Annotated in this window: 53 protein-coding genes, 1 tRNA gene, 1 pseudogene and 1 riboswitch (2 of these 56 cut by a window edge); of the genes and pseudogenes, 31 read left to right on the top strand and 24 right to left on the bottom strand. The window is 64.6% G+C overall.

All coding sequences use genetic code 11. The features are described 5' to 3' along the window. Both J2Y55_RS18550 and J2Y55_RS18545 read left to right on the top strand, forming a co-directional pair. Positions 1 to 424, top strand: the 3' portion of a protein-coding gene (locus tag J2Y55_RS18550; RefSeq protein WP_310156562.1) for an amino acid ABC transporter ATP-binding protein. Its footprint begins 356 nt before the window's first position; only the last 424 of its 780 coding nucleotides appear in the window; its start codon lies off the left edge, out of view; its stop codon occupies positions 422 to 424. A 40-nt stretch (positions 425 to 464) separates the two neighbouring features. Next, a complete protein-coding gene (locus J2Y55_RS18545; RefSeq protein ID WP_310156560.1) occupies positions 465 to 1,295 on the top strand; it encodes an ABC transporter substrate-binding protein in 831 nt (276 codons plus the stop codon). 51 nt (positions 1,296 to 1,346) lie between these two features. Here the strand turns inward: J2Y55_RS18545 and J2Y55_RS18540 are convergent, their stop codons facing one another. The 3 genes from J2Y55_RS18540 to map form a co-directional block, all read right to left on the bottom strand. Next, on the bottom strand, positions 1,347 to 2,321 hold the full coding sequence (locus J2Y55_RS18540; protein WP_310156558.1) for a LysR family transcriptional regulator: 975 nt from the start codon (positions 2,319 to 2,321) through the stop codon (positions 1,347 to 1,349). Positions 2,322 to 2,638: 317 nt separating this feature from the next. Continuing rightward, positions 2,639 to 3,373, bottom strand: a complete 735-nt coding sequence (radC, locus tag J2Y55_RS18535; RefSeq protein WP_310156556.1) for a RadC family protein — start codon at positions 3,371 to 3,373, stop codon at positions 2,639 to 2,641. Beyond that, positions 3,370 to 4,194: a type I methionyl aminopeptidase gene (map, locus tag J2Y55_RS18530; protein WP_310156554.1), complete on the bottom strand. Its 825-nt coding sequence runs from the start codon at positions 4,192 to 4,194 to the stop codon at positions 3,370 to 3,372. The genes radC and map overlap by 4 nt, the downstream gene beginning before the upstream one ends. A 156-nt stretch (positions 4,195 to 4,350) precedes the next feature. Between map and J2Y55_RS18525 the strand changes: the two genes are divergently transcribed. Further along, on the top strand, positions 4,351 to 4,827 hold the full coding sequence (locus tag J2Y55_RS18525) for a CinA family protein (protein ID WP_310156552.1): 477 nt from the start codon (positions 4,351 to 4,353) through the stop codon (positions 4,825 to 4,827). A gap of 6 nt (positions 4,828 to 4,833) precedes the next feature. On the opposite strand, the gene J2Y55_RS18520 is transcribed toward J2Y55_RS18525, so the two are convergent. Beyond that, positions 4,834 to 5,859, bottom strand: coding sequence for a TRAP transporter substrate-binding protein (locus J2Y55_RS18520; protein WP_310156550.1), 1,026 nt, complete (start codon positions 5,857 to 5,859; stop codon positions 4,834 to 4,836). A 133-nt stretch (positions 5,860 to 5,992) separates the two neighbouring features. On the opposite strand from J2Y55_RS18520, the gene J2Y55_RS18515 reads away from it, so the two are divergent. From J2Y55_RS18515 to gpt, 4 genes are all read left to right on the top strand, one after another. Next, positions 5,993 to 6,844 carry an FkbM family methyltransferase gene (locus tag J2Y55_RS18515; RefSeq protein WP_310156547.1) on the top strand — a complete coding sequence of 284 codons (852 nt, stop codon included), beginning with the start codon at positions 5,993 to 5,995 and terminating at the stop codon, positions 6,842 to 6,844. 122 nt (positions 6,845 to 6,966) lie between these two features. Then, positions 6,967 to 7,722 (top strand): competence/damage-inducible protein A, encoded by a 756-nt coding sequence (locus J2Y55_RS18510; protein WP_310156545.1) that lies wholly within the window; start codon positions 6,967 to 6,969, stop codon positions 7,720 to 7,722. Positions 7,723 to 8,017: 295 nt separating this feature from the next. Beyond that, entirely contained in the window at positions 8,018 to 9,871 is a 1,854-nt protein-coding gene (locus J2Y55_RS18505) for a methyl-accepting chemotaxis protein (RefSeq protein ID WP_310156543.1), read from the top strand. Positions 9,872 to 9,991: 120 nt separating this feature from the next. After that, positions 9,992 to 10,501, top strand: coding sequence for a xanthine phosphoribosyltransferase (gpt, locus tag J2Y55_RS18500; protein WP_310156913.1), 510 nt, complete (start codon positions 9,992 to 9,994; stop codon positions 10,499 to 10,501). Positions 10,502 to 10,524: 23 nt separating this feature from the next. Here the strand turns inward: gpt and J2Y55_RS18495 are convergent, their stop codons facing one another. After that, a complete protein-coding gene (locus J2Y55_RS18495) occupies positions 10,525 to 11,502 on the bottom strand; it encodes a DMT family transporter (protein WP_310156541.1) in 978 nt (325 codons plus the stop codon). A gap of 269 nt (positions 11,503 to 11,771) precedes the next feature. On the opposite strand from J2Y55_RS18495, the gene J2Y55_RS18490 reads away from it, so the two are divergent. Continuing rightward, a complete protein-coding gene (locus J2Y55_RS18490; RefSeq protein ID WP_310156539.1) occupies positions 11,772 to 12,476 on the top strand; it encodes a glutathione S-transferase N-terminal domain-containing protein in 705 nt (234 codons plus the stop codon). Between the two features lie 194 nt (positions 12,477 to 12,670). On the opposite strand, the gene J2Y55_RS18485 is transcribed toward J2Y55_RS18490, so the two are convergent. Then, entirely contained in the window at positions 12,671 to 13,081 is a 411-nt protein-coding gene (locus tag J2Y55_RS18485; RefSeq protein ID WP_310156536.1) for a DUF805 domain-containing protein, read from the bottom strand. Positions 13,082 to 13,492: 411 nt separating this feature from the next. On the opposite strand from J2Y55_RS18485, the gene J2Y55_RS18480 reads away from it, so the two are divergent. The 6 genes from J2Y55_RS18480 (at position 13,493) to J2Y55_RS18455 (ending at position 23,113) form a co-directional block, all read left to right on the top strand. Further along, positions 13,493 to 14,620: a D-alanine--D-alanine ligase family protein gene (locus tag J2Y55_RS18480; RefSeq protein WP_310156534.1), complete on the top strand. Its 1,128-nt coding sequence runs from the start codon at positions 13,493 to 13,495 to the stop codon at positions 14,618 to 14,620. A gap of 320 nt (positions 14,621 to 14,940) precedes the next feature. Beyond that, the gene (locus tag J2Y55_RS18475; protein ID WP_310156532.1) at positions 14,941 to 15,441 is read left to right on the top strand and encodes a MarR family winged helix-turn-helix transcriptional regulator; all 501 of its coding nucleotides are present in this window, start codon (positions 14,941 to 14,943) and stop codon (positions 15,439 to 15,441) included. A 7-nt stretch (positions 15,442 to 15,448) separates the two neighbouring features. After that, positions 15,449 to 16,669, top strand: a complete 1,221-nt coding sequence (locus J2Y55_RS18470; RefSeq protein WP_310156530.1) for an HlyD family secretion protein — start codon at positions 15,449 to 15,451, stop codon at positions 16,667 to 16,669. Further along, positions 16,662 to 18,212, top strand: a complete 1,551-nt coding sequence (locus J2Y55_RS18465) for a DHA2 family efflux MFS transporter permease subunit (RefSeq protein WP_310156527.1) — start codon at positions 16,662 to 16,664, stop codon at positions 18,210 to 18,212. The genes J2Y55_RS18470 and J2Y55_RS18465 overlap by 8 nt, the downstream gene beginning before the upstream one ends. An 89-nt stretch (positions 18,213 to 18,301) precedes the next feature. Beyond that, positions 18,302 to 20,164, top strand: a complete 1,863-nt coding sequence (locus J2Y55_RS18460; RefSeq protein WP_310156525.1) for a putative bifunctional diguanylate cyclase/phosphodiesterase — start codon at positions 18,302 to 18,304, stop codon at positions 20,162 to 20,164. A 117-nt stretch (positions 20,165 to 20,281) separates the two neighbouring features. Then, positions 20,282 to 23,113, top strand: a complete 2,832-nt coding sequence (locus J2Y55_RS18455; protein WP_310156523.1) for a phosphoenolpyruvate carboxylase — start codon at positions 20,282 to 20,284, stop codon at positions 23,111 to 23,113. On the opposite strand, the gene J2Y55_RS18450 is transcribed toward J2Y55_RS18455, so the two are convergent. The 3 genes from J2Y55_RS18450 to J2Y55_RS18440 all read right to left on the bottom strand — a co-directional run bounded on the left by J2Y55_RS18450 (position 23,110) and on the right by J2Y55_RS18440 (position 24,703). Beyond that, positions 23,110 to 23,400, bottom strand: coding sequence for a hypothetical protein (locus tag J2Y55_RS18450; RefSeq protein ID WP_310156521.1), 291 nt, complete (start codon positions 23,398 to 23,400; stop codon positions 23,110 to 23,112). The genes J2Y55_RS18455 and J2Y55_RS18450 overlap by 4 nt on opposite strands. Positions 23,401 to 23,896: 496 nt before the next feature. Then, positions 23,897 to 24,268 (bottom strand): hypothetical protein, encoded by a 372-nt coding sequence (locus J2Y55_RS18445; RefSeq protein ID WP_310156519.1) that lies wholly within the window; start codon positions 24,266 to 24,268, stop codon positions 23,897 to 23,899. 69 nt (positions 24,269 to 24,337) lie between these two features. Continuing rightward, the gene (locus J2Y55_RS18440) at positions 24,338 to 24,703 is read right to left on the bottom strand and encodes a hypothetical protein (protein WP_310156516.1); all 366 of its coding nucleotides are present in this window, start codon (positions 24,701 to 24,703) and stop codon (positions 24,338 to 24,340) included. Between the two features lie 373 nt (positions 24,704 to 25,076). Between J2Y55_RS18440 and J2Y55_RS18435 the strand changes: the two genes are divergently transcribed. The 3 genes from J2Y55_RS18435 to J2Y55_RS18425 all read left to right on the top strand — a co-directional run bounded on the left by J2Y55_RS18435 (position 25,077) and on the right by J2Y55_RS18425 (position 27,518). After that, positions 25,077 to 26,657 carry an AMP-binding protein gene (locus tag J2Y55_RS18435; RefSeq protein ID WP_310156514.1) on the top strand — a complete coding sequence of 527 codons (1,581 nt, stop codon included), beginning with the start codon at positions 25,077 to 25,079 and terminating at the stop codon, positions 26,655 to 26,657. Between the two features lie 28 nt (positions 26,658 to 26,685). Next, positions 26,686 to 27,363 carry a DUF1190 domain-containing protein gene (locus tag J2Y55_RS18430; RefSeq protein ID WP_310156512.1) on the top strand — a complete coding sequence of 226 codons (678 nt, stop codon included), beginning with the start codon at positions 26,686 to 26,688 and terminating at the stop codon, positions 27,361 to 27,363. A gap of 67 nt (positions 27,364 to 27,430) precedes the next feature. Next, positions 27,431 to 27,518 (top strand) — tRNA-Leu (locus tag J2Y55_RS18425). A 279-nt stretch (positions 27,519 to 27,797) separates the two neighbouring features. Here J2Y55_RS18425 and J2Y55_RS18420 read toward each other — a convergent pair. Further along, positions 27,798 to 28,406 (bottom strand): hypothetical protein, encoded by a 609-nt coding sequence (locus J2Y55_RS18420; RefSeq protein WP_310156510.1) that lies wholly within the window; start codon positions 28,404 to 28,406, stop codon positions 27,798 to 27,800. 305 nt (positions 28,407 to 28,711) lie between these two features. On the opposite strand from J2Y55_RS18420, the gene J2Y55_RS18415 reads away from it, so the two are divergent. The 3 genes from J2Y55_RS18415 to J2Y55_RS18405 all read left to right on the top strand — a co-directional run bounded on the left by J2Y55_RS18415 (position 28,712) and on the right by J2Y55_RS18405 (position 32,258). Continuing rightward, the gene (locus J2Y55_RS18415) at positions 28,712 to 29,917 is read left to right on the top strand and encodes a hypothetical protein (protein ID WP_310156508.1); all 1,206 of its coding nucleotides are present in this window, start codon (positions 28,712 to 28,714) and stop codon (positions 29,915 to 29,917) included. Between the two features lie 255 nt (positions 29,918 to 30,172). Continuing rightward, positions 30,173 to 31,522 carry a trypsin-like serine protease gene (locus J2Y55_RS18410; RefSeq protein WP_310156506.1) on the top strand — a complete coding sequence of 450 codons (1,350 nt, stop codon included), beginning with the start codon at positions 30,173 to 30,175 and terminating at the stop codon, positions 31,520 to 31,522. A 10-nt stretch (positions 31,523 to 31,532) separates the two neighbouring features. After that, positions 31,533 to 32,258, top strand: a complete 726-nt coding sequence (locus J2Y55_RS18405) for a CHAP domain-containing protein (protein WP_310156503.1) — start codon at positions 31,533 to 31,535, stop codon at positions 32,256 to 32,258. Between the two features lie 1,111 nt (positions 32,259 to 33,369). Here the strand turns inward: J2Y55_RS18405 and J2Y55_RS18400 are convergent. From J2Y55_RS18400 to J2Y55_RS18385, 4 genes are all read right to left on the bottom strand, one after another. Beyond that, positions 33,370 to 34,068, bottom strand: a complete 699-nt coding sequence (locus J2Y55_RS18400; RefSeq protein ID WP_310156501.1) for a nucleotidyltransferase domain-containing protein — start codon at positions 34,066 to 34,068, stop codon at positions 33,370 to 33,372. Positions 34,069 to 34,373: 305 nt separating this feature from the next. After that, positions 34,374 to 34,784 (bottom strand): hypothetical protein, encoded by a 411-nt coding sequence (locus J2Y55_RS18395; RefSeq protein ID WP_310156499.1) that lies wholly within the window; start codon positions 34,782 to 34,784, stop codon positions 34,374 to 34,376. 70 nt (positions 34,785 to 34,854) lie between these two features. Further along, the gene (locus tag J2Y55_RS18390; protein WP_310156497.1) at positions 34,855 to 35,463 is read right to left on the bottom strand and encodes a hypothetical protein; all 609 of its coding nucleotides are present in this window, start codon (positions 35,461 to 35,463) and stop codon (positions 34,855 to 34,857) included. Between the two features lie 80 nt (positions 35,464 to 35,543). Further along, on the bottom strand, positions 35,544 to 37,088 hold the full coding sequence (locus J2Y55_RS18385) for a hypothetical protein (protein ID WP_310156494.1): 1,545 nt from the start codon (positions 37,086 to 37,088) through the stop codon (positions 35,544 to 35,546). Between the two features lie 241 nt (positions 37,089 to 37,329). Between J2Y55_RS18385 and J2Y55_RS18380 the strand changes: the two genes are divergently transcribed. After that, the gene (locus tag J2Y55_RS18380) at positions 37,330 to 37,779 is read left to right on the top strand and encodes a hypothetical protein (RefSeq protein WP_310156492.1); all 450 of its coding nucleotides are present in this window, start codon (positions 37,330 to 37,332) and stop codon (positions 37,777 to 37,779) included. Positions 37,780 to 38,422: 643 nt separating this feature from the next. On the opposite strand, the gene J2Y55_RS18375 is transcribed toward J2Y55_RS18380, so the two are convergent. From J2Y55_RS18375 to J2Y55_RS18370, 3 genes and pseudogenes are all read right to left on the bottom strand, one after another. Then, on the bottom strand, positions 38,423 to 38,842 hold the full coding sequence (locus tag J2Y55_RS18375; protein WP_310156489.1) for an anti-sigma factor family protein: 420 nt from the start codon (positions 38,840 to 38,842) through the stop codon (positions 38,423 to 38,425). Positions 38,843 to 39,154: 312 nt separating this feature from the next. After that, positions 39,155 to 39,214: pseudogene (locus tag J2Y55_RS30125) on the bottom strand (hypothetical protein); the annotation flags it as partial. Then, positions 39,204 to 39,764, bottom strand: a complete 561-nt coding sequence (locus J2Y55_RS18370; protein ID WP_310156487.1) for a sigma-70 family RNA polymerase sigma factor — start codon at positions 39,762 to 39,764, stop codon at positions 39,204 to 39,206. The gene J2Y55_RS18370 and the pseudogene J2Y55_RS30125, both read right to left, overlap by 11 nt. Before the next feature lie 186 nt (positions 39,765 to 39,950). Here J2Y55_RS18370 and J2Y55_RS18365 point away from each other — a divergent pair, with 186 nt between their 5' ends. The 3 genes from J2Y55_RS18365 to J2Y55_RS18355 all read left to right on the top strand — a co-directional run bounded on the left by J2Y55_RS18365 (position 39,951) and on the right by J2Y55_RS18355 (position 41,918). Next, the gene (locus tag J2Y55_RS18365) at positions 39,951 to 40,922 is read left to right on the top strand and encodes an MBL fold metallo-hydrolase (RefSeq protein ID WP_310156485.1); all 972 of its coding nucleotides are present in this window, start codon (positions 39,951 to 39,953) and stop codon (positions 40,920 to 40,922) included. 63 nt (positions 40,923 to 40,985) lie between these two features. Continuing rightward, positions 40,986 to 41,432: a tetratricopeptide repeat protein gene (locus J2Y55_RS18360; RefSeq protein WP_310156483.1), complete on the top strand. Its 447-nt coding sequence runs from the start codon at positions 40,986 to 40,988 to the stop codon at positions 41,430 to 41,432. Positions 41,433 to 41,516: 84 nt separating this feature from the next. Next, a complete protein-coding gene (locus J2Y55_RS18355) occupies positions 41,517 to 41,918 on the top strand; it encodes a DoxX family membrane protein (RefSeq protein WP_310156481.1) in 402 nt (133 codons plus the stop codon). Positions 41,919 to 41,977: 59 nt separating this feature from the next. On the opposite strand, the gene J2Y55_RS18350 is transcribed toward J2Y55_RS18355, so the two are convergent. Further along, complete coding sequence (locus J2Y55_RS18350) at positions 41,978 to 42,625, bottom strand: DUF938 domain-containing protein (RefSeq protein ID WP_310156479.1); 648 nt, start codon at positions 42,623 to 42,625, stop codon at positions 41,978 to 41,980. 160 nt (positions 42,626 to 42,785) lie between these two features. Between J2Y55_RS18350 and J2Y55_RS18345 the strand changes: the two genes are divergently transcribed. From J2Y55_RS18345 to chrA, 3 genes are all read left to right on the top strand, one after another. Continuing rightward, positions 42,786 to 44,048 carry a hemolysin family protein gene (locus tag J2Y55_RS18345; protein ID WP_310156478.1) on the top strand — a complete coding sequence of 421 codons (1,263 nt, stop codon included), beginning with the start codon at positions 42,786 to 42,788 and terminating at the stop codon, positions 44,046 to 44,048. 122 nt (positions 44,049 to 44,170) lie between these two features. Further along, complete coding sequence (locus J2Y55_RS18340; RefSeq protein WP_310156475.1) at positions 44,171 to 44,989, top strand: chromate resistance protein ChrB domain-containing protein; 819 nt, start codon at positions 44,171 to 44,173, stop codon at positions 44,987 to 44,989. Positions 44,990 to 44,998: 9 nt separating this feature from the next. After that, positions 44,999 to 46,393, top strand: a complete 1,395-nt coding sequence (gene chrA / locus J2Y55_RS18335; protein WP_310156473.1) for a chromate efflux transporter — start codon at positions 44,999 to 45,001, stop codon at positions 46,391 to 46,393. 15 nt (positions 46,394 to 46,408) lie between these two features. On the opposite strand, the gene J2Y55_RS18330 is transcribed toward chrA, so the two are convergent. The 5 genes from J2Y55_RS18330 to J2Y55_RS18310 all read right to left on the bottom strand — a co-directional run bounded on the left by J2Y55_RS18330 (position 46,409) and on the right by J2Y55_RS18310 (position 49,604). Beyond that, complete coding sequence (locus tag J2Y55_RS18330) at positions 46,409 to 46,666, bottom strand: hypothetical protein (protein ID WP_310156471.1); 258 nt, start codon at positions 46,664 to 46,666, stop codon at positions 46,409 to 46,411. Positions 46,667 to 46,828: 162 nt separating this feature from the next. Beyond that, positions 46,829 to 48,013: an FAD-dependent monooxygenase gene (locus J2Y55_RS18325; protein ID WP_310156469.1), complete on the bottom strand. Its 1,185-nt coding sequence runs from the start codon at positions 48,011 to 48,013 to the stop codon at positions 46,829 to 46,831. Positions 48,014 to 48,055: 42 nt separating this feature from the next. Beyond that, positions 48,056 to 48,250 carry a hypothetical protein gene (locus tag J2Y55_RS18320; protein WP_310156467.1) on the bottom strand — a complete coding sequence of 65 codons (195 nt, stop codon included), beginning with the start codon at positions 48,248 to 48,250 and terminating at the stop codon, positions 48,056 to 48,058. Positions 48,251 to 48,252: 2 nt separating this feature from the next. Beyond that, positions 48,253 to 48,504, bottom strand: coding sequence for a zinc-finger domain-containing protein (locus J2Y55_RS18315; RefSeq protein ID WP_069692227.1), 252 nt, complete (start codon positions 48,502 to 48,504; stop codon positions 48,253 to 48,255). A 107-nt stretch (positions 48,505 to 48,611) separates the two neighbouring features. After that, a complete protein-coding gene (locus tag J2Y55_RS18310) occupies positions 48,612 to 49,604 on the bottom strand; it encodes an acetyltransferase domain-containing protein (RefSeq protein WP_310156465.1) in 993 nt (330 codons plus the stop codon). A gap of 97 nt (positions 49,605 to 49,701) precedes the next feature. On the opposite strand from J2Y55_RS18310, the gene J2Y55_RS18305 reads away from it, so the two are divergent. Then, complete coding sequence (locus tag J2Y55_RS18305; protein ID WP_310156463.1) at positions 49,702 to 50,469, top strand: alpha/beta fold hydrolase; 768 nt, start codon at positions 49,702 to 49,704, stop codon at positions 50,467 to 50,469. A gap of 179 nt (positions 50,470 to 50,648) precedes the next feature. Continuing rightward, complete coding sequence (cysE, locus tag J2Y55_RS18300; RefSeq protein WP_310156461.1) at positions 50,649 to 51,497, top strand: serine O-acetyltransferase; 849 nt, start codon at positions 50,649 to 50,651, stop codon at positions 51,495 to 51,497. Here the strand turns inward: cysE and J2Y55_RS18295 are convergent. After that, complete coding sequence (locus J2Y55_RS18295; RefSeq protein WP_310156459.1) at positions 51,461 to 52,396, bottom strand: LysR family transcriptional regulator; 936 nt, start codon at positions 52,394 to 52,396, stop codon at positions 51,461 to 51,463. The two genes, cysE and J2Y55_RS18295, sit on opposite strands and share 37 nt — an antisense overlap. Positions 52,397 to 52,520: 124 nt before the next feature. Here J2Y55_RS18295 and J2Y55_RS18290 point away from each other — a divergent pair, with 124 nt between their 5' ends. Beyond that, positions 52,521 to 53,843: a serine hydroxymethyltransferase gene (locus J2Y55_RS18290; protein ID WP_310156457.1), complete on the top strand. Its 1,323-nt coding sequence runs from the start codon at positions 52,521 to 52,523 to the stop codon at positions 53,841 to 53,843. Between the two features lie 61 nt (positions 53,844 to 53,904). Further along, positions 53,905 to 54,036: riboswitch (TPP riboswitch) on the top strand. 57 nt (positions 54,037 to 54,093) lie between these two features. Continuing rightward, positions 54,094 to 55,165 carry the 5' portion of a glycine oxidase ThiO gene (gene thiO / locus J2Y55_RS18285; RefSeq protein ID WP_310156455.1) on the top strand. The gene runs 113 nt beyond the window's last position, so only the first 1,072 of its 1,185 coding nucleotides appear in the window; its start codon is at positions 54,094 to 54,096; the stop codon falls past the right edge of the window.

Below are 55,165 nucleotides of genomic sequence, written 5' to 3'. Positions count from 1 at the left end.
TCCGGTGCAGGTTCTGGGCGAGCCGTTGAAGCAGGCCCAGGCGCGTGGCCGGGCGCTGCTTGCCCAGGTTGGCCTGGCCGACAAGGAAAACGCCTATCCATCCGAATTGTCGGGCGGGCAGCAGCAGCGTGTGGCGATCGCGCGCGGTCTCGCCATGCGGCCGGAGATCATGCTGTTCGACGAGCCGACCTCGGCTCTCGATCCGGAGCTCGTCGGCGACGTCCTGTCCGTGATGAAGGACCTCGCCACCAGCGGCATGACCATGGTCGTGGTGACGCACGAACTCGGTTTCGCCCGCGAGGTCGCCGACCGCATCGTCTTCATGGATCAGGGCGAGATCATCGAGGCCGGCCTCGCCCGGGACCTGCTGTCCTCGCCCCGCCAGAAGCGCACCCAGGATTTCATCTCGGCGGTGCGCGCCTGAGCTGCCTCGAGATCATCAACGACAACAAAGGAGTGGGACAATGAAATTCGCCGTCATCGCCGCGGGAGCCCTGCTGGTGCTCAGCGCCGCCGCTCATGCCCAGGCTTTGCCCGAGAAGTATAAAAGCGCGGGGAAGATCGTCATCGGCACGACACCGAACTACCCGCCCGTGACGTTCAAGGATCCGGCGACCAACCAGCTCACCGGCTACGACATCGAGATCGGCAATGCGATCGGCGATAAGCTGGGGATCAAGATCGAATGGCAGGACACCAGCTTCGAGCAGATGATCAGCGGGGTCACCACCGACCGGATCGATCTCATCCTCGGCGGGATGAACGATCTCCCCGCCCGCCGCGAGACGGTCGATTTCATCGACTATATGAAGTCCGGCGTTCAGTTCTTCGTCCAGCACAAGCGCTCGGCCGAATTCAAGGAGGCCGCCGATCTCTGTGGCAAGACCGTGGGGGCGAGCCGCCGCACGAACTTTCCCAAGGACATCGATGCCTGGAGCCAGGAATGGTGCGTCAAGGCCGGCAAGCCTGCGATCAAGGTGCTGGGCACGGAAGGTTCAGCCGATGCGCGGGCGCAGCTCCGACAGGGCCGCATCGATGCCGGCGCCCAGGGCAATGAGAGCCTGCCCTATCTGATGAAGCTCGACCCCGATACCTACAAGCTCCTCGGAGCTCCCTTCGCCATCACCTTCCAAGGCATCGGGGTGGCCAAAAAGAACGCCGCCTTGCGCGATGCCGTCGCAGGCGCGCTCAAGGCGATGCTGACTGATGGGACCTACAACAAGATCGTCGCCAAATATGAGGTGCAGCCAAGCGCGATCACCGAGGTTTCCATCAACGAAGTGCCGTTGAAGTAATTGGCTACAGGCCTGCGGGATTGCTGCCCCGCAGACTGCCTTCGCTGCGCGTCAACCGCGCGGCTGCTCGAAGACGTGGAACTGATCACCCATCCACGGGGCGATGGCATGCAGGCTGGGCGCAATCTTGTCCCGAAGCAGGACGTGAAGGACATGGGCGACCTCTTGCGGAATCGCACCGAGTTCGGACTTCCGGGAATAAAGGTCGATCCGCCGACGTATCTTGATGCCCGGCAGCGGCAAAAGCCGCACCCCGGTCATGCGTTCCTTGGTCTGCAGCGCCATCAGCGGCGTGGTGATCGACCAGCCGAGACCCGCCGACACCATGGTTGCGATGGTGTCGGCCGTGTCGCTCTCGAACTCGCGGGGAAACTCCAGCCGCAACTGCCGGATCACCTGTTCGACCTGGCGGCCGGCGCTGGTGCGATGGGTATGGCGAATGAAATTGCGGCCTTTGAGATCGGCCAAAGACCGGACCTCGATGTCCCATTCGGCGGGCAGCGCCAGGGCGTAGGGCTCGATCAGCAGCGGAATCGTGATGGCCGCATCGACTTCCCTGAGAAGATCGACGCCGATGAGGATGTCGATTTCACGGGCCTGGAACTGTTCCTCGCTGATGCCCCGCATGTTCGCAAACAGCGAGCACCGTTTGACGCTCTTGCCCAGTTCCCGGACGAAATCGGGCCCGAGCGTCGTGGTCAGCGAGGCGACCATCGAGATCCGCAAGGTCGGGATCACATGATGGGCAGACGATTTGACCGCCGTCTCAAGCTCGCGGGCCTGCTCCAGCAGGTCATGCGCCTTTTCCATGAGCAACCGGCCAGCCGTCGTCGCCTGCACGGGCCGGATGTCGCGGTCGAGCAGGGTGACACCCATGGCTTTTTCGAGATTGGCCACGACCTGCGACACCGCCGATTGCGTCAATCCGACCCGCCGCGCGCCCTTGGTCAGGCTCCCCGTGGCGACGACCGTTCGAAAGATCTCCAATTGCCAAAGATCAAATCCCAGCTTCTGCGACGTCGTCATGTGCCTCGATCTGAGCGGTTTGGCAGGCATCCGATGATAGAGGCTTCCCGCCCAGGCTCACAGCGGGAGTTTGTTGCCCCTGCCAGCCGTGCTCGCCGCCCAGACCGTGGCGGGGCGAACGGTGTCCGGCCGCGACCTGATCTCGGTTGTCATGTTCGGCTACGAATTCGCCCGGCGGGCGCTGCATGCCTGCGGGGCTGAAGTTGTTTACAAACGTTCGCCGCGACCGGGGCGTAGAGGCCGGATCACCGGCCGGCTCAAGCGAGTGCCTCGCTCGCCGGAGGTTGGCGCAACCAAATGGATTGTGGCCTATAAATCTAGATCAGCCGCAGCTGCTTCAAACTCGCATGGCCGTTTTTGCCGACGATGACGTGGTCATGCACGGCGATGCCGAGCGGAGCTGCGATGTCGACGATCGCCTTGGTTATCTGGATGTCCGCCTGCGACGGCGCCGGGTCGCCAGAGGGGTGGTTGTGTACGAGGATCAGCGCCGTTGCCGAGAGCTCCAGCGCCCGGCGCATGACCTCGCGTGGATAGACCGGCGTGTGGTCGACCGTGCCGGTCTGCTGAACTTCGTCGGCGATCAGCGCGTTCTTCTTGTCGAGAAAGAGGATGCGGAGCTGCTCGCGCTCGGAGAAGGCCATCGCCATGCGGCAATAATCGAGCACGGCCGGCCAGGACGAAAGCACGGTGCGGTTGGCGACTGCGCCCTTGGCCATGCGCGTCAGCGCGGCCTCGACGATCTTGAGGTCGAGCGCGACGCCCGCGCCGACACCCTTGACCTCGGTGAGCCGCGCGGATGGTGCGGCGAGCACCTCGGCAAAGGAGCCGAAGCGCTGGATCAATTCCTTGGCGAGCGGCTTGACGTCGCGCTGCGGGATCGAGCGGAAGAGCAGCAGTTCGAGCAGTTCGTAATCGGGCAGGGCGGCCGCGCCCGCATCCTGGAAGCGGGTGCGCAGGCGCTCGCGATGGCCGTGATAATGCGGGGCAACGTCGGGAAGGGCGCCTGACTGGGCGGTGCGGTTTGGAACCTTGCCGCCGCCTGCCGTCATCGCAGGGCGAGCGGATTGTCGCGTCCGGTCGGCGACAGGGTGAAGATCTCGCAGCCGGTTTCGGTGACGCCGATGGTATGTTCGAACTGGGCCGAGAGCGAGCGGTCTCGCGTCACGGCGGTCCAGCCGTCGGAGAGGACTTTGACGCCTGATTTGCCGAGATTGATCATCGGCTCGATGGTGAAGATCATGCCGGTCTTGAGCTGCGGGCCCTCGCCGGGCGAGCCGTAATGCAGGATATTGGGCGCGTCGTGGAAGACCTGGCCGACGCCGTGGCCGCAGAAATCCCGGACCACCGAGCAGCGCTCGCCTTCGGCATAGCGCTGGATCGCGAAGCCGATATCGCCTGTGGTCGCGCCGGCGCGGACGGCCTTGATGCCGCGCAGCAGGCTCTCATAGGTGATCTCGATCAGGCGCTCGGCCTTGCGCGAGATTTCGCCGACGCCGTACATCCGGCTGGAATCGCCATGCCAGCCATCAACGATCAGGGTGTAGTCGATATTGAGGACGTCGCCCTCGCGCAGCGGCTTGTCGTCGGGGATGCCGTGGCAGACGACGTGGTTGATTGAGGTGCAGATCGACTTGGTGTAGCCGCGATAGAACAAGGTCGCCGGATAGGCGCCGTTGTCCATGGCGAATTGGAAGGCGAGGTCGTCAAGGCGCTGCGTGGTGACGCCCGGCTTGACGTAATCGCCGAGCGTGTCGAGGCCCGCGGCGGTCAATCGGCCGGCCTTGTGCATGGCCGCGAAGGCCTCGGCGCCGTGCAGCTTGATCACCGGATCGCGCATGCGCGACCGTCCCAGGGTTTCGTCGAATGTCATCGTGACGTCATGGCTCCTTGCCGACCATATCTATTGGGTTTGGCGTATGGTGCAAGACGGTTGCGGTGCGGGCCGGGTCGCTTGACGCGCATTCGGATTGGGTCTGCAACCGGTACCAGGCAAGCGATCGCAGCGCCGAAAAGGGTTGGAACGGGCATGCAGGGATTGTTGGAACTGGCGGGGCAGATCGGGGCGCGGCTCAAGGCGCGCGGCGAGACCGTGGCCGTGGCGGAATCCTCGGCTGGCGGCCTGATCGCGGCCTCGCTCCTGGCCCAGCCCGGCGCATCCGCCTTCTTCGTCAGCGGCGCCGTCGTCTACACCAGACAGGCGCGCGAGGGCCTGATGGGCATCTCGCTTGCGGAGATGGAGGGCATCCGCTCGGCCAGCGAGCCTTATGCCTTGCTGCTGGCGCGGCGGTTGCGCGTGCGCTTCGGCGCAACCTGGGGACTGGCGGAAACCGGGGCCTCCGGGCCTTCGGGCAACAGCTATGGCGATGCGCCGGGCCATAGTTGCCTGGCGATCTCCGGGCCTGTCGAACTGGTCAGGACGATCGAGACCGGCTCCGGTGATCGCATCGGCAATATGCGCGTCTTTGCGGCGTCGGCCCTGGGGCTTCTGCACGACAACCTGTGAGCGGGTTCAGCGCGGACGCGCCAGGAAGTCCGTCAGGACTTGCTGCGCCGCGGGATCGGCCGTGGCTTTCCATTGCGCTACGGATTGCGCGGCCGCGGCCCGAAGTGCGTCCATCACCTCCTTGGGCGGCGCCTCGTCGATCGTGACGCCATTGTCGCGCATGCGCTTGTAGTTGATCGCGACGCGGCCGCTCATCGCCTGCCATTGATGCTCGCTCGTCTCGGCTGCGGCAGCTTCGACCGCGGCTTGCGTCGCGGTGTCGAGCTTCTGCCAGGCTTCGAGCGAGACCGAGGCGAAGCTCAGGGGCACGGCGTAGAGGATCTCCGAAAAGTTGAGGGTGTATTTCCACAATTGCCGGCCAGCCCCGCCATCGCCGGAGGAGAGCACGGCGTTGATCTCGCCGGAGTCCAGCTTGGGGTTGAGATCGGAGAAGGAGACGATACCGGCGCTGGCCGCGACCTGCGCCAGCACCTCGGTCCCGGTCTTGTCATAGGTCCTGATTTTCAGCGCCTTCAGCGCCGCAAGATCCTTCAGCGGCGCCGCCGACCAGATGCCCGAGGGCGGCCAGGGCGAGATGTAGAGCAGCTTCTGCCCGCGCGCCGCGAAGAGGCTTTCGTATAGTGGCCTGGCGGCGTCATAGAGCGCCTTGGCATCCGCCGTCGAAGCGGTGACGAAGGGCAGGGAAGAGAGCAGGAAGAGCGGAGCTTCGTCGCCCAGCGCGCCGCCAAAGCTGTTGGCCATGGCGAAGCGCCCGTCCGAGACCGCCTTCAACTGCTCGCGCGTACGCAGTCCCGATTTCGCGTCGGGAATGGGGTTGATCGTGAGCTTTCCGGCCGCCTTTGCCTTCACCGCCTCGGCAAAGAAGCTGTCCGCCTCGCCGGGCAGCGACGAGGCCGGATATTCGTTGATGACGTCCCAGCGCGCCTCTTGCGACAAAGCGGGTTGCGCCAAGCTGGTGCAGACCAGGCCTAGAGCCAAGGCAAGCGTTGGCAAGGCACGCTTTGGCAAGGCAAGCGTCGGGAGGAATCTCATCGACAGGCTCCGTGATTGAAGCGCCGGGTGTGGAGTGGCAGGGCGAGATGCCAGACCGACCGGCGGAAGGTGGGTGGAAGCAAAAGCTGTTCCGGCTGGCGCACCAGCGACATGGGGTGTATCACGCCGCCCCATGGCCATCACCGATCAGACACAAGCCGAGGCGAAGCCTTTCGGCGCCTTCGCCCCCCGCGGCGTTCTCTCGCGCATCATCAGCTGGACGCGAGCTGCTCCCGACAGCTTCCTCGGCCGCAAGATCGCCTATGCGCTGCGCCGCCTGGGATTGCGCTCGCTCGCCGGCGCTCCGGTCGACATCGAATCGCTCGGCGCGAAGATGCGGCTCTATCCGGACGGCAATGTCTGCGAGAAGCGCGTGCTGTTCACGCCGCAATATTTCGACCAGCGCGAGCGCGATCTGCTCGCAGGCCGTATTCGCGAGGGTTTCCGCTTCATCGATATCGGCGCGAATATCGGGGCTTACTCCCTGTTCGTCGCGGCGAAGGCGGGGCCGGGCGCCCGGATTCTCGCGGTCGAGCCGCAGCCCGATGTGTTCGCTCGGCTCGCCTTCAACATCGCGCAGAACCCGTTCGGCACGGTCAAGGCGATCGCCTGCGCACTCGCCGACAAGCCAGGCGAGCTGACGCTGTTCCTCGACCCGGCCAATAAGGGCGAGTCGAGCGTGCGCATCCTGCGCTCCAGCACGGGCGCCACCGTCAAGGTGCCGGCGACGACGCTGCTCGCTCTGCTCCAGAGCGAGGGCTATGAGCGGCTCGACGCGGTCAAGCTCGATGTCGAGGGTGCGGAAGATCTGATCCTCGAACCCTTCCTGCGCGACGCGCCGGAAGCGCTCTGGCCCAGCTTCATCATCATCGAGGATTCGCGCGAGCGCTGGCAGATGGACCTGGTCGGACTGTTGACGCAGCGCGGCTATCGCATGCTGGCGCAGACGCGGCTGAACCTCGTCTTCGAGCGCGACACCGCTTGAGGTCGCCCTGCCGCGCATGAGGGGCGCGCGGGCGACGGCTTGAGCCCGCTTGCCGGAGGCCCTAGCTGTAAGGGAGAACGGCCGTCCGCGCTTTGCCGGCCGCCCAGCCAGAGGCACCGGCCATGACGTCGAGCAGCGAAACCACGCCCGTAACGGCGGCGATCCTGGTGATCGGCGATGAGATCCTCAGCGGCCGGACCAAGGACAAGAATATCGGCTATATCGCCGAATATCTCACCAATATCGGCATCGATCTGCGCGAGGTGCGCGTGGTGCCCGATATCCAGGACGAGATCGTCCAGGCGCTGAATGCGCTGCGCGCCCGCTTCTCCTATGTCTTCACCACCGGCGGCATCGGCCCGACGCATGACGACATCACCGCCGATTCGGTAGCAGCGGCCTTCGGTGTCTCGATCGACCATGATCCGCGCGCCATCGCGATGCTGTCCGAGCGCTTTCCACCCGACCAGCTCAACGAGGCAAGGCTGCGCATGGCCCGCATTCCGGCCGGCGCGGATTTGATCGCCAACTCGGTCTCCAAGGCGCCGGGTTTCAACATCGGCAATGTCTATGTCATGGCCGGCGTGCCCTCGATCATGCAGGCCATGCTCGATGTCGTCGCGCCGACGCTGAGGACCGGGATCAGGATGCTGTCCGACACGGTGCGCGCCGGCTTGCGCGAGGGCGATATCGGCACGGCGCTGGCGGAGGTGGCGAAGGCGCATCCCGAGGTCTCGATCGGCTCCTACCCGTTCTTCTCGGAAGCGGGGCCCGACACCAACATCGTCGTGCGCTCGCGCGACCCCGAAAAGCTCGCGGTCGCGATGGCGGCCGTCCAGGCGATGATCGACAGTGAACGCGCAAGGTTGGCCGTCTAGGGCCTGCCGTCCAGTCTCAGAACCACGCCCTTCATCCCGGTTCTGCGCTGCGGGGCCTGTCCTTGGGCCGGCCGAAGGCCGGAGCCGAGGGCGGCTTGTCCAGGTGACGTAGAGGTTCCGAGCATAATCAACAGGTTCCCGGCGGGGAGAAGATTTATCTACAGGTTGTATTAACTAGAAAGTGACAATCTTAAGTTGTATAACTCTCGGCTCCTTTCCTGGTGGCTGTCGCCGGCATCCCGCCGCCGAAACCTGTCATGCGAGCGTGTCCGGGGGACAGCTTAAGGGGGGATCCATGTCGCGCCTTTCCAGCCTGTTTTCGAACCGCCGTGTCGCGGGCCAACTGGACGCCATCAACCGCTCGCAAGCGGTGATCGAGTTCGACCTCACCGGCAAGGTTTTGAACGCCAACGAGAATTTCCTGGCGACGCTGGGTTACACGCTGGCCGAGATCAAGGGTCAGCACCACAGCATGTTCGTCTCGCCCGCTGAGCGCGAGACGCCGGCCTACAAGCAGTTCTGGCTCGATCTCGGCCGCGGCGAGTTCTCGCGCGGGCAATATCTGCGCATCGGCAAGGGCGGCAAGGAGGTCTGGATCCAGGCGAGCTACAACCCGATCCTCGGCGCCGGGGGCAAGCCGGTCGGCGTGATCAAGTTCGCCACCGACATCACCCAGGAGAAGAACCGTCTCGCCGATCTGGAAGGCCAGCAGCAGGCGATCAACAAGGCCCAGGCCGTGATCGAGTTCGATCTCACGGGCAAGGTGCTGCATGCCAATGAGAACTTCCTGGCGGTGCTCGGCTACTCCCTCTCCGAAGTGGTCGGCCGGCATCATTCCATGTTCGTCGATCCCGCCGAGCGCGAAACGTCGGCCTATCGCCAGTTTTGGGAGCGCCTCGGGCGGGGCGAATACGACGCAGCGCAATACCGCCGCGTCGGCAAGGCCGGCAATCAGATCTGGATCCAGGCGAGCTACAACCCGATCATGGATGCCAAGGGCCAGCCCTATAAGGTGGTGAAATTCGCCACCGACATCACGGCGAGCTTCAAGGGCCAGCAGCTCGAGGCGGCGGTGCGCGAAACCGGCGAGGTGATCGCCCGCGCCAAGGACAAGGATCTGACGGGCCGCGTCTCGCTCGAGGGCAAGAGCGGTGAGATCGCCCAGCTCTGCATCGGGGTGAACGATCTGATCGACACGATGGCGGCGGTGGTCTCCTCCGTCCGCGAGATTTCCGGCCGGATCGACGCGGCGTCGACCAGCATCTCCTCGGACAGCGCCCAGCTCGCGGAGCGGACCGAGGCCAACGCCTCCAGCCTGCAGGAAACGGCGGCGACGACCGAGGAACTCGCGGCCTCGGTCAAGCACAGCGCCGGTAATTCGCGCGCCGCGGTGGCGCTCGGCGAGGAGGCGACCCAGGTTGCGGTGCGCGGCGGGGCGATCGTCACTGAGGCCGTCGGTGCGATGGAGCGGATCGAGAAGGCCTCGTCCAGCATTTCCGAGATCATCGCGATGATCGACGAGATCGCCTTCCAGACCAATCTGCTCGCGCTCAATGCAGCGGTCGAGGCGGCCCGCGCCGGCGATGCCGGCCGGGGCTTCGCCGTGGTCGCTTCCGAAGTGCGCGCGCTCGCCAAGCGCTGCAGCGAATCCGCCAATGGCGTCAAATCGCTGATCGCGAATTCGACGCAGCAGATTCAAACCGGCGTGCAGCTCGTCAAGGATGCCGGCACGACCCTGCGCGAGATCGTCTCGGCCGCCTCGAAAGTCTCGACCACCGTCAGCGAGATCTCGCAGGCCAGCATCGAGCAGGCCAACGGCATCGACGAGATGGCGCGCACCGTCGCGCATATGGACGAGATGACCCAGCAGAACGCGCTCCTGGCCGACCAGAGCGCCAAGGTCGCGCGCGATCTCCAGCAGGACACCTCGGCGCTCAGCGCGATGGTCGCGGCCTTCACGCTCGACGCTGGCGCGGGTTTCGCGGCACGGGTCTCAGGCGAGATCAGGCAGGCCGTGCCGCAGCTCCAGCGCCGTGCGCCGGCGCCTGCTCTTGCCCGCATCTCCTCTTATGTCTCCATGCCCGCTCCACGCGCACGGCCTCGCCTGGCGGTAGCCGGGGGCAGCGCCGAGGGTTGGTCGGAGTTTTAAAGACGATCCGCTGCCCGCCTTCTGGGGATGGCGGGCAGCGGCCTCTTGTCAGCGCGGCGGGGATAGGGTTTGCGATGAGAATGGCGCCAGATGCGCCACATGAAGCCCGGAGCCCGCGCCATGGCCGAACCGACCTCCAACAAGGCCTTTCCCGTATCCTGGGACCAGTTCCACCGCGATGCGCGCGCGCTCGCCTGGCGATTGGCCGAAAAGGGGCCCTTCGAAGCCATCGTCTGCATCACGCGCGGCGGGCTCGTGCCGGCCGCGATCATCTGCCGGGAGCTCGGCTTGCGCCTGATCGAGACGGTCTGCGTCGCGAGCTATCACGACTACAAGAACCAGTCCGAGCTCAAGGTGCTGAAGGACGTCGCGCCCTCGATCAAGGCGATCGGCGACGGCCAGGGCAAGGGGGTGCTCGTCGTCGACGATTTGACCGATACCGGCAAGACCGCCCGCGTCGTGCGCGAGATGCTGCCCAACGCCCATTTCGCCACGGTCTACGCCAAGCCCGCTGGCGTGCCGACGGTCGATACCTTCATCACCGAGGTCAGCCAGGACACCTGGATCTATTTCCCCTGGGATATGGGGCTCGCTTATGTCGAGCCGATCGCCAAGGACCATAAGGGCTGAAGCGTCAGGCGGGGGGTGAGGCTTCAGGCAGTGCCGCGTGAACGCAGCGCCACGGTCATGCCGGTGATGACCAGCAACATGCCGATGATCTCCGCCCTCGAGGGCCATTCGCCGAGCAGAACCGCCCCAGTGAGCGCCGTGATCGCCGGGTTCAACGGCAGGAACAGGGTCGCGCGCGCCGCTCCCAGCAGCGCCACCGTCCGCGTGTAGAGAAACAGCGCCCCGACGCCGACCAGTGCGCCCTGGTAGAAGGCCTGCAGGGCGAGCGCTCCCCAGGCGACCTCGCCGAGCCGGATCGGCAGCGCCAGGGCGACGACGGGCAGGAACAGCAGCGAGAGCAGGCAGGTCGCGATGGTGACGTCGATCGCATCCGCGCCCCAGCGTTTCGCCAGCAGCCCGAACAATGTCCACATCATTGCGGTGAGCACGAAGAGCAGGTCGCCGATCCAGGCGCTGTCATGGGCGGGGGCATGTCCAAGGGGCTGCGAGGAAAGCGCCTGCCAAGAAAGCGCCTGCCAGGAGAAAGCGCCGACACCCGCCAGCACCAGCGCGAGCCCCGCTAGCCTCATCCGGCCCGGCCGTTCGCCCGCCAGGATATAGGCGAGGATGGCGGTGAAGACCGGGATCAATCCCGGTGTGATGGTTGCGGAATGCAGCGCAGGCGCGAAGGAGGCGCCGGCGATGAGCACCAGCGAATAGGGCGCACCGGCGAGTGCTGTGAGCACCAGGGCGCGGCGCCAGCCGATCCGCCCGATCGGAAACGGCCGCATCCGCCGCAGCGCGAAAGGCAGCAGCAGGAGCGCGGCGGTCGCAAAGCGCAGGATCGTGACATCGGCCGCAGTCAGCCCGTCGGCGACCGATTGGCGCGAGACCACGGCCTGGATGCCCCAGATCAGGCTGGTCGTCAGGCCGCAGGCGATGCCGAGCCAGGGCGTCCGGCCGGCAGGCGCGGCGAGGCGCGTGGCAGCGGCGAGTTGAGGCGGCGGAACGGCCTGGTTCACGGGGTGTGCTTTCCGGGGGAGGCCGTACGTCGCGCGCCTCTGCAAGGGTGGCGCTGCTATGCCGGCACGGCGGCCTTCGCTGCAAGGGCGTGCGCCATGGGGTGGTCCCGAGCTCGGCGCATGGCCGCCTCACACCCGCTTGTTCAAGCCCCCTTGGCTGCATGGCCGCGTTTGCAGCCACGCCTCTATGCGCGGCGCACGCCGGCCTCTAGCTTCCGCGAAACAGCGCCGCTTCGCTGCGGTGTCGCTCCTTCGATGAGGCCAGTGCCATGACCGATCTCTCCTCCTTCCCGATCACCAAGCGCTGGCCGGCCCAGCATCCCGACCGCATCCAGCTCTATTCATTGCCGACGCCCAATGGCGTGAAGGTCTCGATCGCGCTGGAGGAACTCGAACTGCCCTATGAGCCGCATCTGATCGATATCGGCAAGAACGAGACCTGGGGACCGGAATTCCTGTCGCTGAACCCCAATGGCAAGATCCCGGCGATCATCGATCCCAATGGGCCGGGCGGAAAGCCCTTCGGCTTGTGGGAATCGGGCGCGATCCTGGTCTACCTCGCCGAGAAGACCGGCAAGCTCATCCCGAGTGATGCAGGCCTGCGCTACGAGACCCTGCAATGGGTCTTCTTCCAGATGGCGGCGGTGGGGCCGATGTTCGGCCAGCTCGGCTTCTTCCACAAATTCGCCGGCAAGGACTATGAGGATAAGCGCCCGCGCGACCGCTACGCCCATGAGAGCAAGCGCCTGCTCGGCGTGCTGGAGACCAGGCTCACCGGGCGCGACTGGATCATGGGCAAGGACTACAGCATTGCCGACATCGCCCTGCTCGGCTGGGTGCGCAACCTGATCGGTTTCTACGGCGCGGGCGAGATCGTCGATTACGCCAGCCTGAAGCAGGTGCCGCTCTGGCTCGAGCGCGGCCTGGCGCGGCCGGCAGTGCAGCGCGGCCTGGACAGCCCCAAGCGGGGGTAAGGACGCGGTTGGCGTCGCTTGCGCATCGTCGCGGAGCCTGCCGGCGCGAAATCCCGGTCTCCTCCGCGCTAAAGCCTTCTCCGCGCTGCGGCCTTCTCTGCGCTGCGGCCTTCTCTGCGCTGAATGAAAAAGCCGCCGCTCGGTCATCGAGCGGCGGCTGCTCCTGAGGTCGCCGCCTCGGTCGAGGCTGACGGTCAAGCCGCGATTGCAGGCGCGCCCAGAGGATCAGGACCAAACCGGTTTGATCCTGCAGTACCGCGCAGGCATCCGGCCTCGATGAAGTACCAGGCGGCGCCGATCAGCGGGACAAATTGAATGAGCAACCACCAGCCGGATTTGTTGCGATCGTGGTAGCGTTTCACGCCAACGCAGATGCCGGACCAAATGCAGAAAATGATATAGCCGAAGACAAGGATGAGGTAGGGCACAGACTTGGCGCCGGTGACATTGTAGCTGCCTTCCGCGCTGACTTCTCCCGGAATTATCTGCCATAGGACAAACAGCAGCAATCCGACGAATATTGACGCGCCGATATAATACAATATCGCGGACCAGAATTTCCCTCGTCCGATGCGACCATCAGAAGAAAATAAGAATGCAGTCATGGTTTTAGAGCCTTCCCCCGTGCCGCCGTTCGCGACAGTGTTTTGTTCCGGTAGAAATATTTGAAAGTCAATTTAAATAATATTTGTTGAAATACTCTACAGAGAATCTCTCTACAAAAATTGCAGTGAACTACAAATAATGCTGCCGTCCATGGATATTTTACTCATTCCGGTAAGTTGAGCGCTGGATGCTGCGAGGTTGACTATTTGGCTTCGGCTGAAGCGCGAGAGCGCGACATTGGTTCTGTCGCTCACCAACGTCACCTGGCTCTCGATGAGTTCGCCATCACTGTTCCCACCGGATCTCGATGGGGGTGCCGCGCGACCTGAGCAGCTCCGAGCGTGGCTGAGGGGGGCTCTCTTGGCGCGACCGGATTTGCAGGCGCGACCCGACAAGCTAGAACCCTGGTCATGAAAGAGAAAATCCGAGTCGCGGTCCTCTATGGGGGCAAATCCGGGGAACATGAGGTTTCGCTGCAATCGGCGGCCTCGGTGATCCAGCATCTCGACCGGGACCGTTTCGACGTGGTCCCGGTCAGCATCGACAAGCAGGGCAAGTGGCAGTGGAACGACCTGCGCCTCATCGAGGAGGCGAAGGGGCGGGCGCTGCCCATCTTTGGCGATGCTCCGGAAATGCGGCTCTCGCCCCAGGCCGACGGGCGCGCCGCGCTCCTGCCGGTGATCGGTTCGGCGACGTCGCCGCGGCCAATCGATGTGGTCTTCCCGGTAATGCACGGTCCGCTCTACGAGGATGGCGCGGTGCAGGGCGTCCTCGAGCTCGCTGGCGTCGCCTATGTCGGTTCCGGCGTCTTGAGTTCGGCGATCGGTATGGACAAGGACATCGCCAAGCGCCTGGCGCTGTTTGCAGGGCTGCCGGTGCTGCCCTATCTGGCGCTGGCGAAGCGCGACTATGAGCGCGACCCGGCTCGCTGGACTCAGGCCGTGCGCGAGAAGCTGACGCTGCCTGTCTTCGTCAAACCCTGCAATATGGGCTCGAGCGTCGGCGTGCATAAGGTGAAGCAGTGGGACGCGCTGGATGCGGCGCTGCGCGACGCCTTCCTCTATGACGTCAAGGTCCTGGTCGAGCAGGGCATCGATGTCCGCGAGATCGAGGTGGCGGTGCTTGAGGGCGAGCCGCTGTTCGTGAGCGTGGCGAGCGAGATCAACGCCAATCCCAAGCATGAATTCTATTCCTACGAGGCCAAATACCTCGATCAGGACGGCGCGACCGTCGACCTGCCGGCCAAGCTCGACGCTGCGCAGATGGAGCGGGTCAGGCAGCTCGCGAATGACGCCTTCGTCGCGCTCGAATGCAGCGGCCTGGCGCGGGTGGATTTCTTCCTCGACCGCCAGGGCGGCGATTTCTACTTCAATGAAATCAACACCTTGCCGGGATTCACCTCGATCAGCATGTATCCCAAGATGATGGAAGCCTCCGGGCTGCCTTACCGGGACCTGCTGAGCCGCCTGATCGAACTCGCCTTGGAGAAGCAGGCGGGCAAGCATGGGCTGAAGACCGACTATCAGGATGAGCTCTGAGGCGAGGCGTCCCGCTGTCATGCTCGGGCTTGACCCGAGCATCTCTGAAACCAGTGCCATCGGGTCCTGAGATTCTCGGATCTTCGCTTCGCTGCGTCCGAGAATGACGCACCCTCCCGTCATGGTCGCCTTTGTGGCGACTATTCACGCCTTCGCGGGTCGCAGGCTGTGTTCAAGACGTGGATGCTCGGGACAAGCCCGAGCATGACGGAAGGCGCGCGCCGCGTCGCCCTGGCGGCATGGCTGCTCTGCGCTGCGGTCTGCGACAAAACGCATCGCGTCCGTTGGAAGTCCTAGGCGTCAATATTATAAGCATGCCTATGAACAGCACGCCTAATGATCCGACAGGGCATCCGCCTCCTTCAATCGGCTTCCTCCTGCACGATGTGGCGCGTTTGCTGCGCAAGCGCTTCGAGCAGCATGGCCGGGCGCAGAGCCTCGGCCTGACGCGCTCGCAATGGCAGGTTCTCGCCTATCTCACCCATAATGAGGGCATTCAGCAGGGCGGGCTCGCCGAATTGCTGGAGGTTGAGCCGATCACGCTCGGGCGCATCGTCGACAAGCTCGAGGCCTGCGGCCTGGTCGAGCGTCGCGCGCATGCGACGGACCGGCGGATCTGGCGGCTCTTCCTCACCGAGAAGGCCGCGCCGAAGCTCGCCGAGATGCGTGGGATCGGCGAGATGACCCGGGCGGAAGCCTTCGGCGACACCTCGGATGCCGAGCGCGAACATCTTCTCGCCCTTCTGGGGGCGATGAAATCGAATCTGACCGCCGCCTGCAGCAGCACGCCGCGTGCGGAAAAGCAGACCAGCCATGGATGAAGCCGCCATGAAATCCCAATCCCCGGCCAATGACGAACCGACGCCGGCCAGCAACGTGACCGAGATCCGCCGCGCTGCAAGCAAGCTCGCCCCCTCGGCCGAGGCGACGCCACAGGCGGAGGCACCGGCCAGCAAGGTCGGTGCCACGAAACGGACCGGCACCCGGCGGCGGGTGCTGTTTGCGCTGCTGCCCGTCGCGCTCGTCGTCGGCGGTTATTTCTATGTTGTCGGCGGGCAGGTCATGTCGACCGAGAACGCCTATGTTCAGGCCGATATCGTCGGCCTCTCGACCGATGTCGCCGGCATCGTCAGTGACATCGGGGTTCACGACAATCAGGTCGTGAAGGCCGGCGATGTCCTGTTCACGCTCGACGACCAGCAGTTCCGCCTTGCTCTCGACCGGGCGGATGCGCAGATCGGCATCGTCAAGAACGACATCGCCGCGCTGCAGGCGAGCTACAAGGGCGTGCAGAGCCAGATCGTTCAGGCGAAGATCGATATCGATTTCTATATGGTGGCGTTCAAGCGCCAGCAGGATCTGGCGACGAAGTCCTATGCCTCGCAGGCGATCTTCGATCAGGCGAAGCATGATCTTGACGGCGCTGTCCAGAAGCTCGCCTTGCTCCAGACCCAGCTTGCCGGGATCGCCGCCAATCTCAATGGCGATCCTGAAGCGCCTGCAACCGACCACCCCCGCTACAAGGATGCGGTCGCCGCGCGCGGCGAGGCCGCCCGCCAATTGGCGCATACGGTGGTCAGGGCGCCGATGGACGGCATCGTGACGAATGTGCCCTCCCTGCAGAAGGGGCAGTATCTCGCCGCGGCGACGAACGCCTTCAGCCTGGTCTCGACCGACCATGTCTGGATCCAGGCGAGCCCCAAGGAAACCGAACTCACCTGGGTGCGCCCGGGGCAGAAGGCGACGGTCGCGGTCGATAGCTATCCGGGCCAGGACTGGACCGGCGTCGTCGACAGCATCAGCCCGGCCTCGGCGGCGAGCTTCTCGCTGCTGCCCGCCCAGAACACCAGCGGCAACTGGGTCAAGGTCGTCCAGCGCATCGCCATGCGCGTGCGCATCGAAACCCCGGCGGACAAGCCGCAATTGCGCGCCGGCATGAGCGTGGTGCTCGATATCGACACCGGCCATGCGCGCGGCCTGCCGAGCTTTGTCTCCGGGGCGTTTGGCAGTTCTTGGCCATTCGGAAAGTCAGAGCCGCGCCATGGCTGATTCCGCCGCGCCGGCGTTCGTCCGCGTCGCCAATCGCGGCGCGATCACCGCCTGCGTGATCCTCTCCGTGGTCATGCAGGCGCTGGACACGACGATCGCGAATGTCGCGCTGCCCTATATCCAGGGCAGCGTCTCGGCGAGCGCGGACCAGATCAACTGGGTCCTGACCTCCTATATCGTCGCGGCCGCGATCATGACGCCGCCCTCGGGCTTCCTGGCTGCGCGATTCGGTCGCAAGCGCGTGCTCTCGGCCGCGATCGTCGGCTTCGTCGTGGCCTCGATGCTGTGCGGCGCGGCACAGTCGCTGTCGCAGATCGTCGGCTTCCGCCTGCTGCAGGGCTTCTTCGGCGCGGCGCTGGTGCCGATCTCCCAGGGCATCCTGCTCGACATCTACACGCCCGAGGAGCGCGGCTCGGCGATGGCGCTGTTTGGCGTCTCGGTGATGGTCGGCCCGGTGCTCGGCCCGGTGATCGGCGGCTGGCTGACCGAGAACATCTCCTGGCGCTGGGTCTTCTACATCAACCTGCCGCTCGGTGCGCTCGCCTTCACGGGCGTTGCGATCTACCTCAAGGAAACCGCCACCAACGTCACCGCGAAGCTCGACTGGATCGGCTTTGGGGCGCTCAGCCTCGGCATCGCCTCGCTGCAGATCTTCCTCGATCGCGGTGCGCAGCTCGACTGGTTCGATTCCGGCGAGATCCTCGTCGAGGCCGCGGTCTGCGCCGCCGCTTTCTACATCCTCGTGGTTCACACCTTCACGGCGCAGAACTCGTTCATCAAGCCGCGCCTGTTCCTCGACCGGAATTTCAGCGTCGGCATGATCTTCATTTTCGTCGTCGGCATCACCTATCTCGCCTCGATGGCATTGATGACGCCCTATCTGCAGACGCTGATGGGCTATCCGGTCGTCACCGCAGGCGTCGTCATGGGGCCGCGCGGACTTGGCACCATGGTCTGCATGTTCCTCGTCGGGCGCCTGATCGGCAAGGTCGATATCCGCCTGCTGCTGACGGCCGGCCTCGGCGTCAGCGCCTGGGCGATGTACGACATGTCCGGCTGGACGCCCGATGTCTCGCAGACCACGATCATGGTCACGGGCTTCATCCAGGGCGCGGGGCTGGGCCTTCTCTTCGTGCCGCTGACGACGGTGACCTTCGCGACCTTGCCGGCGCAGTTCCGCGGCGATGGCACGGGCCTCTACAACCTGTCGCGCAATATCGGCTCCAGCGTCGGCATTTCCTTCGTCGCCTATCTCCTGACCCGCAACACGCAGGTGAACCACGCGGAGATAGCCAACTACGTCACTCCCTATAATCGCGTCTTCGAGAATCCGGCGATCAAGCAGGCCTGGGATCCGCTGAAGCTCGCCGGCCGCGCCGCGCTCGACGAAATGGTCACGAAGCAAGCCACGGTCATCGCCTATATCGACGATTTCAAGCTGCTGATGCTCTTGTGCCTGGCTGCGATCCCGCTGGTCGTCCTGCTGCGCAGCCCGAAGCGGCAGGAGGCTCCCACTGAGGATCATGCGATGGTGATGGAGTAGCCGTCCGCCTCCTTGGAACTAACAAAGGCTTAATCGACCGCGCACTAGCATGGCGCCCTGAGCGGATACTCAGTTGAAAGAGCCTGATCGTGCGCGACCACCCCTTGCCGGAACCTGAGCCGGCGCGTTCCGCGGCCTGGCATGAGACCGGCGTCGTCGCGACGCGGCGCGACGGCGACTTGGCTTGCCTGCTGGAGCGGGTCGAGCGGTTGCAGCGGGAGGTGGAGGAGACATCCCGGCTCCTGCGCGAACGCGACGAGGCCCTGGCGCATAGCAAGAAGATCTTCGATCGCTCTTCCGAAGCTGCGAAAATCGGCGTCTGGGAATGTGATCTGACCAATGCCGATTCCTTGCGCTGGACGGACGCGGTCTACGATCTTTTCGAGCTCCCGCGCGGCTCCAAACTCGACCGGTCCAGAATCGTCGAGATGTACGACCCGGAATCGCGCGTCGCGATGCAGACCCTGCGCAGCAAGGCGATTTGCGAGCGGGGCGGCTTCACGCTCGACGCCAAGATCACGACCGCGCTCGGCAAGGAGCGCTGGATGCGGCTCACCGCCGATGTCGAGAGTGAGAACGGCGTCGCGGTGCGCATCTTCGGCATGAAGCAGGACATCACCGAGGAGCGGGCGCTCTGGGACAAGACGCGGTTCCTGGCGGAAATCGACCTGATGACCGGGCTCGCCAATCGCAGCCAGTTCCAGGCGATCTTGTCCGGCCAGAAGGGCGAGCCTCCCGGGCCGCTCCTGCTCGTCGATCTCGACGGCTTCAAGCAGGTCAACGACACCTTCGGCCATGGGCTCGGCGACGAATGCCTGAAGCAGGTCGCGCTGCGCCTGCGTGGTATCTGCGCCGAGGCGCGATTGGTGGCGCGGATCGGCGGCGACGAGTTCGCGGTGCTGATGGGCGCGGCAGCCGATCGACTGGAGGCGGAGGCTCTGACCGAGCGCGTCCTCGACGCTTTGCGCCGCCCGATCGCCTGGGGCGCGCATGTCTTCCAGCTTGGCGCGTCGGTGGGGATCGCGATCCCGCAAGGCTTCGACGCCTCGAGCGCGGCGGAATTGTTCAGCCATGCCGATATCGCGCTCTACGCCGCCAAGGCGGCGGGCAAGAACACCTTCAGGGTCTTCGATCCGCAGATGAAGAGCGAGGGCGAGCGGCGCTTCGAGACTGTCCGCGATATTGGCCGCGCCCTGGTCGAGAACCAGCTTGAATTGTACTACCAGCCCAAGCTGCAGCTCTCCGACCAGACCCTGTCGGGGTTCGAGGCGCTGCTGCGCCGGCGCATGCCCGATGGGCGGGTGGTCGCGGCGGGTGCGTTCCAGGCGGCCCTGAACGATCCCGATCTCTCGGCGCGACTGGGCAAATGGGTAGTCGAGAAGGCCTTGCGCCAGGCCGGGCTCTGGCATCGTGCCGGCTTCGATTTCGGCAGCCTCGCGATCAATCTCAGCGCCTCGCAACTCCATGACCACCATTTCGCGGAGACGCTGATCGAGCGCGTCGCCGAGCAGGGCCTGAGGCCCGGCATGATCGAGATCGAGGTGACCGAGGGCGTCTTCCTCGACGATGAATCCGGCCCGGTGAAGCGCATCCTCGAGCGCCTGAAGCAGAGTGGCATGCGTGTAGCGCTTGATGATTTCGGAACGGGCTACGCCTCGCTCGTGCATCTGCGCAGCTATCCGATCGACGTCATCAAGATCGACAAATCCTTCGTGCAGCGTTTCCTAAGCTCGGCGCAGGATCGCGCCATCCTGGAGACGATCCTGCGCCTGGGGGCGAGCCTGGGCATGGACATCGTTGCCGAAGGCATCGAGACGGCGGCGCAATTGCAGGCGCTGAAGGCGCTGGGTTGCCCGTATGGCCAGGGCTTCCTGTTCTCGCCGGCGGTTCCCGCTTCGCGCGCCATCGACTGGCTGCTGCCGGTCAGTTGCCGCCAGACCCGCGTGGCGTGATCTTCGTCTTCGCCTTGGGCTTCGTCGTCGTCTTGCATCCTAAGTTGTCTTGCATCCCAGCCATCTTGCATCGCAGGTCCAAAACTTGCCTGCTCCATCCGTGAGGGAGAGCGGGTGATGACGGATGGGCTCGACGAGCAAGGTGGATCGGCGGCGCTGGAGCTCCAGGGCGCAATCGAGCAGGCGCGCAAGGCTGCGCGCGAAGACCCGTTCGGCAATCCGGTGCTCAGGGTCACGCTCTGGCTGACGCGGCGGATGGATCGCGGCGAGCTGACATTGGACGCCGCGCTGGGGCTCGTGCGCCATCTTGGCCGCGAGGCATTATACGAGCGGGCGGAGCGCGTCGCGGCTTATGTCGGGCTCACGGATGATGGCGATGTGCCGCTGCTGGCGCTGGCCGAGCGGCTGGCCGCCGCCGCCGAAGGCGAGCCCGAGCCCTTCGCGCATTTCCGCGCTGCGACCGCCCGGCCACGCTTTGCTGCCGTGTTCACGGCCCATCCGACCTTCGGCATGAGCCGGAAGCTGGCGCATGCGCTGGCCGATCTCGCCTCGGGCGATGCGGCGGGCGCGGCTGTGGTCGAGAATGAGGCGCTCTCCTTCCGGCCCGATGGCGCGATCACGCTGCAGGACGAATTCGAGCAGGCGCGTTTCGCCGTGCGCCATGCCCGCGATGCGCTCGACCGTTTGAACGCGGCGCTGCTGACGGCGGCACGTTCGCGCTGGCCGGAGCGCTGGCGCGAGCTCGCGCCGCGGCCGTTGATCCTGGCCTCCTGGGTCGGTTGCGACACGGATGGTCGCACCGATATCGGCTGGTGGGACACGCTGCGATACCGGCTCGAATCCAAGCGCGGACAGTTCGTGCGCATTCTGGAGAAGCTGCCGGAGGTGGCCGCGACGGCCGAGGTGCGGGCGCTGGTGTCGGCCGCGCTCGCCGCCGTCGAGCGCCAGCTCGCACTCGCGCCGCCGATCGGCACGCAACCGGCGCTGACCGCACTGCAGGCCTTCGCCCTGGCCCTGGTCGGTGAGCGCGAGGCGGCCTTGCCGGAAGCTTCCGGATTGATCGCGGCGCTCGACCGGGCGATCGCGGCGACCGGGGCTGATGACGAGACGGCGATGGCGCTCTGCCTGGTCAAGGCAGGTTGCGCTGCCCATGGCGTCTCGATCGCGCTGCCGCATTTCCGGCTCAACGCCTCGCAGCTCCACAATGCGATGCGCGGCGTCATTCCGCTCGATGAGGAGCCTGCCTTGCCGGCGCAGCGGCGCGCCTTCCTCAGCGCGGCCAACGCCCTGCTCGGCAAGGTCGAGCCGACGGCGGTCGATTTCGGCGCGCTCGCGGCCGAGCGGGCCTCGGCCGCGCGGATGATGATGACGATCGCGCAGATCGTGAAGCATCTCGACGGTACGCGCCCGGTGCGCTTTCTCGTGGCGGAAACCGAGACGGGTTACACACTGCTCTGCGCGCTCTGGCTGGCGAAGCGCTTCGGCATCGCCGACAAGGTCGAGATCTCGCCGCTATTCGAGACCTCGGATGCGCTGGAACAGGGGCCGCGCATCATCGACGAGGCACTGCGTAGCCCGCATTTCCGTGATTATCTCAAGCAGCACGGCCGGCTCTGCATCCAGTTCGGCTATTCCGATTCCGGGCGCTATATCGGCCAGGTCGCGGCGACCTTCTGGGTCGAGCGCCTGCGCATCCGCATCTGCGAATTGCTGACGCGCTACGGGCTGAGCGATATCGAGCTCGTGATCTTCGACACCCATGGCGAGTCGGCGGGGCGCGGCGCGCATCCGCGCAGCCTCAGCGATCGCCTGGCCTATCTCGATCCGGCTTTCGCGCGGCAGGCCTTCAAGCGGGCGGGCATCGCGACGGTGCGCGAGACCAGCTTCCAGGGCAGTGACGGCTATCTGCTCTTCGGCACGCGGCAGATCGCAGCGGCGACCGTCGGGCGCATCGCCGAGGCCGTCTTCGGCGAAGGCCGGGATGCGGGCAAGGATGCGGCGGCCGACCCGATCTATCAGGAGCCGGATTTCGCCTCGGAGTTCTTTCAGACCGTGCGCGAGGAGATGACCGCGCTGGTCGACGATCCCGGCTATGCCGCGCTGATCGGCACCTTCGGTCCCTCGCTGCTCGATAAGACCGGTTCGCGCCCGGCGGCGCGGCAGAGCGATGCGGGCGGGCCGACCCGTATCCGCCATCCGCGCGAACTGCGCGCCATCCCCAACAACGCGATCCTGCAGCAGCTCGGCTGGCTCGCCAACAGCGTGCATGGCCTCGGCCAGGCGGCCGGGCGCGCGCCCGACCTGTTTCGCGCCATGCGCGAGCGCTCCGACCGCTTCGAGCGCGCCTATAGCCTGGCCAGCCATGCGATGGCCAATAGCGATCTCGACGTGCTGCGCGCCTATCTCGACACGCTCGACCCCGGCAACTGGTTCGACCGCGCTCGCCGTACGACGCGCGCGGGGCGGCGCGACGAATTGCTCGCGGTCGCCGACGCGCTGGCGCGGCTCGAGCTCGCGCCCGCGCTCAGGCGCCTGTTCTGGCGGCTCTCATCGGACTGGTTGAAGCTGCAGACGGTGGCAGGCGACACGCCGCGCATGTCGGTCAGGCTGGTTGCGCTGCATGCGCTGCGGCTGGCGGTGATGCACCGGATCTGGCTCTCGGCGGCGCATGTCCCGGATTTCCGGCCCCATGCCGGCTTGACGCGCGAGGCCTTGATCGAGCGCATCCTGCGGCTCGACATCCCGGCCTCGCTGCTCCTGCTCGGCGAGATCTTCCCGCTCAATCCCGATCCGACGATCGGACTGGATTTCGGCGAGCCGCCGGGACCGCGCGAAGGCGGGACCTATGAAGCGCTGCACCGCGACGTCTTCGCGCCGATGCGGGCTTGCTTCGACCTGCTGCGCGAAATCTCAGGCGCGATCCAGCACGAGATCGGCGCCTTTGGCTAGATGTCGGCAAGACCGAGAGCGGTGCCCTGCCGGGATTGGCCGGGTGGCTTGGTCCAGAGCTTCGCATAGCGTCCCGAGGCGGTAATCCTCACCATATCGCGTCTCGCCAGGGCGATGATCGAGTCTTCCTTGAAGAAGGGACCGCAGCGATCATGCGCCCAGCCGCGACGAAAGCGTTGAAGCGGAGCCTGCGCCATGGCGTCGAGCAGGCGCCGCTGCACCGAAGAGAGTTGCGACGATCGTTCCGTCGCGATGCAGTTGCTCTCCATTCCGGCGATGTGCTGCACGACATATGTCCCCAAGCCCACGCATAGGTTGCGTGTGTCTGAGGGCGCGAACATTGATCTGAAACAACATTTGCGCCGGAGCAACGGTATTTCTGGACGCTGCGGTCGATACTCCGCGCCTTCGTGCTCCATGCCGGCTTGACGCAGGAAGCTCTGATCGAACGCATCTTGTAGCTCGACATCCCGGCCTCGCTGCTCCTGCTCGGCGAGATCTTCCCGCGCAGTCCCGATTGAGACGATCGGACCGGACTTCGGCGGGCCGCCGGGACCGCGCGAAGGCGGGACCTATCAAGCGCTGCAGAGCGGCGCCTTCGCGCCGATGCGAGCCTGCTTTGGCCTACTGCGCGAGATCTCGGGTGCGATCCAGCACGAGATCGGGGCGTTCGGGTGGGTTTTTGGCTCCATTTACCGCCCCGTCATTCCGGGGCAGGCCGCGGGCCTGAGCCCGGAATGACGGGGTGGCTCCGTGCTCAGGCCGCAAGCCCTTGCGTCCGGATCACGCCGCCCGATCGAGCTCGACGACGACCGCCGTGTATTCCGGCAGGTGCGGGGCGAGCTTGGTCCGGGCGTCGTCGATCCAGCTGGCGAGCTTGATCACTTGCCCCAGGTTGGCGCTTTCGTCGTCGGGCTTGGCCGGCTCGATGATGGTGAGGCCGCCGGCATCGAAGAAGAAGGTATGGTCGCCGAACACATCGCTGAGCTGGTCTGTGATCGGGTGGTTCTCCGGCAGGGCCTGGGTGCTCGGGATTTGGGCGTTCAACTGGTTCAGGGCGTGGTCGATACGCGCTTCGGTCAGCTTCATGATCCTGTCCTTTCGTCTGGGGGGTAGGTGACGGGCGCGCGGCGCACCCTCGTCGATCGGTTCCATGGCCCGATCAGACTTGGCCCAATCAGATTTGGCCCGATCAGACCTGGTTCCGATAAGGCCTGGCTCCGGTCAGACCTGCTCTTCGGCGACCAGGGTCAATTCGCCGTCATCGTCGATGGCAGCGGCGATCACTTGCGCCGAGCTGAGGCCCTTGGCCCTCAGCGCCGAGGAGGCCATCGGCATCGCATCGATGGCCTGGCGCAGCTCCTGCAATTCGTCCCGGTTGGTCCGCGAGATGAGCGCATTGACCTGTGCCCTGAGCTCCGGCGGCAGATTGCCCTTGTCCAGCACAGTCACGCTCTTGACGCCCGGAGCGGATTGGCTGCCGGGAGCTTGCGGCCCGGCCGGGGCGGGCAGCTCCTCTTGGGCGCGGGCAATGCCGCTGGCGGCGAAGGCGAGCGGCAGGCAGGTGGCGATTATCATCAGCTTACGCATGATCTCTCCTTTCCATGAGGGTCTGGAGCGGGAGAACTCATCTCCCGATAACAAAGGGACGCTAGCGGCCAAATCCGGTCAGGATCTGTCGTTCGTCTGGCCGTTCGGTGAAACCAATGCGACGGAACTGTGGGGGCGTCGGATATCTTCATCCTCCATCGTCCTACAGCCCTCATCCTGAGGAGCGCCGTAGGCTTAGTCTCGAAGGATGCTCCAGGATGCTCCCGGACCATCCTTCGAGGCGCCGCTTCGCGGCTCCGCAGGATGAGGGCTGTGGGGGGCGGCGCGAACGGTCAAGCGCTTTTGATTGCAACGGCCGCCAAAGCCCTTAGGTAGGCGTTGAGGGAAACGCCTGCCTGGAGCCGAGCCAAACATGGCCGACACGGAATTCGACGCCCTGTCCTTCGACGCGCCCGCGGCGCGGATCACGCTGTTCCGAGCGCTGATCCAGGCGAGCACCCGCCACGGCCGGGCCCGTATTGCGCTGGAGGATCCCGAGCGCCAGCCGATCAGCTTCGGGCGGCTCGTGCTGGGCGCATTGGTGCTGGGGCGCAAGCTCGCAGGCGTGACGCAAGCCGGCGAACGTGTTGGCCTGCTGCTGCCCAATATGCAGGGCATGGTGGTGACGCTGTTCGGGCTCTCCGCCTTCGGCCGCGTGCCGGCGCTGCTGAACTTCACCGCCGGGGTGAAGAATCTGCGGGCGGCGGCCGAGCTTGCCGGGCTCAAAACCATCATCACCTCGCGCCGTTTCATCGACCAGGGCAAGCTCGACGACGAGATCGCCGCCTTGGGCGAGGGCCGGCGGGTGATCTATCTCGAGGAGGTCCGCAAGCAGATCACCAGTTTCGACAAGGCCTATGGTGCGCTGCTCAGCCTCGCGCCCGGGCTGGCGCATCGCGCTTACGAGGCCAAGCCGGACGATGCGGCGGTGGTGCTGTTCACCTCGGGCACCGAAGGCAAGCCGAAAGGCGTCGCGCTCTCCCATGCCAATCTGGTCTCGAACGCCCGCCAGATCTTCCAGCTCGCCGCCGGCTTCCTGTCCGAGCGCGACATCGTCATGAACCCGCTGCCGGCCTTCCATTCCTTCGGGCTGACGGCGGGGCTCCTGATGCCGCTGCTGCAGGGCATGAAGGTCGTGCTCTATCCGAGCCCGCTGCACTACAAGCAGGTCCCCAGGCTGATCGGCGAGATGGGCTGCAGCTTCCTGTTCGCGACCGACACCTTCCTGCAAGGCTATGCGCGCGCTGCCGATCCCGACGATCTGAAGAGCGTGCGCTATGTCGTCGCCGGGGCCGAGCGGGTGAAGCCCGAGACGCGTCGGATGTGGGAGCCTTACGGCACCACGATCCTGGAAGGCTATGGCTGCACCGAATGCTCGCCCGTGCTCGCCTGCAACACGCCTGTGGCCATGCGCGAGGGCAGCGTCGGGCGTCTGTTGCCGGGTATCGAGGCGAGGCTCGATCCGGTCGAGGGCATCACCGAGGGCGGCAAGCTTTGCGTGCGGGGCCCGAATGTCATGGCCGGCTATCTCAGCGCCGAGGAGCCGGGCAAGATCGTGCCGCCGGAGGGCGGCTGGCACGACACCGGCGACATCGTCGCGATCGATGACGGCTTCGTGGTGATCAAGGGCCGCGCCAAGCGCTTCGCCAAGCTCGGCGGCGAGATGGTCTCGCTTGCCGCAGTCGAGGCGATGATTGCGGGGCTATGGCCGGAGCAGAACCATGTCGTGGTGGCGCTGCCCGATGCGCGCAAGGGCGAGCAGCTCGTCCTCGTCACCGAAAAGCCCGATGCCGAGAAGCGCGCCTTGCTGGACGAGGCGAAGGCGCAGGGCTTTCCCGAATTATGGGTGCCGCGCGCGATCCTGGTGACCAACTCGATTCCGGTGCTCGGCAACGGCAAGATCGACTATGGAGCGACGCGCGAGCTTGCAGCCTCGCGCCGTTCGCTGCTGTGAAGCCACAATTGTGGCTATGGTGCGCCGCATGATCACGATTTCCGCATCCTCGCTCCTCGCCACGCTCCGCGTCGCAGCGCTTGCCCCGGCGCTCTATCTGGGTTCGCCCGCCGATCTCGCGGCGCAAGGCAAGAGCGTGATCCAGGGCAAGAGCGCGGTTTATGAGCGGCGCGACGAATGCGTCGAAGCCGGCCTGCTGAGCGCCGAGCAATGCGAGTTCGCCTATCGCAATGCCCGCGCCGAATTCGAGCAGAAGGCGCCGCGCTATGCCTCGCGGGCGTCCTGCGAGCAGGTCCATAAGCGCTGCGGCGCGCAACTGGTCGCGGCCGGCGGCTGGGATACGCTCGGGCGCGGGGGAGCGACCTATGTGCCGCGCTTCAGCGGCGTGCGCTTGACGGGCGAGGGCGCTGCCTTGCGGGCGTTGCCGGTGGTCGAAGGCTCCGGGCGGATCGCCTTCGCCGGGCGCTCGGTGACGGAGCTGCAGGACAAGGTGGCGGGCCGGCAAAACGTGTCCGGGCCGACCGAGGCGCGCAGCAGCCGGCATGGCCACCAGACGCAAGCCGCCGGACCTTACGTGAAACGCGGCGACCGCGACGACACGGTGCGCGTGCCGATGGAGCAGAAGAGCATCGGCTCCAATGTCGCGCCGGGCCTCTATGTCGATCCCGACGGCGTCGAATGGTACAAGCCTGCCCGCCGGCATTGAATACCGCGCCCGGTGGCGCCTGGATGAGCTTGCGCCGGGAGCCCGCGCCCGCTACCCCTGCGGGCAGGCGGACGTGGCGAAACTGGTAGACGCAAGAGACTTAAAATCTCTCGGCCCGAAAGGCTGTGCGGGTTCGATCCCCGCCGTCCGCACCACTCAGCTGCGTCGCGACCGCTAGCTAGGGCTCGCCTGAGCGGGCGCGCGGATTTCTGAAGTTCTGGCGCTATCGGCGGGAGTATCGATCTCGGCCGGGCATGATCGCCATTGTGACGCTGAAGCGGCGCAGGCGAGGTATCGTCCGGGAGGTGCAATCCGACCTGTGGTCGGGGCTTCTCGTTGCCCTCTTGCGGCATGAGTAGGATCGTATCCTATCCAATTCCTGACATGCACTTTACCGCGGTTATCCGGCTTGCGGCCCCATGGTCACGCTGCCGTCAAAAGCCCAATTTCGGTGACCTGAACCTATAAAGCTCTGCAGCGACCTTCGCGATGCCCTCGATGCGCGCGTCCAGCTCCCGGAATCGTTGCGCGAACAACTCGATGTCGGCCGCGAGATAGTTGAATCTCGGCTCGGCATGTGACCAGGCGCCAAGCCGCGCATGAGATGGCAGCAGGGCATAGACGGTGATGATCGGCTGCTCGTCATCGCCATAGTCCGGGCAGCGGGCCTCGGTGACGTACCCATGGGCAAGTTCGTTTCGGCGCACGGCCCATTCGCAGTACGCTCCTGCGACTTGCCTCATCGACTTTTTCAGCTTTGCCGCCTGGTCGCGCTGGTCACCAAAATCGGCATCGAGAAAGCGGGCGCATTCTTCACGCAGCGCGTTCGCTCGGTCATGGACTTTGAATACGCCCCCGAAGGCATCGACCTCCTGCTCGTCCCCTGCATGCAGAGCATGAAACAGGCTAGCGACGGCGGCATTCACGCCCTCCCATGCCGAGACAGCTTTGCCCAGGGCTGTGTAAATCGGGGTGTCCTCCCGATCGCCCTGGCGGTTGTGCATGCGACTTCCCTCGGGTCGGTCCCACAGCATCCGCTTCATGAAAATAGCCCCCAAAAGACGCGATATTACGAAAGCCGTGAATTTCAGCGCAGGTTTGCCCCATAAGGCCTATGTAAGCTCCGTTGGTACCTGCTCCGCATACCTTCGGGGCACGCTTTTACCGCCCAGGCCCTATTGGGCGGATCATGCGCTCTTCGGCTTCCATCCCTGATGCGGTTAACTTCACGACGCAAACGCTCGAACAGGGCTTGATCCGGCCAATCCCGATCGCCGAAGCGAGTACAACTCTTGCGCGTCTTTTCTTTCTGGGTAATCTGATGCCCTAGCGTCAACGATATAGGGCCGTGTCGATGCGTTCGATAATTCTTGCCGGTTTGGCGGTCATCATCGCCTTGCCGATCGAAACGGCCTCTTCTCAAACGATTTTCGATCTTTTTCGTCCACGAAATACAAACGCTCGTGTCACCGACATAGCCTACTTGCTCGGGAGCCAGCCTCGATTTGCGACAAGGCGCACTGTCGACGACGGTTATTCCACCGTGAAGATTGCATATGATGGATGTGCAACCCTATCCGACGCCGTCGAGGCATCGCGGTCATTTTTGGGAAAATTTGCGCTCGCAGCTTCGTATAAGCTGTCCTACCGCGCGCTGGACCGTTCGCCCGTGACTGACGGGGCCGTGCTTTTTGCCGATGGGTCTAGCGTGGATGCTGATAAGCGCGCGAAGCCGAGCTGCGACATTAAGCTGGGAATGGTGCGAGCTAGGGATGATTTCGCCATCACCTTCACGGCCGCGGCCCAACATACGTCCTTCGACCCGGTGACGTTTCTAAGACGGCTTGCTGAAATCATCGAAGTTGCGGGGAGTGCGGCTGGTGTCATCCGGCCTGGTTTTGGCGAGCGCATCTTGTTGGGACGTTATGCGATTTCCGGCAGGGATGCTGGCGAAACGCCGTTCACGACTGGCGACCTCAGAACTAATCTAGAGACGCGCGCGAGAAATTTTGAACGGCTGACCAACGCGCTTGCACGGGATTTGAATCTGGCTCCAAGCGTCCGAACCTACACGCTTAGGCCCGAGCATACGAGCCTGACTCTTTCACATGTCGGCCTTTCCTTGGCGGTAACGCGTAGTAATCAGTGGTCGATCATTGCGCCAGGAAACGGCAGCAGCCGGAGGTTCGATCGGAATATCTTGGTCGGGCTGGACAATACACTCGAAGCTATTGGGGTGAAACCCGAAGCGCTTGCCTCCTCGATCAATGCTGCATACCCAGCGGTGTTCCAGGCCGTCCAACCAAGGGCCGTTACGGAAATTTGCCAGCATCTCCTCTTCACGCTTTCGCAGCGGCTGACGCGCTGGGACGCGCTAGCACTCACTTGGAACCTTGCCTATCGCCAGAGCTTCCATGCAGTCGCCCCTCTTCCTTATTGTTTCAAAAGGGAGCAGGTGGAGGAGCTTAAGAGTTATGGAATCGACCGCGAACCGTACGAGGGCGGCTTTCAGCCGAGCGTTGTCGTCGCGGCGTCAACGTCGCCCACGCCATAGTCCAATATGCCTGACCATATGGTCAGGCAGGCACGCCTGACCTGCGCGTCACGCTTATACGCTCGAACACGGACCCTCGGCATTGCCCAAGCCGATCTGCGTCGCGTTTGGCTGCCAGGCTTCTGAGCAACCAATCCCGGATTGCTGCCTTTGGATCGCATCGCTACACGCGGCAGGCGTGTAAAAGGAGAATTGGTCGGGTTGTAATCAACTAAAACTTGTGCATGCTGACGTAAGTGGATCAGAGTGCCATCGATGCAAAACGGCTCGCATTCCTCAGCGTTAGTTTGCCGCTTTCGCAAGTTTTTTCTCTGCGGCAGTCGGCGAAGTAAGGCATCGATGCTGTTGCGCGCGATGCTGTTGATCGCCGCACTGGCGCCATGGTCGACGAACGCGCTGGCGGATAGTGCCGATCCACACGAAAAATGGTTCTCAACAGAAATCGAAAAGTACTCGTCTGGCATAGCAGATTTTTTTAGCAAAGATTCGATTGCCAGCCGAGTGATTATCTCTTCATCTTTTGTGCCATCGCTGGGGCGCGTTCTGAGACGTCCTGCTGGCGGCGGCGACGTCAAAACGTGCTCGGGTGTGCTGATCTCGCCGCGGCATTTTCTAACGGCAGCCCACTGCGCTTGCGAAGCGCGCGGGGGGACTTCGTTTCATTCCACAGAAAAAGCCTGCTTGTCGGCCAACGCGCCGGGAGATTCAGAAACGGTGGTGTTCCTTCCAACGTCCGGTGCTGTCGTGAAGGGCGAAATTATTCATCTCTCTCCCGATTTTAATATATCCGAGAACTCCCGATCGAAAGATGGTTCGCGGCAAGGAGATCTCGCGATCATCGAGCTGTCATCGTCGGTTCGATATAGTCCATACGAATTGGCGGTGAGAGATCATGGGTCTACTACGCCAACCCGAGTGATAATCAGCGCGGGTTTTGGCCGATTATCGATGACCGAGGAATCCGCCCGGGAACTGGGAGTACCTGGGGAGCCGCTGCGGGAGGGTATTGCCGCCATGGCAACCGTCAACTTGACACCCTGTAGCAGCGAAGTGGTGAGCAGCGACGCGCGTTGCGCGTTTTACAGTTTTCGGCAGAACCGTACCCCCGGAGCTGGACAAGCTGCGACTTGCGCAGGTGATTCCGGCGGGCCGTTGTTTGAGAGAGCGCCCGACAATAGCCTAAAACTCGTCGGGATTGCGTCTTCGAGAGACAGTGTCGGTAAGGATAACTGCATCGTAAAAGACTCTATTGAGGCGATCTACACGGCGGTTGAGGACCATGTGGAATGGCTTTCGAAATTTCGGGCTGACGCTAAGGAATCTCTCAAACCTGCTCTCTGCCGAGAGATTACGCTTTCTGTAGCGTCGGATGGCGGCCAGATTAGTGTTCCGGTTCGGAATCGGCGTCTTACAGTCAGCGCCTCAGGCGTGGCTACACAAGCGTCCGGCGGATTTGTTGATCTCAAGCCATCACATGAGGACCTGTGCGTACGGCCTTTCGGTCGACGCGACGTCGTCGCATGCTCGATCAAAGGTATAGATACTTTCTCAGTGGCTGCGCAGCACGCAGGACTAGTCCAGTTTACTGTATGCGATTTGGAATAGGGGGCAAATGATGATCAATCGTCGCGGGTTACTATTAGCTTCGGGCGCCGCCACCATAGGGCCAAGCCTTGCCAGGGCGCAAAATTCGCCGGCCACGGGCTTTGATCCGGTCACTGAATGGGGCTTCGGCCCACCGGTGAGCGAACCGGATAGTTCTGGTACCCGGCCCACCGGGACCAAGCCTCCCAAACACGGTGAGATTGCCAAGGGTTTCAAGCTCCTCTATGCCGCACCGCGCGATCAATCCCCTCTCGCGGTGGCTCGGTATTTCGAGGTGCTTCCCGACAAGAACGAGGACGGTCACTTCTACAGGCACGAGTGGCCGAAGGACGGACGCGCGAATCCACTTATTGTCGGGCTTTTCAGTTCGACATTTACGATCCCCAGCAAGGGCGATCAAACTGCGTGGTGTGCTGCCTTTGTGAATTTCTGCCTGCTTGCCTCCGGCAAGCCGACTACCGGCAGCGCCCAGTCAGGCAGCTTTCGGAGCAATCCCGCCTTCCCAAAAACCGACACTCCAAAGCCTGGTGACATCGTCGTGTTCCGACTTCCTGGCCCAGACGGCGACCTGGGGTTCGGCCATGTCGGTCTATTCCTCAGCGAGACCTCAACGCATGTGGAGGTCTTGGGCGGCAATCAGGTTGGAACCACCAAGACAAGCGGTGCTGTCACAGTCACAAAATTTCCCTTCAAGAGCGCTGACCTCGAGCTCCATAGCTATAGGAGTGTGACATGAAGCAAGGATTGGTGGCTGCTTTTGTGGCTGCGCTGGCATGCGCTCATACCGCGCCACATTTAGCTATAGCTGAAAGCGTACCGCTCCCCCATGCGGGGCAGGGAGGTGGGCCGAAAGTTCCCGTAATTCAAGCAGGAAAGCCCGCAGCGAGCCTTACGGACAAGGATACTGATGCTCGAGAGAAGTTGCTCGCTACCCGACCCGGCCATGCCCCAATCTCAGGTGCGGCTCAGACGGCGGGATCATCGGATATCACTGGTACGGGCGCTGGTCCGAAAGTACGGGGAATCCCGCCCAGACCAATCGCAGATCTGTCGCCAAAGGAGCTCGGCGCTGAAGTGCGAGCCATGGTTGCGCAACCCGAGTTCGTCGCCGGCGTTGGTGTGCGGACGCTAGACGGCAGTTCGCAGCACACCGGGTACGGCGGAGGCCCGCAGATTCCGGGGATGCCACCGAGAGGAAACCCTTTGGCACTTCTACCCGTTGAACAGCTTCGCGCAGATCGAAATGCGATGGCTTTGGCGGTGAAATCTCTTGACGAGAAGCTCCAGCATACTGGGAATGGTCAAGGCGGGCCGACGGTCTCGCCGATGCCGAAGGTAGGAGGCCCCTCGGTTCCGAGCCGCCCTGGCATCTCGCCGTAGGGGGGTGATACGCAGCGCCTGGGTCTGCTGAAGGCCAGTGTGCTGTCCATCCCGCTTGACGCGGTCGGGCTGTCGTAAACCGGACCCGCAGGTTCCGGCCTTCGGCTTCCATCCCTGATGCGGGTCATGCGCCGCAGACGCGGCAGGAAGGGGCAGGAGGGTCTCCCTCCTCCCCTCGCAAGGCCCGGTTCCGGTATCCCCACTCTTCCTTCGCTGGCGCTCCGTGCAGCCCGGGTGATCCCCCTCCGGAACCGGGCCTTGCCACCCCAACCACCCGGTCTCGCCGACGGGCAGGGTTGCAGCAGCAGGTGCTGTGCAACCCAATCCCAAAGGAGAGACCCCATGGCCGTTGGCATCCCAGCGGCCTTGACGGCGCTCCCCGCTTTTGGGCTGGACATCGGGCTGCAAGGGCACCCTTGCCTTGAGAAGATCTCGGAGAGTGATATCAATTCACCAGTGCGGTCGGCCTATAGGACTGTGCTGCTAATCACGCGATCCATGAAGGCGACTAGATCGTCTCCGCGCACTGTCGGCGAATTGTAGCGCGATGCACCGCCCTGGCGCAGCCATATTGCTTCTTCGACAATTGCTTGGTCATCGGGGAAGTTGGCAAGCGCGTGGCGGCCTGCACCCGACTTTGAGACCATCTTACCAGTGACGATCGCGGCATGAAGCCGCGCGACGCCTAAGCATCCCCAAATGACCGACTCATCCTCTTGCAAAGTTGCCATGTCACGGCGGCGCTGATTGAGCCACGGCAACCAATAGGATTGAAGATTCTGGCGGCTATAAACGACAGCTGCATCCTCGTCGGCAGCGATCCAACTGGCGGATGGAGCTTCGCCACGCACCGTAATGCCATGCCGCAACATCGTAAGCCATGTGACGGGGTGACGTTCTTCGGCCGAGTCAAACGTAACCACTCCACTCATCGCAGACGGTCCGGTCCCCGTTGGAGGATAGGCTAGATCGCCTCGCCCTAGGTAGATGCCGTCGCAATTCACCGTAGGGTAGGCGTCGGACAATGTTCTATGAACCCCAACCAGAGGCGACATATCGGCGTTCGGCTCTGCAATGGCGATGAAGTCAATATCGCTTTGACCAGGACGGTAATCACCTAGGGCCAACGACCCTACGAGATACAAGCCCCTAATCTGGTCAGGCATCGTCTGATCCAACTCATGGAGCAAAGACGCAACTACTGGCGCGACGTCAGCGGGTAGATTGACTAAATCAAACGGGCCTTTTTTCAGAGTGCACATACTGAAAGTATAGTCGGATAATTCAAAATGTGGAAATAGTTTTGAATTAGCGGCAAAGTACTCGATTCTCGCGCGATAACCCCTGCATTAAAGTGCGCAGCGCTCGGAATCGGGGGCGTGATGTCGGAGTATGCATGGGGCAATGATAGCAACTCACCCGTGAGGTCGGCTTCGCAACCCAGTCCAGCTGTGCCGCCCGCGCTAGCCGCCTATGGTCGGGTTGTGATCTCCGCCTTGACCTCTTCGTATCGCTTGCCAAGCTGATCGTAGATTGCCTGCCAGTTGGCCCACGGCATTTCCATGATCATTGCCTGAAGCTGCATCAGCCGTGCTGCCAACGCCTTACGTTCCTCGATAAGGTCCGACTTGCTCATGGCCGTGACGTCGTTCGCTTTGGACTGCGCGGGCAAATGCGGCTTCATTTCGCCCTGCCGGAGGGCCAGATCGATCATGTCCATGAGGATATCGAACGGTATCTCTGGCGAGCCGCGTGAGATTTTCCCGCTTTGGTCTCGATAGGCCCATTTGATCGAGCGATCCTTGAACGATCCATCGTCCCAGGATGCCCACCCGATGCGGAGTTCGCCGTTGCGGTAGGGGATTACGTGCGTTGGAATCATCTGACTGCCTCACTGTTTCGATAGTACCGATCTAGTGTATCCATACTATGGATTCAAGAGGCGAGGCGATCTACCGATTTGCCTCCGGCCACCCAGCTTTGGGATACAGATTGCCGGGATCTACAACCCAGATCAGAGCATGCCCATGGCGGCGGGCGTAGGCGATCACCTCGGCCACGGCGGCGGCGATCGGCTTCTTGACGCTCATAATCCGGTGCACGCGACGCGGCGTCCCACTCCGGGTTTTGTCCGACGTCGTCAGCTCCCAGTCGGCCGCGACACCATCCTTACCCATGCTTACGTTGAGCTGAAGACGTCCCTGCGGCCTCATTGCTGGCTGGTCTAAGGTCAGTTTCGGCTCGATCGGCCCCGGCGCCCATACCGCTCCAGTCTTGTAGGGCGCGTCGGAAACGCGACCGCGTTCCTGAACGACGACGTATCCCGCTTCGCGCATCATTTGCCCGACGTACCATCCGACGAACTGGCACGCGGCGTCGCGCTCCTTTTTCGAGGGGAGGGCCGCTATGGTCGCGGCAACGTCCTTGGCCACCGCCTGAACGGCGGGCTTCCCCTGCTCCGACAGCGTCACGAACGCGGCGAAGTGCTCGGGCTGGTCGATGATCTCGGTTAGCAGCTGCCCGGTTTCCGTCGCGCCATATGTTGTAAGCCAGTGGCTCATCGCCAACCCTCCCATTCGTGTCCGCACAATATGAGGGGGCATCGAGCTCGAGTCAACTACACGAAACAAACGGTCATGTTTTACTGCTGGCTGGGTATGACGCGCACAAGCGCATGCCGGAAATAGTGCTCGTTCATGATCTTGATGAGCGATTTCGACGTGGATTTTTCCAGATAGGCCTTCATGGCCTCGCCATCACGCCAGCCGATCTCGCACCCTTCTTCCGACCGATGGTTCTCCAGCCACTCAAGCTCGGCGCCGGCGATCGGGGCATTGGTCCAAAGCTCGAAGGTGAGCTTCTTGTCGGCGAAAGACGACCTGCTGCGCAAAATACTACGGAGAAGCGGCACTCGGTCTTCTCGCCACTTCTGGATCTCCGGAAGGCCGATACGCGAGGTGGGGCTTTTTGATTTGCACTCGATGACGAGCACTCCTTTGTCATCCGGCCGGTCAAGCAAGACGTCGATCTCGGCCGCGCGCCCTGTTCTAAACTCTTTCAGCTCGTCGCCCGCGCGTAGGAATCCGCCCTCCACGTCTTTTACCAAAGCGCCCACAGCCAGCTCGAACAGGTGACCACGAAGATTGTGGGCCGCGCCCTCGATCTTGGTCAGGCTCCCCATCACGCGCTCGAGGTGCTCGGGGTTCACGGCCGCTGTCGCGCCGGCGTTGCTCAACAAGTTGATGAGATCACGCAAGGCCTTTGCGACCTCCTCGCCGAACATCTGAGCCGTGGTCGTCGCGAGAACACCTTTCTGTCGTGCCAAGCTGAATCCAGTGGCCGTGAAACCGTCCGCGACTAGGAACGGCATGATAGGTGCGACATTCCGAGGCCCCGATGCCAAGTCGTGCTTGCGGACGAAATGCGCCACCTCGTTGGAATCCAGGATCTTGCCGAGATTGACGTCGGCCACGATGAACCCAGGCCGCAAGGTTCCTTTCAGGGGCTGTGCCAAGGGCCGTGCATAGGACGGACCGCTGAAATCCCATGTAATGCTCGAAACGACGGGTGGCTCTTCGTCGTTGCGGAGTCGGATGCGCTCGAAGCTGGCTAGACCAAGGCGTCGGCACCACTCCTTCATACCGTGCAAGACCACGTCCTCGGCTGCCAGCTGGGCGCGGATATGAGATATTTTCGCGGTACGGTACTGCGGCGGTTGAAAGACGACGAAGCGTTCGCCGCTTGCCTCGTCCGTGATCTGCTCGACCATGTGAATGGCCTGCAGACGCTCGATGATCCGCTCCGGCGAAAGCTGTCCCTTGCGAGCCAGGGGAGCTCCACAGAGCCCGGGAAACAGCCTCAAGGGGAAAGCACCGCCACGGGCCTTCAGGCCAATGATCGCGCCCCAATATGACGGACCATGCGATTTGCAGGCTTTTTCGATGGCTTTCCAGAAAGATGGGCGGCCGAACTGCTCCGACAAAAAGAAGAAGCGGGCGTTGTGCGCAAACCTGAGCCCCGCGAGCCTAGTCACGCTATCGCCGGCGCGCGCGATGCGTTGACGAGCCGCCGCCGGCGATAGGCCGGCCTTCACCATCTCGGCAATGAGCGCGATGGTGAGACAGGGTCCGGAGCTGCGGAGCAGCCGGACGAGATCATTATCAAAGGGTGATGAAGAGCGTGTCACACTACTCTATTTATAACACCTCCTCTGTAGGCCGGCGTCCTTTTTCACATCTCGCGCGAGATTGAAAATAACGTAATAATTGAGCTATTTAGAATCGACCAAATCTGGCGCTTTTTGATGCAATGTCAAACCGATTGGCCCGCGCACTGTCAAAACGCCTCCATATAACGCCCTAGTCTTGAGCTTCGCTCTGGCCGCCCCAATATCTCACATTATGTCGTGTTTAGCCTTGGGGAACGTGATGAGTGCGCCGAGCAGTGAGTTGGAATCGCCTATTCAATGGGGCGACCGCGTTGATCATAAGAAGTTCGGCTTGGGGACAGTTAAGGGCGAGCCAGACGCGCGCTCTGGTGCGAGCCAGGAATTGCAATCGATCGAACATAAGGGCTGGGCGGTTCCCGTCACCTGGGACGATCCAACTCGGGAAGACAGCATGGTGATGAGCACCTTTTTGAAGGTGGTCAGCCGGCCGGACGCCAAGGGCGGCGCCTACTGGAATCATGAGTTCCAGAAGCTGACGAAGCGGGTTCTGGCAGCCAGGCAGGCGACAGATCTGGTGATCGGAAATGCCTTCCGACCGCAAGGCGGCGGCGGTGCGGCGAAGGTGCAAGCGGCGCTCGCCCATGAGGAGGTCAGCCTAGGCGAGCTTGCGGCGTTCCTTGAACGGGACGAACAAGGCGAGCACGCCTAGCTCCCCTTCATCTCGCATCATGCAGCGTACCTGGGAGCTGGTCGCGCTGCTCTGTGCGCCTGAGATATTGTACCCACGGCTGCGGCTTGGGGGACGTGATGCCTCCCGATCGGCCGCATACGGTGCATTGAGAGTCCGCCTGCGCGGCTCGGCTTTTTTGAAGAAAGGGGGGCTGCCGCCCCGCGCCGTCAAGGCCGAGGCGCGCGCTTGGATGGCCGCTGCCATCCAAGCGGCCTTGACGGCGCTCCCCGCTTTTTGGGGCTGGACATGGGCTGCAAGGGCAGCCCTGCCTTGAGAAGGCAGCTTTCCAATGCTCTGAGGCAAGATTGCCACTCGGTTGGTCGAAATGTCCGACAAACTCTGGCGGGACTGACGCATTGTTGTTAGGTTATTAGAGATACTGGTGAGTCTGGCCGTCGTGGGCCGAACGATCTCTCGCCCCCTTTCCAAAAAATCAGGATTGACCAGCAGGGCATCATTGCGCGGTTTGCTAGCACAAGAATTAGCACAAGCACAGATTAGTACAAAAATTATCTAATTAAATCAATAATATAATGGGTATCTAAGAGGACTTAAAATCTCTCGGCCCGAAAGGCTGTGCGGGTTCGATCCCCGCCGTCCGCACCACCACCTCAGCGACCTCTCAGAGCATCTCGGCAAGATGCTTGAGCTCGTCTCCGTCGAGATCGGAGACTGCTGTGTAGACGACGCCCCCGCGTATCCAGCTCAGCAGATTATAGCCGTTGCGCATCGTCAGGGTTGGCGCTGTGTCTGGGGCGTCGGAGGCCCAGGCGAAAATATTGATCAGGTGGAGCCGTCGCTTGTAGACGAGCGCGCCGACGCGCCGGCCGGCGATCGTATCGAGCCGGCCGCCGAGTAGCGGATAGCCTTGTGCAGCGAGATCGCGAACCTCGGGCGAGAAATCGACCTTTCCGGCGAACCAGGGCTTCACCGTGTGAGCGTCTGAGGAGGCGACCTGGATCGGGCTTTCCTGCTGCAGGGAGCGCAGATGGGCCGAAAGCAGATCCCGTGCGAGCAGCGTATCGCGCGCGGAACCGGTCACGAACCCCCATGTCGCAAGCGCCGACAGAAGACATGCGAATACGAGCACGGCGGCTTGCCGCATAAGCGCCGAGGCCGTCCAGTGCCTCGGCACGATTGCCGTGGAACGGGCCGATACGGACTGAGGGGACGGCGACGGCGGAGAACCGTCCGATGCCTGCTCCAGTGACTGCCTGAGGCGCTGAGACAGGCCTTCGGGCATAGGCTCTCGGCCGAGGCCGGCGACGGCCCTGCTCGTTTGGCGAAGATCGGAGACAAGGGTCGTGCAATCCGGGCAATCCGCGATATGGCGCGCAAGCGCTTCATGCTCGTCATCCGGCAGTTCCCTGTCGAGATAGGCGCTCAGCAGATGAGCGTGCCGATCACAAGGCATGGGAGCAATCCTTCCCGGTTTTACGGGCAAGCGCCCGACGCAGCAGCAGGCGACCGCGCGACAGCCGCGACATCACGGTTCCAACCGCCGTGTCGGTGATCTCGGAGATCTCGCGATAGCTGAGCCCCTCGATCTCGCGCAGTACGACGACTTCGCGGAAGGCCGTGGGCAGTTCCGCCAGAGCGAGCCGTACGAGGTCTCGCTCTGCCTTGCCGATCAGCGCGTCCTCGGCCGAGGGGCCCTCGGCGGCAATGTCGAGCGGGGCTCCTGTGTCACCCTCCCGTCCGTGAAAAGCGGCGTCGAGGGAGATCACGTTTGCGGTGCGCTGGCGGTTGTTGAGTGTGCGGTAGGCGGCGTTGCGGACAATAGCGAAGAGCCAAGGTCGGATGTCCTCGCCGCGAAAGCCGTCAAAGGCGCGGAAGGCGCGCAAAAACGCTTCCTGCACGACGTCCTCCGCATCGGCCCGCGAGCTCAGCAGCCAGAAGGCCAGGCTGAACGCCGCCTCCTGATGCGGCAACGCCAACTGCTCGAAACGAGACGGAATGGGCATGATCCCGTGTTTGCCTTGGGCTGAGGAAATCGGTGGAAGCTAGCGGCTCTCCTCTATGATCCCGATCACGTCCGATTTATTCCCGCGCTCTTTTGCGTGATCGCGGGAATAAATCCGGCCGGCCCCGGCTCTTGGACTGTGCGACGCCGCTGCGGCGCTCGCCTTGAGACCTCCGGGAGTTGCTCGATGATCCTTCTCTCACGCCGCGATGCGCTTGTCGCGAGTTCGCTTGCCGCCGCCTTCGGATTGACGAAGCCGCTGCATCTCGTCGCGCCGGCCGAAGCCCAGACCACTCCTGATCCGGCTGTCGGCTTTCACCGCTACAAGGTCGGTTCGATCGAGATCACAGCGCTTTATGACGGGATCTGGGAAAAACCGCACGACCCCGCCTTCATCAAAAATGCCTCGATCGAGGAGACCAAGGAGGCGCTTGCCAAGGCGGGTCAGACGACGGCCTTCGTGCCGATCCCACTGACCGTCGTCGTGCTCAAGATCGGCGAACGCTATGTCATGGTCGATGCCGGCTCCGGCGCTGGGCAATGGCAGCCCACGGCCACCAAGCTCGCCGCCAATATGGCGGCGGCTGGCATCGACCCGGCCAGGATTGGCACGATTCTGGTCTCGCATTTCCATCCCGACCACATCTTTGGTCTGATGGATCGCGGCACCAACGCGCCCATGTTCCCCCACGCCGAGATCGTCGTCACCGCAACCGAATACAAATGGTGGACCGAGCCCGGCCGCGTCGAGAAGCTGCCCGATGCGCGCAAGGCGCTCGGGCAGAGGATCCACGCGGTCTTCCCGGGTTGGAAGAACTTCAGACTCGTCGATGGCGAGCCCGAGGTCGCGCCGGGCGTCAGGTTGGTCAGGACGCCCGGCCATACGCCCGGGCACGCCGCGTTCCATGTCAGCTCGGGCAACGAGCAACTGATGATCTCCAACGATGTCGCTTATGTTCCGGCCCTGCTCGCACCGCATCCGGATTGGCAGGGCAGCTACGATCAGGACGGCGTTACGGCCGTTGAGACGCGTCGCGCACTGATCGATCGCGTCATCGCCGAGAAGATGGCGATCTGCGGGGCGCATTTCCCGTTCCCCGGCAAGGGGGTCTTCGCCAAGGACGGCGCCGGCTACGCCTTCGCCCCCGCTATGGCCTGACCCCCTCTGGGTAGAGGCCGAACGCGACCCAGACCTTCCCTGATCCCAATCCTGGAGACAGTCATGATCCGCAAACTCGCATTCGCAGTTTTTGTAGGCGCTCTCGCCGCCTCGACTGCAGCATTCGCCGTCGACACCACACCGACCAAGGGCGCTCCCGACCTGAGCGCCGTGAGATCGGCGATCAAGGCCAAGGAGTTCAAAGCCGCGATCACAGATCTGAACGGCATGATCGACGCCGGCGTCCAGCATGCCGACGTCTACAATCTGCTCGGCTTCTCCCTGCGCAAGAGCGGCGACCAGAAGACGGCGCTGACCTATTACCGCAAGGCGCTCGACTTCGACCCCGGCCACAAGGGGGCTCTCGAATATCAGGGCGAGCTTTATGTCGAGATGGGCGAGATCGCCAAGGCGCGCGGCAATCTCGCGAACCTGGTCAAGCTCTGTCCACAGGGTTGCGAGGAACGCGAGGACCTCGAAAAGGCGCTTGCTGCTGCGCCGGCGAACTGAACCCGACGATCATGCCATCCCGGATCGGTCTTGGGGCCGATCCGGTGCGACCTATCAAGGACGAGATCTGGCAAGGACGAGACCATGACACGATCGATGTTCCGCGATAGTGCGGCATTGCTGGGCCGCTTGCTGCTCGCCGCACTGTTCCTGCATGAATCCTGGATGAAGCTGACGCATTTTGGCCCATCCGTGGCCTATATGGAGCGCTTCGGCATTCCCGGTTGGCTGTTGCCTGGCGCAGTTGTTGTAGAACTCGGTGGCGGCATCCTGCTCGTGCTGGGACTGTTCAGCCGCCATGCGGCGCTGGCGCTGGCCGCGTTTTGCATCGCCGCGGCGGGCCTGTTCCACAATGCCCTGTCCGATGGCAATCAATTGCTGCATTTCGAGAAGGATCTGGCGATCGCAGGGGGGCTCCTCGTGCTTTGCGCTTTCGGCCCGGGACGCTTTGTGCTGCCGCTTGGGCGGCTAAAGCCTCCCGGTTGAAAGGCTGTGCGGATTAGCTTCCCTCCTGCGGTACCAAAATCATCATCGGAGTGGGGGCGTCACAGCTTCCGGAACACCAGGCTCAGATTATTCGCCGGCATCTCGATCAACTCCGGCACTGAGAAGCCTGCTTCCCCTGCCAATGCTGCGACCGCGTCGAGATCGCGCAGGCCCCAGTCCGGGTTGCGGCTGCGCAGGCTCGCGTCGAAGGCGGCGTTGCTGGGCTCGAGCGCGCGGCCGGGGCGGCGATAGGGGCCGTAGAGATAGAGCGGCGCGCCGGTTTTCAGGATGCGCCCGGCCTGGCGGACCAGGCCCTGCGTCGCCGCCCAGGGCGCGATATGGATCATGTTGATGCACAGGATCGCGTCGGCGCTCGCGACCGGCCAGTCATCGGCCGCCGCGTCGATCAGCAAGGGCGGGCGGATATTCTGCGCGGATTGCGTCCAGGCCTTGATGCTCTCCAGCGCTTCGCGCGAGGGATCGCTGGGCTGGAAGGCGAGGCCGGGCAGGGCGCTGGCGAAATGCAGGGCATGCTCGCCCGAGCCGCTGGCGATCTCCAGCACGAGCCCGGTCGCGGGCAGCACGTCGCGCAGCACGGCGAGGATCGCGTCGCGATTGCGCTGCGTGGCCGGCGCGAAGAGGCGCTGGTCGCTGGGCGTCGTTTCGCTCGCGGCCGGCTGCCACGGTCCGCTTGTCTTGCTCGTCATGCCCATCCTGCCTTTCGACCGGCTCTTGCGATCATTGAGTCTCGCGATTCTTTGCCGCGACCCATCGCCACGCAATCGCGATACGCTATAAGGGTTTTTGAAGCAGGCCGCTGACGAGTGCGGCTTTGCATGGCGCGGGCTGGTTTTGTTAACCGAGATATTGATCGTCGTGGCATTGACCGTGATCAACGGTCTTCTGTCCATGTCTGAATTGGCCGTCGTCTCGTCCCGCCCAGCCAGGCTCAAGGTTCTCAGCGATCAAGGCAACAAGGGCGCGGCGATCGCGATCCGCCTGACCGAGAATCCGGGCCGCTTCCTCTCGACCGTCCAGATCGGCATCACGCTTGTGGGCGTGCTCTCGGGCGCCTTCTCGGGCGCGACCCTGGGCGCGCGGCTGGCCGACTGGCTGGCGGAGCAGGGCCTGTCGCGCGCGGCCTCGGACGGGCTCGGCGTCGGTGCGGTGGTGGTGGCGATCACCTATCTCTCGCTGATCCTGGGTGAACTGGTGCCCAAGCAGATCGCCTTGCGCGATCCCGAGCGCGTCGCCGCGCGCGCCGCGCCCGCCATGCTGTTCCTCTCCAGGATCGGCGCGCCCCTGGTCTTCCTGCTCGATCTCTCGGGGCGCGCCGTGCTGAGCCTGCTCGGCCAGAAGGGCGAGCCGGAGGAGAAGGTCACCGAGGAGGAGGTCCGCACTATCATTGCCGAGGCGGAGACGGCCGGCGTGCTCGAGCGCGACGAGCGCGAGATGATCTCGGGCGTGATGCGGCTCGCCGATCGGTCGGCGCGCGCGCTGATGACGCCGCGCCGCGAGGTCGAGGTGATCGATCTCGCCGACAGCGCCGACGAGATCCGGGCCCAGCTGCGCGCGACGCGCCGCTCGCGTTTGCCGGTCCAGGACGGCGAGCCCGACTCGATCATCGGCGTCGTCATCGTCAAGGATATGATCGACCTGCTCTCGGACGGCGCGGCGCATGATCTGCGCCAGCTCGTCGACGAGGCGCCGGTGGTGATGGACACGGCCAACGCGCTGCGGATCCTGCGCGATATCCGCGCCTCCAAGGTGCATATGGCGCTGGTCTTCGACGAGTACGGGCATTTCGAGGGCATCATCACGCCTGGCGACGTGCTGGAGGCGATCATCGGCGCCTTCCAGGAGGAGGAGGAGAGCGAGCCGCCGATCGTGACGCGCGCCGACGGCTCCTTTCTCGTCGCCGGCTGGATGCAGGTCGACGAGTTCTCGCATGAGCTCGGCATCCACATCCCGCGCGACGCCGACTTCCAGACGGTGGCGGGCTTCATCCTGGCTGAGCTCAACCGCCTGCCCAATGTCGGCGAGTTCTTCGACAAGGGGCATTGGCGCTTCGAGGTGGTCGATCTCGACGGGCGCCGGATCGACAAGGTGCTGGTCAGCCGGATCGAGTGAGACGGGCGTTGACGGCGCTTGCGGCGTCGTGGTCTAAAGCTCCCAAGGGGTTCACCGCGACGACCCCGTGAGGCTTCGGCCCAAGGTTCGCGTCCAGATTCCTTTCTCGTGGGATGGACGCCATGTCTTCCAACATCGAAATCAGCACGGCCCAATTGTCCCGGCTCGTCGGCTTGCCCGATGCTCCGGTGCTCATCGACGTTCGCATTCCACAGGATTTCGACGCCGATCCGCGCCTGCTGCCAGCCTCCGAACGGCGCAGCCACACGGATGTGGCCGCCTGGGCCAGGAGCTATGCCGGGCGGCGCGTCGTGGTCTCCTGCCAGCGCGGCCTCAAGCTCAGCGAGGGCGTCGCCGCCTGGCTGCGGCATGAGGGCGTCGAGGCCGAAAACCTCGCAGGCGGGTTCGAGGCCTGGCGCGATGCCGGCGGGATGCTGGTGGCGCCGGCCAAGATCCCGCCGCGCAATGCCGCCGGCAACACCGTCTGGGTTACGCGGACCCGGCCCAAGGTCGACCGCATTGCCTGTCCCTGGCTGATCCGGCGCTTCGTCGATCGCGATGCGGTCTTTCTGTTCGTCTCGCCATCGGAGGTCGCTGATGTGGCCGATCGCTTCGGCGCGACGCCCTTCGATATCGACGGCGTGTTCTGGAGCCATCGTGGGGCGCGCTGCAGCTTCGACGTCATGATCGAGGAGTTTTGCCTGTCGAGCCCGCCGCTCGACAGGCTGGCGACGATCGTGCGAGCGGCCGATACGGCGGAGCTCGATCTCGCGCCGCAGGCGGCGGGGCTGCTTGCGGCTTCGCTTGGCCTGTCGCGCATGTTCAAGGATGATCTCGCGCAACTGGAAGCCGGCATGCTGCTTTACGACGCGTTCTATCGCTGGTGCCGCGATGCGAGCGAGGAAAGCCATAACTGGCCCGCAAGCTCGGCCAAGACCTGAGGTGCGGCGATGACGATCGCGACAACCACGGCTTCGGTCGAAACGACGCCCGCCATGCCGACGCTGGCGGAAGCCACCCGCGTCTGGGCGAAGATCGGCCTGCTGTCATTTGGCGGGCCGGCCGGGCAGATCGCCTTGATGCATAAGGAGCTGGTCGAGGAGCGGCGCTGGATCGGCGAGCAGCGTTTCCTGCATGCGCTCAACTACTGCATGTTGCTGCCAGGTCCGGAGGCGCAGCAGCTTGCCGTCTATATCGGCTGGCTGATGCATCGCACGCTCGGTGGGCTCGTTGCCGGCCTGCTCTTCATCATCCCCGGCGCGCTGGTGATGCTCGGGCTCAGCACGCTCTATGTGCTCTACCGGCAGGTTCCGCTCGTCGACGGGATCTTCTTCGGGGTGAAGGCCGCAGTGCTTGCCGTGGTCATCGAGGCGGGCTTGCGGATCAGCCGGCGGGCGCTGAAGAACCGCGCCATGGTGGCGGTCGCGATCGCGGCTTTTATCGCGATCTTCCTGTTCAAGACGCCGTTTCCGCTGATCATCCTGGCGGCGGGGCTGGTCGGCTGGCTCGGTCATCGCGTCAGGCCCGATCTGTTCGGTGCCGGCTCGGGGCATGGCGCGTCGGGGCCCGATGTCGTCGGGCTGGTCGACCAGATGTTCGCACGCGGCGAGATGGCGCATGCGCGCCCCTCAGCGGGTAAGGCGCTGCGGGTCCTGGCCATCTGGCTGCCGCTCTGGCTCGGGCCGGTGTTCCTGCTCTGGCTGATGACGGGGGGCGCGAGCGTCTGGACGCATCTGGGGACGTTCTTCAGCACCATGGCGGTCGTCACCTTCGGCGGCGCCTATGCGGTGCTGGCCTATGTCGCGCAGGCGGCGGTCGAGACCTATGGCTGGCTCGTCGCCGGCGAGATGGTCGATGGGCTCGGCCTCGCCGAGACGACGCCCGGTCCCTTGATCCTGGTGCTGCAATTCGTCGGCTTCCTGGCCGGATTTCGTGCGCCGGGCAGCCTGCCGCCGCTGCTCGCGGGCGGGCTGGGGGCGTTCTTGACGCTCTGGGTCACCTTCGCGCCCTGCTTCCTGTGGATTTTCCTGGGTGCGCCCTATGTCGAGGCGCTGCGCGGCAACAAGGCGCTGTCGGCGGCGCTGAGCACGATCACGGCTGCGGTCGTCGGCGTGATCATGAACCTCGCGCTCTGGTTCGGCCTGCATGTCCTGTTCAGGGATGTGCGCAAGGTCGAGCTGGTGTTCGCCAGCCCCGACTGGCCCGTGCTGGCCTCGCTGGACTGGCGCGCGGCGCTGCTCTCGGCGGCCGCGATGATAGCGATGCTGCGCTTCAAGACCGGGATGATCCCGACGCTTGCGGCCTGCGCCGCGGCAGGCATGGTGCTGACGCGGTTTCCAGCCTGACCCTCGCGCCGCGTTTCAGCGGCGCGGCGGCTCGCCGGGTTCGATGATGCGGTACTCGGCGTCGATCACGTCGACGCGCTCAGCCGGCCGTCTCTGCGCGGCGAAAGGATCGGGCCGGCCGAAGCCGGCAGCCTTCAACCGGCTGCGCAAGCGCCAGGCGGCGACCGCCCCGACGATCATGACGACCGGGATCAGGATCAGCGCGAGGCTGGCTGCGAGCAGGAACAGGGTGACGCCGACAACAAGGCTTGCCGCCATGGCAAGCCATGTCATCCAACGCGGTCCGCGCTGGAGGCGGCCGCCAAGCTGTTCATGGAGATTGACGCGGATCATCTGGCCCTCGTCCAATGGATCGAGGATGAGAGATAGGGATGAAATGCGGCGAAGACGAGAGCGGCTGTCGCAGGGGCAGGGCGGCCGAACGCCGCACCGAGCTCAGATCGGTGCGCGCCAGTCATAGAGCCAGTCGTAGCGCCGGCGCATGCCGTCGGGGCCGAGACGCCGCATCACCAGGTCGCGGCCAAAGCTCCAGGGCCGGCCGAGATGGTAGGCGCGGCCGTTGCTGCGGCTCGTCGCCTGGACGCGGGCGACGCGCTCGGTGCGCGCCTTGGCATAGGCCGCCATCGCAGCCGGCACGCCGGAGGCGCCGTCGCGCTCCAGATGCGTCGCGAGTTCATGCGCCAGCACGGCCGCGTCCTCGATCGCCAGCGCCGCGCCCTGGGCGAAGAAAGGCAGCACGGGATGGGCGGCGTCGCCGAGCAGCGCGATCCGGCCCTGCGCCATCGCAGCCGGCGTTCTGTCGAACAGCGACCAGACCTGCCATTGGCCGGCCGCGCCGGCGAGGCGACGCAGATCCGGAGCAGCGCCCGCGAGATGGCTCGCCAGCAGGCGGGCATCGCCTTCGCGGCTCCAGCCTTCGCGTGCCTCCTTGGCTTCCCGGATGACGACGAGATTGATCTCGCGCCGGTTCGCGACCGGATAATGCACGGCATGACGGCCTGCACCGAGATGGAGCGTGATTTCGGCTGCGGGCTTGTCGTGGCCAACCGGGACAAGTGTGCGCCAGGCCTCGAAGCCGGTGAAGGCGGGCGGCGCGGCGTCGCCGCTGAGCTCTCTGAGCCTGGACCAGAGCCCGTCTGCGCCAACCGCGCCGAGCGCCTGCACGGTCTCGATCTGCCCGGCATCGCTGACCAGGGTCGCACTGACACCGTCCTGCGTCTGGGCGATCTCCTGCAGGCCCCGGCCGACGACGAGGCGGATATTCGGGAGCTGGCGGGCGGCGTCGAGCAGCAGCATGTGCAGATCGGAGCGCTTCAGCACACGAAAGGGCGTTTGCGCCGACGCGACCGCCATCGGCATGCCGGCGATCTCGGCCCCGTTCCGCCAGCGCCGGATCACGAGCCTGTCGACCGTGACGCCGACGCGCTTCAGCGCGAAGCCGAGATCGAGAGCCGCGAGCACGCGCCCGGCATTGGGCGACAATTGCAGGCCGGCGCCGGACTCGCCGAAGCCGGTGCGCTTCTCAGCCAGCGTCACCGCGATGCCGCGCCGGGCGAGCGCGATGGCGGCCGTCAGACCGCCGATCCCGGCGCCGGCGATCAGGATATGGGGAGTTGGCACGGGATATCCGGCTGACGATGTGTGGGTAGGCGGACCGAAACGTCAGTCCTGGTTGCTGCGGCCGTCGCGATCGGGCGGCAGGTCCGGGCGGGGCGAACCCGGCTCGGCCCAGCTGCGGGCATAGGGCTCGGCCTTGCCACCGAGGCGCGGCGCGGTCTCCTGGGAGACCGATTGGCAGCCGGCGAGAAACGTCGCTGCCAACAGAACCGCGCCGGTGACCGTGCGGAGCAGGCTCATCGTCATGCCGCCTGCGAGGTCTCGTGATGCGCGCATTCAGGCGGCGTGCAGGCGCCGCCCTTCAGCGACGGATCATATTTGAACAGCGTCGAGCAATAGGGGCAGACGATCTCATGGTCGGAACCCATGTCGAGGAAGACATGCGGATGGTCGAAGGGCGGCTTGGCGCCGATGCACATGAACTCATGCGCGCCGACATGGATCACGGCCACGCCGGAATCATTGTGGAAATGCGGAATGCCCGTCTCGGCCATGATCGTCGCTCTGCGAATGGGATGTCTTGTCGTTAATCGAAGATCTTGCAGTGATGCTGGCGCGCAAACTAGCGCGCGCCATCAGCCCGCGCCAGTGCGCGATTGTCTCATGGCGACGACTGCCGCGTCGCGGGATCAGCGAAACACGCCTTGACGAGTGCCGAGACGCGGTTGCTGTCTTCAGGGCTGAGCGCATTCTCGAGCACTTTTCGCCAGAGATCCTCGTGCTTGATCGCGTCGACCGTGCAGCCACAGCGCGCCCGGCAGGCGCCGGCGTCGTGCGCTCCTTGCATGCAGCTACGCTCGCAGGACTGCATGAAGGGCTTTTCATCCGAGGGGCGCGCGATCGCAAACTGCGTCGCCAGCATCAGCGCCCCGATGAAGAGCGGCTGGTGCAGGAGATAGACCAGCAGGCTGTTGCGGCCGCCCCAGGCGACGACCCGCGCGGGCAAAGCGCGTGGCTGCCAGCCGGCGAGGCGCGATTGCGCGAGACGCGGCAGCACCAGCCTTGCCAGCACGATCCCGGCCAGAACCCAGCCGAACCAGGGGAAAACAGGCACGAAATCGGCGCTGGCTGGAACCTCCCGAGCCAGTCCGAGCCAGAGCAGCCAGGATTGGTCGAGGACGGGATGGGCGGCCAGATACGGCACGGCAAAGACGATGAGCGCGGCCAGCGCGACGGCAAGTATCGGCAGCCACAGGAAGGGCAGGGCGATGACGCTCGCCAGCGCGACCTGATGCAGGATGCCGAAGAAGATGAAGCTGTCGGGCATGGCGAACCGGGTGCCGACCGTCACCAGCGCGGCCGCGCCCGCGACCATGGCGAGGCGCTTCAGATAGGAGTGGTGGTTCAGGCCATTGCGGGTCGCCAGCACCAGGCTGACGCCGACCAGCGTCAGGAAGCTTGCGGCGATCGAGCGGGCGAACCAGTGCCAGCCCGGCTCGATCGGCGTGTCGACGTCGATCAGCTCGAAATAAGCGAGGTCATAGGTGAAGTGGAAGACGAACATCGCCAGCAGGGCGATGCCCCGCGCCAGATCGATGAACGCGAAGCGGGGGCGGGCGATGGTCGGTGTCGGGTTGAGGTCGGCAGTGCTCATATCCGTCTTCATAGGCAAGCGGCGTCGGGCCCGCTACCCAAAGCAGCGGCTGCATGGCAGGGAGAAGGCAACGCCAACGGCCCAAGCGATCTGGATCATGCAGAGTTTCTCATCCGACGGAGTCAATCTCGCCTATATCGACCTCGCCCCGACGAGCGAGGTTGCGCGCGGCGAGACGGTCATGCTCGTCCACGGCTTCGGCTCCAGCCATATGGTCAACTGGGTCAACACCCAATGGACGAAGACGCTGACCCATGCCGGATACCGTGTCGTCGCACTCGACAATCGTGGCCATGGCCAGAGCGAGAAGCTCTATGAGCCCGCCGCCTATTCCTCGCAGATCATGGCTGAGGATGTGCGCCGCCTAATGGATCATCTCGATATCTCGCAGGCTGCGGTGATGGGCTATTCGATGGGCGCGCGGATCTCGGCGCATCTGGCGCTGGCGCATCCAGATCGCCTGCGGGCACTGCTGCTCGGCGGGCTCGGGATCCATCTGGTCGAGGGCGTCGGCCTGCCGCTGGGCATCGCGGATGCCATGGAGGCGCCCTCGCTCGATGTCCTGACCGACCCGATGCAGCGGATGTTCCGCGCCTTCGCCGATGCGACCAAGAGCGATCTCAGGGCGCTCGCCGCCTGTATCAGGGGCTCGCGCCAGACCTTGACTGCCGCGCAGGTCGGGCAGATCGCGGTGCCGACCTTGGTCAGCGTCGGCACGAAGGACGATGTCGCGGGCTCCGGGCCGGAGCTTGCGGCGCTGATTCCCAGTGCGGAAGCGGTCGACATCGAAGGCCGCGACCACAATCTCGCCGTCGGTGACAAGAGCCACAAACAAGCGGTGCTGGATTTTTTGGCACGGGTCTGAACGGGCTGGCCGGTGGCGGGAAAGTATGAGTCCCGTCAGGGTTTTGCGCGCGGCGGCTGCGGTCTTGATTCAAGCGGGCGCCGGGCCGATCTGACACTCCCGCGCTTTCGCGTTTGGCGGTTCACCACCGCAATGTGCTAGAGTTTGAATTCGTCTTACGTCTCCATCGGAGAATGATCATGCCGTCTGGGCGCTCCGTCATAGAAGCACGCGATCCCGCGACCGGGCTCGACCGTGTCGATCCCGTCTGGGCCAGATTGCGGCGCGAGGCCGAAGCTGCGGTCGCCAGCGAGCCGTCGCTTGCCAGCCTGATCACGGCCTCCGTGCTGAACCAGCCGAGCTTCGAGGCGGCGGTCAGTCACCGCGTCGCGATGCGCCTCGGACATGTGGCGGTCTCCGCCGATCTGATCGCACAGGCTTTCGAGGAGGCGCTTATTGCCGATCCAGAGATCAGCCAGGGCATAAGGGCCGATGCGCTTGCGGTGATGGACCGCGACCCGGCCTGCTACCGGGTGCTGGAGCCGGTGCTGTTCTTCAAAGGCTTCCACGCCTTGCAGGCCCATAGGCTCGCGCATTGGCTGCACCGGCAGGGGCGGCGCGATTTCGCACTTTATCTGCAGAGCCGCTCGTCGGAAGTGTTCCAGACCGACATCAATCCGGCCGCGGTGATCGGCAAGGGCATCTTCCTCGACCATGCCACGGGCCTCGTCGTCGGCGAGACCACGGTGATCGAGGACGATGTCTCGATGCTGCAGGATGTGACGCTGGGCGGAACCGGCAAGCAGGGCGGCGACCGCCATCCCAAGATCCGCAAGGGCGTGCTGATCGGCGCCGGCGCCAAGATCCTCGGCAATATCGAGATCGGTCAATGCGCCCGTGTCGCGGCGGGCTCGGTCGTGCTACAGGCCGTGCCGCGCAACAAGACGGTCGCCGGCGTGCCGGCCAAGGTCGTTGGCGAGGCCGGCTGCGCCGAGCCGTCGCGCTCGATGGATCAGATCCTGGCCGGAGATTGCGGCAGCGCGATCTGAGCTGGTTGCGCCTGCGTTTCGAGCAGGCTGTGTGCGATCTCGCGCCGGCTGGCATGCGCGCTTGCTTGTGAGTTCAGGACGAGCGTGAGCGCGTCTCCGGTCGGCATCGCGTCAGCGAAGGGGGCGATGAGCCTGCCGTCGCGCAGATGCGGCGCGATCAGGCTCATCCGGCCCATCAGCACGCCGGAGCCCGAGAGTGCGGCATCGAGCGCCAGGCTGTAGAGCGAAAAGGAGGGGCCGCGGGTCGGGTCGATCGTCCCGATGCCCCCAGCAAAGGCGAGCCAGCGCCGCCAATCCTCGCGCCAGACAGCGTCATGCAACAAGGTCGCGCGCGCCAGATCACCGACGCTCGTGAGCGCGCGCGCGAGTGCCGGCGCGCAGACCGGCAGGATCACGTCCGGGCCCAGCGTCAGCGCGTCGACGGGGAGCGTCTCGGGGCCGAGATAGAACAGCGCCAGATCATGCGGCTCGCGGCGTGGATCCGGCGGCTGTTCCATCGCCGAAACGGAGATCTGCAGCCCGGGAAACGCCGCTTGCAGCGCGGCCAAACGCGGCGAGAGCCAGAGCTGGGCGATGCAGGGCAGGGCGGCGATGGTCAGTGCGCTGCCTTCATGCCCGGCGCGCAAGTCCTGTATCGCCTGCCCCAGCGTGTCGAAGCCGCGCGTCAGCTTGGGCAGGGCGCTACGCGCTCCCTCCGTGAGTTCCACCCCCTGGGCGAGGCGGCGAAACAGCGGGAAGCCGAGCCAGGCTTCCAGTTGCCGGATCTGCTGCGTCACCGCGCCGGCGGTGACGCCGAGCTCTTCGGCTGCCTTGACGAAGCTCTCGCAACGCGCCGCCGCCTCGAAAGCCCGCAAGGCGTTGAGGGATGGCAGGCGCGGGCGCGGCGGCTTGACGGGCATGGCGGATCATCTCTTAGGCTGAGATTTTCTCTGCCTGCGAGCGAGGATTACTCGTTTGCGCAGCCTAGCGCAAACCGGTCATATCGTTCGCATCGTGCGGGATTATCGCGAGGAGGATCAATCGATGACGGCTCTGGGCAGGCGCGACTGGGTTCCGCAAGCGAGCGAGGATTACGTGCTCGGCATCGCCGCCGAGACGGCTGGCCAGTCGCTCGACGCGGTCGCGGCGCGGATCGCGGCGCTGACGGTCGAGAACCGCAACATCCATGAGCGCGACTGCATCAACCTCAATCCCGCGACCAATGTGATGAACCCCAAGGCCGAGGCCGTGCTTGCGGCGGGGCTCGGCGCCCGGCCCTCGCTCGGCTATCCCGGCGACAAATACGAGATGGGGCTGGAGGCGATCGAAAAGATCGAGATCATCGCCGCCGAACTCGCCGCCGAGGTCTTTGGCGCGAAATACGCCGAGATCCGCGTGCCCTCGGGCGCCATCGCCAATCTCTATGCCTTCATGGTCGCGGCCAAGCCCGGTGACTGCATCATCGCGCCGCCGGGCGCGATCGGCGGCCATGTCACGCATCATGGCGCCGGTGCCGCAGGGCTTTACGGCATCGTTACCCATCCCGCCCCGGTCGATCCGGTGAACTACACCGTCGACCTTGCGCGCCTGCGCGAGGATGCCCTGCGATTGAAGCCCAAGCTGATCTCGATCGGCGGCAGCCTCAACCTCTTCGCCCATCCGATCCGCGAGATCCGCGCGATTGCCGACGAAATCGGCGCGATCGTGCTGTTCGACGCCGCGCATATGTCGGGCATGATTGCCGGCCATGGCTGGCAGCAGCCGCTGGAGGAGGGCGCTCATCTGATGACGATGAGCACCTATAAGAGCCTGGGCGGCCCACCCTCGGGCCTGATCGTCACCAACGATGCCGAGATCGCCAAGCGGCTCGACGCCATCGCCTATCCCGGCCTGACCGCGAATTTCGACGCGGCGAAATCGGCCTCGCTGGCGATCACCCTGCTCGACTGGAAGGCGCATGGCCGTGCCTACGCGCAGATGATGGCTGAGACGGCCAAGGCGCTGGGCGAGGCGCTGGTCGAGCGGCAGGTGCCGGTCTTCGCGCGCGACCGCGGCCTGACGACCTCGCATCAATTCGCCATCGAGGCTCACAGCTATGGCGGCGGCCAGGCGGCGGCCAAGACGCTGCGCGCCATCAACATCCTGAGCTGCGGCATCGGCCTGCCCCTGCCGGAGGTGGCGGGCGACGTGAACGGGCTCAGGCTCGGCACGCCCGAGATCGTGCGCTTCGGCATGACGCCCGCCGACATGCCGGAACTGGCCGGCTATATCACTGAGGGCCTCAGCGGCTCGCGGCCGGCAGAAGCGGTGGCCAAGGATGTGACGGCGTTCCGGGCGCGCTTCCGCGAGCTGCATTTCATGCGGTGACGGTTGGCGCTCCCCACATTGGCGCGCACTTGACCAGCGGCCGTCGAGCTTTCACAGTCGTCGTCATTCCAGGGAGATCCCCGGCAAGGGGCTGAGACACCGCTGGCAGACCGGGACAACCCGGATAAGCGCGCGGAAATCCTTCGAACCTGATCCGGTTCATACCGGCGGAGGGATGGATTTCCCGGCTCAAGCCGGCGGCCCGCAAGGCCGCAGATATCCTCGCCCCCGTCGCGGCGAGGAGTTTGCGATGAGAGGCCCACCCGACACCAGTTTGCGCCGCCAGCAGGCCCGCCCGCCCGATGCTCCGGCGCCGCCGGCCGCGACGGATGTCGCCATCATCGGCGGCGGCGTGATCGGCCTGATGACCGGTTGGCGATTGCTGCGCGCCGGCCTGCGGGTCGCACTCTTCGAGCGCGGCACGCTCGGCCAAGGCGCGAGCCTCGCTGCCACCGGGATGCTGGCGGCAGCCGCCGAATTCGAGCCCGGCGGCGAGGAACATGTCGCGCTCGCCCTGGAAAGCCAGCGTCTCTGGCCGAGCTTCGCTGCCGAATTATCGGCCGATGGCGGGCTCGATATCGACTATCGCAGGGATGGCATCCTGCTTGTCGCCACGACGCGCGACGAGGTGGCGCGGCTGCGCTTCCGCCATGAGATGCAGCGGCAGGCAGGGCTTGCGACGCTGTGGCTCGACGGCGCCGCCTGCCGAGGCTTTGAGCCCGGCCTGCGACCCTCCGTCGTGGCCGGCATCCATTGCCCGGGCGACCATCAGGTCGACCCGGTCAGGGTGATCGCGGCTCTGCGGCAGGCCTTCATCGGACGCGGCGGAATCCTGCTCGAAGGCTTGGCGGCAACGCCCCGGCTGCAAGCCGGGCGCGCCGTGGGCGTCACGACGAAGCAAGGGCTGGTGAAGGCCGGGATCGTCGTCGCCGCCGGCGGGGCCTGGACCGAGATAGCGGGGCTCTCCCTGCCGTTGCGGCCGCTCAAGGGGCAGTCGCTGGCGCTGGCATGCCCGCCGCACCGGCCGCTGCTCTCGCGCATGGTCTGGACCGACCAGGTCCATCTCGCCCCCAAGAGCGACGGCACGCTGATCGTCGGTGCGACCATGGAGGAATGCGGCTTCGACGATGCCGTGACGGCCGGCGGCGTCTACGCGCTGCTCGAAGGCGCGCGACGCATCCTGCCCGGCATCGAGGAGCTGCCGATCGCCGCAATCTGGTCGGGCTTCCGCCCGACCAGCACTGACGACGCGCCGATCCTCGGTGAGACCCGGATTCCAGGCCTGCTCCTCGCCACGGGACATCATCGCAACGGCTATCTGC

Source organism: Allobosea sp. BE125 (genome assembly GCF_031456075.1).
Classification (GTDB): domain Bacteria; phylum Pseudomonadota; class Alphaproteobacteria; order Rhizobiales; family Beijerinckiaceae; genus Allobosea.
Note: the sequence above shows the minus strand (reverse complement) of the source record. Positions and strands in the feature narration are given on the sequence as shown.

Bases quoted from the DNA above. Each gene is read 5' to 3' on its own strand.
- J2Y55_RS18545 (WP_310156560.1), top strand. From the start codon at position 465: ATGAAATTCGCCGTCATCGCCGCGGGAGCCCTGCTGGTGCTCAGCGCC.
- J2Y55_RS18540 (WP_310156558.1), bottom strand. From the start codon at position 2,321: ATGACGACGTCGCAGAAGCTGGGATTTGATCTTTGGCAATTGGAGATC.
- radC (WP_310156556.1), bottom strand. From the start codon at position 3,373: ATGACGGCAGGCGGCGGCAAGGTTCCAAACCGCACCGCCCAGTCAGGC.
- map (WP_310156554.1), bottom strand. From the start codon at position 4,194: ATGACATTCGACGAAACCCTGGGACGGTCGCGCATGCGCGATCCGGTG.
- J2Y55_RS18525 (WP_310156552.1), top strand. From the start codon at position 4,351: ATGCAGGGATTGTTGGAACTGGCGGGGCAGATCGGGGCGCGGCTCAAG.
- J2Y55_RS18520 (WP_310156550.1), bottom strand. From the start codon at position 5,859: ATGAGATTCCTCCCGACGCTTGCCTTGCCAAAGCGTGCCTTGCCAACG.
- J2Y55_RS18515 (WP_310156547.1), top strand. From the start codon at position 5,993: ATGGCCATCACCGATCAGACACAAGCCGAGGCGAAGCCTTTCGGCGCC.
- J2Y55_RS18510 (WP_310156545.1), top strand. From the start codon at position 6,967: ATGACGTCGAGCAGCGAAACCACGCCCGTAACGGCGGCGATCCTGGTG.
- J2Y55_RS18505 (WP_310156543.1), top strand. From the start codon at position 8,018: ATGTCGCGCCTTTCCAGCCTGTTTTCGAACCGCCGTGTCGCGGGCCAA.
- gpt (WP_310156913.1), top strand. From the start codon at position 9,992: ATGGCCGAACCGACCTCCAACAAGGCCTTTCCCGTATCCTGGGACCAG.
- J2Y55_RS18490 (WP_310156539.1), top strand. From the start codon at position 11,772: ATGACCGATCTCTCCTCCTTCCCGATCACCAAGCGCTGGCCGGCCCAG.
- J2Y55_RS18485 (WP_310156536.1), bottom strand. From the start codon at position 13,081: ATGACTGCATTCTTATTTTCTTCTGATGGTCGCATCGGACGAGGGAAA.
- J2Y55_RS18480 (WP_310156534.1), top strand. From the start codon at position 13,493: ATGAAAGAGAAAATCCGAGTCGCGGTCCTCTATGGGGGCAAATCCGGG.
- J2Y55_RS18475 (WP_310156532.1), top strand. From the start codon at position 14,941: ATGAACAGCACGCCTAATGATCCGACAGGGCATCCGCCTCCTTCAATC.
- J2Y55_RS18470 (WP_310156530.1), top strand. From the start codon at position 15,449: ATGAAATCCCAATCCCCGGCCAATGACGAACCGACGCCGGCCAGCAAC.
- J2Y55_RS18465 (WP_310156527.1), top strand. From the start codon at position 16,662: ATGGCTGATTCCGCCGCGCCGGCGTTCGTCCGCGTCGCCAATCGCGGC.
- J2Y55_RS18455 (WP_310156523.1), top strand. From the start codon at position 20,282: ATGACGGATGGGCTCGACGAGCAAGGTGGATCGGCGGCGCTGGAGCTC.
- J2Y55_RS18445 (WP_310156519.1), bottom strand. From the start codon at position 24,268: ATGGAACCGATCGACGAGGGTGCGCCGCGCGCCCGTCACCTACCCCCC.
- J2Y55_RS18440 (WP_310156516.1), bottom strand. From the start codon at position 24,703: ATGCGTAAGCTGATGATAATCGCCACCTGCCTGCCGCTCGCCTTCGCC.
- J2Y55_RS18435 (WP_310156514.1), top strand. From the start codon at position 25,077: ATGGCCGACACGGAATTCGACGCCCTGTCCTTCGACGCGCCCGCGGCG.
- J2Y55_RS18430 (WP_310156512.1), top strand. From the start codon at position 26,686: ATGATCACGATTTCCGCATCCTCGCTCCTCGCCACGCTCCGCGTCGCA.
- J2Y55_RS18420 (WP_310156510.1), bottom strand. From the start codon at position 28,406: ATGAAGCGGATGCTGTGGGACCGACCCGAGGGAAGTCGCATGCACAAC.
- J2Y55_RS18410 (WP_310156506.1), top strand. From the start codon at position 30,173: ATGCAAAACGGCTCGCATTCCTCAGCGTTAGTTTGCCGCTTTCGCAAG.
- J2Y55_RS18405 (WP_310156503.1), top strand. From the start codon at position 31,533: ATGATCAATCGTCGCGGGTTACTATTAGCTTCGGGCGCCGCCACCATA.
- J2Y55_RS18400 (WP_310156501.1), bottom strand. From the start codon at position 34,068: ATGCCTGACCAGATTAGGGGCTTGTATCTCGTAGGGTCGTTGGCCCTA.
- J2Y55_RS18395 (WP_310156499.1), bottom strand. From the start codon at position 34,784: ATGATTCCAACGCACGTAATCCCCTACCGCAACGGCGAACTCCGCATC.
- J2Y55_RS18390 (WP_310156497.1), bottom strand. From the start codon at position 35,463: ATGAGCCACTGGCTTACAACATATGGCGCGACGGAAACCGGGCAGCTG.
- J2Y55_RS18380 (WP_310156492.1), top strand. From the start codon at position 37,330: ATGAGTGCGCCGAGCAGTGAGTTGGAATCGCCTATTCAATGGGGCGAC.
- J2Y55_RS18370 (WP_310156487.1), bottom strand. From the start codon at position 39,764: ATGCCCATTCCGTCTCGTTTCGAGCAGTTGGCGTTGCCGCATCAGGAG.
- J2Y55_RS18365 (WP_310156485.1), top strand. From the start codon at position 39,951: ATGATCCTTCTCTCACGCCGCGATGCGCTTGTCGCGAGTTCGCTTGCC.
- J2Y55_RS18360 (WP_310156483.1), top strand. From the start codon at position 40,986: ATGATCCGCAAACTCGCATTCGCAGTTTTTGTAGGCGCTCTCGCCGCC.
- J2Y55_RS18355 (WP_310156481.1), top strand. From the start codon at position 41,517: ATGACACGATCGATGTTCCGCGATAGTGCGGCATTGCTGGGCCGCTTG.
- J2Y55_RS18350 (WP_310156479.1), bottom strand. From the start codon at position 42,625: ATGACGAGCAAGACAAGCGGACCGTGGCAGCCGGCCGCGAGCGAAACG.
- J2Y55_RS18340 (WP_310156475.1), top strand. From the start codon at position 44,171: ATGTCTTCCAACATCGAAATCAGCACGGCCCAATTGTCCCGGCTCGTC.
- chrA (WP_310156473.1), top strand. From the start codon at position 44,999: ATGACGATCGCGACAACCACGGCTTCGGTCGAAACGACGCCCGCCATG.
- J2Y55_RS18330 (WP_310156471.1), bottom strand. From the start codon at position 46,666: ATGACATGGCTTGCCATGGCGGCAAGCCTTGTTGTCGGCGTCACCCTG.
- J2Y55_RS18320 (WP_310156467.1), bottom strand. From the start codon at position 48,250: ATGAGCCTGCTCCGCACGGTCACCGGCGCGGTTCTGTTGGCAGCGACG.
- J2Y55_RS18315 (WP_069692227.1), bottom strand. From the start codon at position 48,504: ATGGCCGAGACGGGCATTCCGCATTTCCACAATGATTCCGGCGTGGCC.
- J2Y55_RS18310 (WP_310156465.1), bottom strand. From the start codon at position 49,604: ATGAGCACTGCCGACCTCAACCCGACACCGACCATCGCCCGCCCCCGC.
- J2Y55_RS18305 (WP_310156463.1), top strand. From the start codon at position 49,702: ATGCAGAGTTTCTCATCCGACGGAGTCAATCTCGCCTATATCGACCTC.
- cysE (WP_310156461.1), top strand. From the start codon at position 50,649: ATGCCGTCTGGGCGCTCCGTCATAGAAGCACGCGATCCCGCGACCGGG.
- J2Y55_RS18295 (WP_310156459.1), bottom strand. From the start codon at position 52,396: ATGCCCGTCAAGCCGCCGCGCCCGCGCCTGCCATCCCTCAACGCCTTG.
- J2Y55_RS18290 (WP_310156457.1), top strand. From the start codon at position 52,521: ATGACGGCTCTGGGCAGGCGCGACTGGGTTCCGCAAGCGAGCGAGGAT.